Below are 54479 nucleotides of genomic sequence, written 5' to 3'. Positions count from 1 at the left end.
CGAGCGTGCGGTGGTCGGACACCGGACGTGCGGTGCACCAGAGGTCCGGCGCGCCTGCAAGACGGGTCAGGGCGACCTCGTACGAGGCGGGATCAGGGCCATGAGCTTCTCGATGAGCTCGGACGGCGTGAGCACGACCCCCGATCGGGGGTCGGCCAGTTCTTGACCGTCCCCCACCCGTTCTTGACCGAGGGTCAGCCACTTCTTGACCTCCCCCACTCGTTCTTGACCGGGGGCCAGCCACTTCTTGACCACCCCCACCCGTTCTTGACCGGAGGTCGGCCACTTCTTGACCTCCCCCACCCGTTCTCGACCGGGGGCCAGCCACTTCTCGACCCCCACCCGTTCTCGACCGGAGGGTCGGCCACTTGTCGACCACCCCCACCGACCTCGTCCCAGCAAGTCGCACGGGTTCACATCGGAACCCTGCCCACCACGAAAAACACCTCGTCAATCGAGAAGGATCCCGAACACTGACCCCGGCGAGCGTGGCCTCGCCAACGAGATCAGCACCAACGAAGGACCCCCAAGATGACCAGTGAGCTCGATACCCTGCGCCCGATCCTCGAAGCCATCGCACCGGACGACATCATCAACCCCATCACTCCGATCGCGGTCGCCCTCCAAGAAGCCAGCGACCTCCATGCTGCGATCAAGGGCGACGACACGTGGGAGCGACTGGTCGAGGTCGGCGTCGATCCAGCGGCAATCGACGCCATTCCGCTCGCGGTCGCGGCCACGCGGCAGGCCCAGTCGCAGTGGGTGGTCGCTCGCGATCGCGGCAAGGCCGAGGCGCAGCGCGAGCGCGAGCAGTCGGGGATCGAGCTGCGGGCCGACATCGTGGCGGCATGCCGCTGGAACCTGCGCAACGAGGCGGCCGCGCTCCGGGTCGTCGACGAGATCGTGCAGGGCGAGGGCATCGCCGATCTGGTGCAGGACCTGGTCAACCTCGCCGCGCTGCTCGGCAAGCACCCGTCCGCGTTCGACGGTGACGACACGTTCGATGCCCCGGAGCAGGCCGAAGCGGCCCGCAGCGTGGCCGAGGAGATCACGGCCGGGCTGGCCGAGTCGCGCACCACTGGCGATCACGAGGCCGCCAAGGTGCTGCGCGACCGGGCCTACACCCACCTGGCCAAGCGGGTCGCCGACCTGCGCGAGGCCGGGCGCTATGCGTTCCGCAAGGAGCCCCGGCGAGCGGCGGTGTTCGGCAGCGCATACATGCGCCGGGCCAAGGCGCGGTCGCGGCGGAGGGCCGCCGAGGTCGGCCACGGCAGCGAGCCCGAGGCCGCCGTGGCGTGAGCCGGGCTCACCGGTGTGAACGAGGCCGGTGCGGGAAGCAGCCGAAGGCGGGCCGAGAGGTCCGCCTTCGGCGTTGGTTGAGGACGCGAAAACGTTTTCGCATGGACCGCCAGAACAGAGTTTGGACGACCAATGGCACGTATACCGGCTCGACGCACCGAGGACCCCACCGACTGGACGCGCAACCGGGAGGTCGCGCGGCTGACCAAGGAGATCCTGGCGCTCCAGCGAGAGGCCGGCGCCAAGGTGGTCGCCACGGTGGTCGCGATGGGTGACCGCATGCGGCAGATCCGGAAGCAGCTCGAGCCGGGACAGTGGCTGTCGTGGGTCGAGACGGCCATGCCCTTCACGCCGCGTACGATCCAGAGCGCCATCCGCCTGTCGGAATGGGCCGAGACCGAGCCCCGCGAGCTCACGCGCCTCGAGCACCTCGGACCCTCCAAGCTCTACCACCTGGTACCGCTGGCGCCCGACATCCGCCGCAAGCTCACCGGTCGGGTCCCGATCGTGATTCCCGGCCACGACCGGCCCAAGACGATCGAGACGATGACGGTGATCGACCTCAAGAAGGTGATCGGCGACCTGACCGACCGCCCTGCTCCTCCCAAGCCGATCGGCAAGCTGGTTGCGGGCCTGCGCCATCGAGTGGCGGGCCTCGACGTGCTCGCCGACGAGCTGGTGCGCCGCAAGGACGAGGTGGATCCCGAGCAGGTGGAGGAGGTGCTCGAGGGCCTCGAAGAGGTGCTCGAGGCGCTGCGCGGGGCGTTCGAGGAGTAGGGCACCGCAACGACCCAGCGCCCCCGCCCCCTACCCCACCGGCACGTTGGCGCACGCCTCCGCGATCGCCCCCGCCAGCGCATCGCCGAACACGTTCGCATACCCGCCGGTCAGCTCGATGTCCCCCCAGATCGGCTCATCCTCATCGAACAGGTTCATGAACTGCCACAGCTTCTGGTTCACGTCCACGATGCACGGTGGCACGAGCCCGCTGACGAAGATGCACGCATCTCCGCCGCACTCGGCCTTGGCGTCGCGCACCATCTGGGCGTAGAGGTCCTTGCTCTCCACCGACTTGTCGGGCTCGTCGGTGAGGTAGAAGATCACGAGCAGCGCGTTGGCGTCGCGCAAGAACCCCTCGTTGGCGGTGGCGTTGGCCGGGTGGGCGAAGAACCCGGTGGCCGCCACCGGCATCTCGAACGAGCACCCGTCCTCGCCCGCGGCCACGGCGGCCTGCGAAAACCACGTGCTCAGCTGCCCCGGGTCGTCGTTGGAATTGGTCTCGAAGTACGTGCGCCCCCCGAACTCGAACAGCCGCCCCTGGGTCCCGTTGCCGCCGTCGTTGGTCTCGTCGGGTCGCAGGTAGTGCGCCTGCACCTCCGGCAGCGTGGCGGTGCTCTGGCAGTTCATCGTGGCCTCCTGCGCGTCGCAGCCGTCGTCGAAGTCGGTGGTGGTCAGCCCCACGTGCACGTCGATGTTGGGCGGCAGCGCGTCGTACATCGCGGTCACGAAGTCGGGGAACTGCTCGGTCAGCGCCATCTGGAACGTCTGCATCGACTCCGAGTTGTCGATCACGAACAGGAAGTCGATGTACTGACACCCGCCCAGCATCGGCGGCGGGGTGTCGAGCTTGCCGTCGTCGAAGGTGTCGTCCACGCCCTCGGTGGTGGTCGACGTGGCGGCCGTGCTCTCGTCGTCGTCGGTCGGGCCGTCCGAGCCGAACGACGTGGGCGGCGGCGGAACGATGGGATTGGGGTCGCTCGGCTCCACCGTGCACGCAACGCCCATCCCCATCCCCATCCCCATCACCAGCACCGAGAGCGAGAGCCCCCCCGCTGCCCACGCGCCTGCCAACGTCGCCATCCCTCGCCCCCTGTGCCGCGCTCGCATGTCGGGGCAGTGTACGCCAATCCCGGCTGCGTTACGCTAGCGGATGATGAGCACCTCGCGACCGCGGTCTCGGCTCGACTCGGTCGAGCGCTTGCCCCAGGCGGCCGCCCTGTTCTTCCGACACGGCAGCCCGCGACTCCTGGCCGCCTACCTGCTGGTGCTGCTGGCGCTGCGCTCGTGGCACGGAGACCTCGCGCTCGGCGACCTCGGGGCCGTGCTCGGAGTGGTGATCTACTGGCCGTTCCAGGAGTGGGTGCTCCACATCCACGTGCTCCACATGCGTCCGCTTCGCTGGCGCGGCCGCACGATCGACCCGCTGGCAGCCCGAACCCATCGCGCCCACCACCGCGAGCCCTGGAACCTCGACTTCGTGTTCCTCCCGCGGTCGGTGATCGTGGCGCTCATCCCGGTCAACACGCTGGTGTGGTGGGCGATCACCGAGCGCCTCGGGGTCGCACTCACCGGCATGGCGGCCATGGCCGCGGCGGCGCTGCTCTACGAGTGGATCCACTATCTCACGCACACCCCCTATCGCCCTCGCTCGCGCTACTATCGATCGATCTGGCGGGGCCATCGCCTGCACCACTTCAAGAACGAGCGCTACTGGCACGCGTTCACCGTGCCGTGGGTCGACACCCTGATGGGCACCAATCCCGATCCCGGCACGGTCGAGTCGTCGGCGACCTGTCGCAATCTCGACGGCCGCCAGTGACGACGCACCACTCGATGCCCGCTCCATGCCCGCTCCATGCCCGCTCTATGATGGGCACGCCTCGTCGACGGTGAAGCTCTGCTCCCATAGCGCCAGTGCCTCGGGGGTGCTGCCCAGCACCAGCGGCATGCCGCACGCATCGTGGAATGCCGCCGCATAGGCGTCCGCATCGGCCATCTGCGAGATCTCCTCCACCCCCGGCAGCACCACGAAGTAGGTGGTGCCCGTCTGCAGCACCGTGCCGTGGACCCCCTCGTCCACGAAGAACGCGATCCGGCCGAGGCTGTCGTCGCCGAGATCGAAGTCGAGGCAGGGGATCGCCCCGGCCGCGACCTCGGCCGGGCTGGCCTCGGGATCGCAGCCCGGGCCGCCGGCCACCACCGGCCCGTCGGGGTCTCCGGCCCGCAGCTCGAGCTTGTTCAGGTTGGCGGCGCTGGGATCGGGACGATTGCTCAGCGCGAGCTCGAATCGAGTGCAGCTGTCGATCACGAGATTGTCGGTCGGAAACAGCGAGTCGGGCACGATGCGCAGCTGCGGGGTCTCGATCACGTGCTCGGCCCGCCCGTCGAGGGTCCCCTGCCCGGCCGAGCGCACGTGGTGCTCGGCGTCGGACCCGGCGAACACCAGGCGGTAGGTCGAGCCGGAGCACAGCGCCAGATCGTGGTCGGCCAGCCGCTCGGGAATGAAGACGGCGTTGGCCATCCAGCCGTCCGCCACGCTGCGCCCACGTACGAGCCCACGCGCCTCGGCGCAGGCCTCCACGTCGGCCCGAGACACGTGCCCGAGCGTGGCCAGGCGCACGTCGAGCAGCGCGCGGTCCTCGTCCCAGCGCAGGCCCCCGCGGGCCTCCACCAGCGGCAGCGCATGGTCGCCCGCAGGCGAGGCGGGGCCGGGATCGCTGGCCGTGCCCAGCGGGGCCTCGCACCAGGCGTCGAGCGCGTCGGCGCACGAGGCCGGCTGCCCCGGATCGCACAGACACGCGGCGACCGGGTCGAGCGAGGGGTGCCGATCGTAGGCCGACACCGCGACGAGGTCCTGCTGATCGGTGGGATCGCAGCCGGGGGCTCCGCCGAACGCCGGGTCGCAGCACGCCGCCTCGTCGAGGAGGCCATCGCCGTTCGCGTCGCACTGCGACAGGCGATCGCCCGCGCTGCCGTCGGCGAAGTCGGCCTGCGCCACCATGCACGCGCCGGCCGACCGCGGATCGAAGCGCTGGTCGACGCACCACCCCTCGAACGCGGTGACGCTCGAGCAGGTGCCGAACCACTCCAGGCGACACACTCGATCCACACAGTCGTCGCCGTCGGTGCACGCCCGTCCCGCCGCATCGTTGCCCACGCACTCCTGACCGTCGTCGCACTCGGTGGAGTGCGCACACGGGGCACCGATGGGCTCGAGGCCAAGCGGGCGATCGTCGGGGTGGGTCTGCCGCAGCTCGTCGTAGAGCGGCAGGGGCCACGCCTGGGTAGGGCCGTCCCACGCATAGGTGTAGGGCATCGCGGGGCCGCGCTCGACCTCGAACACCAGCTCGCGACACTCCACCATCGGGTCGTTCTGCGGGTTGCACGGGATCGCGGTGCCGTCGTTGGCCGAGCGCTCCACGCCCCCGGGGCCCACGCCGTAGCGCGCCACGGTGGCGGGGCTGAGCAGCCGGTCGCACGCCGAGCAGCAGGTGTCGGCCCCCGCCTCGGGCGTGTCGCACGACGATCCCATCCGGGTGCTCAGCAAGCCCTCGGTGGGCGAGAACACCACGTCCGGATCCATCCGCAGCGGTCGCAGCACGCCCCCGTCGTCCCAGGTGCCCACGCACTGCGTCTCGAGCTGGTCCTCCGTCCACGGGATCCCCAGCGCGGTCAGCCGCGCGGCGCAGGACTCGTTGACGACGCGGGTCATGCGATCGCCATCCCCCGCACTGCCCTCCACGAAGTCCCCGCGCAGCGCGGTGCCGGGCCCTTGCAGCACCATCACCTCGGGGAACCAGAGGTAGGGCTCCTCGCGGGTGGGATCGGCCGGGTCGGGCCGCACGCGCTCGAACGAGCCGCGCTCGACGGGCGTGGCAAAGCCCACGTCGAAGCGCGTCCCCAGCCAGGCGGGCGAGAGGCGACAGGCTTCCTCGATGCCCAGCGGCGAGTCGGCCGCCTCCTGGGTGTCGGCGCAGGCGACGATCGCCTGCCCCTCGACCGGCGCCGGGCTCACCGACGCGGGGCACCGCGGACCTTCGCAGGTGTCGCTGCCCAGCAGGTGGATCGGGCGCAGCTCGAAGCCAACCGCGGACAGGTGCGTCACCGCGAACTCGAGATCGCAATCCTCGGTGCACTGCGGCTCGCCGCTCGAGGCCGAGTCGGCGCCGGTGTCCGAGGAGGATCCGGTGCCGGGATCGGTGTCGGTGTAATCGCCCAGCACGCCGGTGCCGATGCCACACGCGGAGACGGGGAGCAGGAGGAGGGCGGCGGCGATCCGACCACCACGACGGATGGGATTGCGAAGCTCGTGCATGACGTCTGCCCCGCTCTTCCCGGCACGCGCCCGATCCGTGCCCGCGAGGCCGCGCCTTGGGATGGCTCGGCGATCGAGCGCGCGCCCGTCACTGCCGACAGCTCTGCCGCACGCGCACGGCATGGGCCGAGCGGGGAAAGTCGCGCAGGAACGCCGCGATCTCGGCCCGCCCCTGCGGACCCTTGCCCGCGGCACACAGCGCCTCGATGCGCAGCACCAGGCGGTCCTCGAGCATCTGCCCCGCGGGAAACGCCTTGGCGTGGGCCTCGAGCAGCTCGAGCGCGCGCTCGGGGTGCTGCTCGCGAAGCGCCTCGCGAGCCCGACGGATCATGGCCAGCTCGAGCTGCAGCTCGTCGACGGCCTCGGTCGACGACGGCGCCATCGATGGACGCGCGGACGCTCGGCTCGGCTCGGGCGAGGCGACGCGACGCCGCGGCTCGACCGTGGGATCGCCCTCCTCGGCCCTCGGAGGCTCGCCCGGATGACCGGCGACCGAAGCCTCGGACACCGCCGCCGGCTCACCCGGCTGCACCGCCGCCGGCTCGACCGGCACGGCTCCGTGGGGCGCCGCCGTGGGCTCCCCCTGCACGCTGCGGCTGGCCCTCCACCCGGGGACCAGCGAGAGCGCCGCGATCACGGCCGCCGCCACCGCCATCGAGACCATCGCAGACACCACCCACATCGGGGACGAAGGCGCGGCCGCGGGCTCCACGGGCGGACCGAGGGCCCCCTGGTCGAGCGAGGACTCGATGCGGGACCACAGCGCCCGTTGGTCCTCGGGGGCCTGCGCCTTGGCGTTGCGATAAGCGCGGAGCATCGCCCGCGCGTGGGGATCAAGCCGAGACATCGTCGTCCTTCTCCCCCTCGGCATCGCGCTCGAGCTGCTCGAGGTAGTCCGCAAAGGCTCGTCGCGCCGATCGCAAGCGGGCATGGGCGGTGTTGACGTTGATCCCCAGCGAGCGCGCCACCTCGACCGCGGGCATGCCCTCGATGTCCACGAGCGCGAACACCAGGCGCTTGCCGGGGGCCAGGCGCGCGAGGAAGTGCTCGATGTGCGTGATCACCCGGCGCCGAGCCACCTCCTCGTCGGGACCGGGCTGGCGCGCGGGCGAAGGCACGACCCGCAGCCGCCGCTGGTGCCGGGCCGTGGCGCGTCGGTGATGCATCGCCACCCGCTTGGTGATCCCGAACAACCAGCTGCGCAGGCTCCCTCGCGCCTCGTCGAAGTCGGGCAGCCGCCGGTGCGCGATGATGAACACGTCATGGGCCACGTCGCCCTGGTGGGCCTCGGGAACCCCCAGGTGGGCCGCGCAGCGCAGCACGAAGTCGGCATGGGCACGGTAGACCTCGGCCAGCTCGCGGCGCCAGGGATCGGGCTCGGCGTCGGAACCGGCGTCGGGATCGGCATCGGAACCGGCCGCACCCGAGCCGCACTGGTCGATGGAGGCCACCGACCCCCCTTTCCCGGCGCGGCCGCGATCCGTGATCCGACGCCAAACACTCACGGCCATCGCAGCTCGATCCCCCCCAGGCCCTCCCCGCGCACCGGTCCCAGCCGGTGCACGACCCCCAGGCCCGTGATCGAGAAGTCCTGGCGCATCAGCGGCACCCCGACCGCCCCCCGCAGGGTGAGCGCGAGCCACGGGCGCACCGGCCACGCCAGGCCGGCGGCCGCCACCGGGGCCAGCCAGGGCTGGCGCGTCGTTCGAGGCGAGAGCAGTCCCACGCCACGCCCGATCGTCTGGCCCGCCTCGAGGCCGAGGCACAGCATCGGCTCCACCGCGATCGTGGCCGGACGCAGCACCCCGCAGCCGCGCACGCCCACCGCCCACTGCGAGAATGCACCCCCCGCCCGAGGGTCGACCTCGGACGCGCGCCGCGTCGCGAAGCGATGGGCCCCCGCGAGCTCGGCCCGGAAGTGGCGACGCTGGGCGCCGATCGTCGCCGCCAACCCGCCGCCGGGCCCGGGCAGCGCACCGCCGTCGATCGAGCCCGCCACCCCCACCAGGGCCTGCCACGACGGCAATGCCGGCTCCGTCGGGCGATCGGCCGCCACGATCGGCCCGAGCGCGACCGGCTCGAGCGAGTCCGCCTCGTGCGTCTCGGGTGGCGGCACCGACTCGGGCCCCGGTGGCGGCGGCGCTGGCTCGGCCGCCGGTTCGGCCGGCGGTTCGGCTGGCAGCTCGGCTGGCGGTTCGGATGGCAGCTCGGAAGGCGACGGCGGCAGGCCCTCGAAGCGATCGAGCGCGGTCGGGTCGACCGCGAGCACGATCGCCAGCGCGGCCGCCTGGGTGACCGTACGACAGCTCAAGGCACGGAACGTGCGCGAGCCCGACCGCCCCGGGCCCGCCTCGAAGGTGGTGACGATGCGCCAGTCCTCGCCCGCGGCGTCCGCGTGCGCCTCCACCTCTGCCTCCACGAGGATCGCGTCACCCGCAGGGGCGCCCTCCAGCAAGCGGCGCATCGCATCGCCCAGCGAGGACGCCGGGCAGTCCTCGGGTCCGGTCCACCGAAGCTCGACCCGGGGAGGCTCGCTCGCGGCTCCTGCCACCGATTCCTCCACCGCGACGGGCTCGGACGCCCTGGCGGGCTCGGCCGCCCCGGCCGCGGTGGTCAGCCATGCGCCCGCGAGGATGCCCAGGCTCCACCATGACGGTGCGCGCACGGGCCCATAACTCCAGTTCCTCACCTGGCTTACAGGGACCGCTCGTCCCTGCGCATCACCGTAAAGACTTGGTGAAGCCGGCAGCGCCCGTCTTCGACCACGGGCACCATGGTCTGCGGTGTCGGCGGCACGAACCACTCGGATCGGCGCGCTCGCGTTGCTCGCGATGGCTTGCTCGGGCACCGAGCGTCCCAGCGAGCCTCCATCACCGACCCCCACCCCGCTCGCCGTACGGGCACCCGCGGCCGACCCCTTGACCGCCGTGATCGCCGAGCACTGGCGCACCGCCGGGGTGGAGCCGGTGGGCGAGGTCGACGATCCGGGGTTCCTGCGGCGGGCGAGCCTCGACCTCGTCGGCCGGATCCCCACGCTCGAGGAGCTCGACCGCTTCGCCGCCGACCCCCGCCCCGATCGCCGCGCGGTGGTGGTCGATGCCCTGCTGGCCAGCGACGAATTCGCGGCTCACTGGAGCGAGCTGCTCACCGACACCCTGCTCGAAGGCACGAGCGATCGCCCACGCCTGCGCCAGGCGCTGCAGGACTGGCTACGCGACCAGCTACGTGCTCGAGCGGGCTGGGACGAGATCGTGACCGACCTCGTCACCGCCCAGGGGAGCGAGGACGCCGGCGCGGCGGCGTTCCTCGCCGCGCACGGGCGCGGCAACCAGGTCGAGGCGCTCACGGGACAGACCGCACGGGCGTTCCTCGGTCTGCAGCTCCAGTGCGCCCAGTGCCACGACGACCCCGACGGCCGCTTCACGCAGCCGGAGTTCTACGGGCTCGCGGCCTACTACGCGCGCACCAAGGTGCGGCTGGAGAACGTCGACGGCGCCCGTGTACCGAAGATCGTGGACCGCCGCCGCGGCGAGATGCACCTGCCCACCGAGCACGACGCCCCCGGCGATCGCAGCGGTCCCCGCGTGGCCCCCGGCTTTCCCGGGCTCCATGCCACGCCGCGCGAGGACGAGACGCGACGCGACGCGCTGGCACGAGGGCTCGTGACCTCGGCGCTGCTGCCCCGGGCCGCGGTCAACCACGCCTGGGCTCGGCTGTTCGGCCGTGGGATCGTCGAGCCCTGGGACGACCTCGGCGCGCCCGTGGGCACCGAGCACCCGCCGCTGCTCACCTGGCTCGCCGACGACTTCGTCGCCCACGATCACGACCTGCGCCACCTCGTGCGTCGCATCGTCCTCAGCCCGGCCTACCAGCGTCGCGCCGAGGGACCCGAGCCGGGGGGGCCGGACGCGAAGGCCCGCCAGCAGGCGTTCGCCCAGGCCGCCGTCCGCCCGCTGCCCGCCTCGCCGCTGCTGCGCAGCCTCCTCGTGGCCACCGGGCTCGACGACGTCCACGGCCGCGCCTTCGCCAAGGGGGTGGATCGGCGTCGCCAGCAGCTGCGCCGCGACTACGCGCAGGCGTTCGACGACGACGAGGGCGCCGCCATCGACGACTTCGGCGGCAACGTGCCGCAGGCGCTGCTGCTGCTGAACGGCGAGCTCACCAACCAGGCCGTGGGTGCCTCGGCGGGCGCGCTGCAGCTGCTGCTGCGCACCGAGCCGGATCCCTCGGTGCGGATCGATGCGCTCGCGCGGCGGATCTACGGCCGCCCCGCCTCGCCCGCGCAGCAGCGTGCGCTCCGCTCGTTCCTCGACGAGCGCGGCCACGACCGAGCCGCCTACGAGGACGCCATGCACGCCATGCTGCTCAGCAGCGAGTTCCTCACCAACCACTGACGCTCCGCCATGCCCATCACGCGACGCGACGCGATCCGACTCGGCCTGCACCTGGGGCTGCCCCTGGCGCTCGGCACCCTGGCCTCCATGCGGGTCCCCGGCAGCGCCCGCGGTGCCGCCTCATCCCGCGAGCCGCCGGCGCCTCGCTCGGGCCGAGCCACCGCATGCATCCTGCTGTTCATGCACGGCGGGGCCAGCCAGCTCGACACCTTCGACCCCAAGCCCGGTCGTCCCACCGCCGGGGGCATCACCGCGATCCCCACCGCGATCCCCGGCGTACGCGTCAGCGAGCACCTGCCCGGCATCGCCCGGCGCCTCGATCGCGTGGCCCTCGTTCGCTCGCTCACCGCCCGCGAGGGCAACCATGACCGGGCCCGCCATCTCATGCACACCGGCCAGCCCCCCCAGGGGGGTGCCCAGCACCCGGCCTTCGGCGCGTGGGTGGCCGATGCCCTGCCGTCCGCGTCGTTGCCCGGCTACGTGGTCATCGGCGCTCCGGGTCAGGGGCCGGGTCTGCTCGGCGCCTCGCGAGCGCCGTTCGTCGTGCCCGATCCCCTACGTCCGGTGCGCAACCTCGAGCCCACGCGGGCGGTGGCCCACGAGCGTCGCTCCGATCGCGCGGCGCTGTGGCGCGCGTTGCAGGCCGACTTCCAGCACGCGCACCCGTCCTCGTCCGCGGGCGACCACCGGGCCGTCGTCGAGCAGGCGCTGCACATGATGGAGTCCTCGGCCACCGAGGCGTTCGAGCTCTCGCGCGAGCCCGCCTCCATGCGCGAGCGCTACGGCGACTCGCGCTTCGGCCAGGGCTGCCTGATGGCGCGACGCCTGGTGCAGGCCGGGGTCCCGTTCGTCGAGGTGGGCCTGCGCGGCTGGGACACCCACGAGGACAACTACGATCGGGTGCGCCGCCTGTGCGGCCCCCTCGACACCGCGCTGTCGGCCCTGCTCGACGATCTCGGCGCCAGCGGGCTGCTCGACCAGACGCTCGTGGCATGGATGGGTGACTTCGGTCGAACCCCGCGGATCAACGCCCGGGGCGGTCGCGATCACTACCCGGCCGTCAGCAACGCACTGTTGGCCGGCGGCGGGATCGAGGGGGGGCAGGTGATCGGTGCCACCGACGAGGACGGCCACGCGATCGTCGAGCATCCGGTCACGGTACCCGACCTCATGTGCACCATGGCCACCGCGCTGGGGATGGATCCCACCAAGACCCGCATGAGCGGCAGCGGGCGGCCGATCTCGATGGTCGACGGCGGCTCGGTGATCGACGGGCTGCTGTGATTGCCCCCGGGGCGAGCATCCGCTCCACGAATGGCGGTAGTCTGACCGCCATGCACCAGGCCCCCTCGCGCGCATGGATGATGGTGTGGCTGCCCGCGCTGCCGCTGCTGCTCGGCTGTGCCGAGCGCAAGGCGAGCACCGCCGGCCCCGACTCGCCGACCCAGGGCGGTACCGCGTCGTCGACCTCGTCCTCGTCGTCGCCCCAGTGCCCCAGCGGCGGGCCCTCGGTCTCGGTCAACGTGCGCGGCTACTCCGGCGGCCCCGAGCTGCCGCGCGAGACGCTGGCCACCACGCTGAGCTGGATCGGAAGCTTCGCCCAGCCGTGCCTCGAGGCCTCGCCCGAGGCGCCCCAGTTCAAGCTGGCGATCACGATCCCCGAGGCCGGCCAGGCGCCCACCTTCGAGCTGGTGGATCGCGACTCGCTGCCCGGCCTCGCGGCTTGCCTCGACGAGCACTTCGCCAGCGCCGCCGCCCCGCCCCCCGAGCCGATGCTGGTGGAGATCACCATCCCCTGGGGCTGCCCCACGCTCGGCCCGGCCTAGTCTTGGCGGCAGGCTCGCCCTTCCTCAGGGGATCGCGTACCCGCCCCCCACCGGAGGCAATCCCGGGATCTCCGTCAGCTCGGGCAGCGCCCGCAGCAGCGTGACGATCACGAACACCAGCGTGGGCTGCAACGCCACCAGCCACCCGCGCAGCATGCCCATCTGGTGGGTCTTGGCCAGCGCCATCCCGAGCAGCACCCAGTGCACCAGCGCCAGCGCGCCCAGCACCCCGAAGTACACGATCCCCGGCATGTAGCCGAGGTAGAGCGGGATGTCGACCAGCCCCACCACGGCCAGCACGGGCGCCAGCACGTAGCCGCACGCGCGCATGCTCGCGCCGATCGATCGCGAGGCGCCCCCGGTCAACGCCACCCATACGTGCGCCACCAGGCCCTCGTTGAAGTAGAGCAACGGCAGCCCCACCGGGACCATCAAGAGGATCCACAGCGAGAGCACCCGGGCGAGCGACGGATCGACCATCACGTGGATCGCCCGCACCGGCACCCCGGTGCCCTCCATCGCCGTCACGTGCCGCACGGCCAGCAGCACCACCAGCAGCAGCCAGGCCGGCAGCCGCACCGTGGCCAACAGGCGCATCACCCGGCCGTGGGCGATCGGCTCGGGGCACACCCGAAAGCTGCGCACGGGATGGCGCACGACCGACAGCAGCGTGCGAGCGCAGCGGCTCCACCAGCGGCCCGCCTGCGGGTCCTCCAGCGGGATCGGACGCGGTCGCTTCGACGTCCGTTGCGGAGTCCGTTGCGGATGGGGGGCAGCGCGGGTCACGGAGGGCCGAAGCATAGCCTCGTACGGCGTCAACGTCCCCCGCCCGACCTCCACCGCGGGCCCAAGTCCCCGAAAACCGCCCCATCGCGAGCAACGGGGCCGTGGTGCGCCACCACGCCCCTGTGATCCGCTCCGCAGTGCGGATCCTCGTTCCCCGTCCTGCCCTTCACACCCGGCCCCCACCCGTGACACCCTGGCCGCATGTCGTCGTCGCCCCGCCCGCCCCCCGGACGACGCGCACGCGCGTGGGCCCTGCCCTGGCACGTCCGGGATCTCGTGTCCCGCCTGGCCTCCGCGGGCCGCATCGCGCCCGTCGCTCCCGTCGCCCTGGCCCTGGCCCTCCCGCTCCTGTCCGGGTGCCCCCCCCGTGGCAGCTCCGGACCGCCGCAGCACTACGACGACCCCAAGGCGATGATCGCCGTGTTCGAAAGCTCGGACCGCGACGTCTGGCAGCTGCCCGATCGAGTCGTGCGTGCCCTGCCGCTCTCCAGCAAGCACTCCACCGTGGCCGACATCGGCGCGGGCTCGGGGTACTTCACCCGCCGCCTCGCCGCCGCGGTCCCCGAGGGTCGCGTGTTCGCGGTCGACGTGGACGGCGAGTTCGAGGACTACCTGCTCGAGCATCGCGAGGCCTGGGGCACCCCCAACATCCAGCCCCACCTCGCGATCTACGACGATCCCATGCTCCCCGCCGGCGAGATCGATCTGGTCTTCGCCGCCAACACCTATGCGTTCATCCGTGATCGCGTGGGCTACTTCGCCAAGGTCCGTACCGCCCTCACGGCCAACGGACGCCTCGCGGTCCTCGACTTCCGCCCCGACGCCACGCCGCCCGGCAACATCGCGCCCGCACCCGAGCATCGGGTGTCCCGCGACGCGGCCCTGGCCGAGCTGCAGCAGGCGGGCTTCTCGCTCGAGCGCGAGGAAACCTTCCTTCCGCACCAATGGTTCCTCATCCTCGCGCCCAAGCCCTAGCGACCGACCTCGCCGCGCCCTCCCTCGCTCGACTCGACGATCCGGCTCCGTCGGCCGGGGCGACGCTCCGCGCGAGGGCCCTTCGCGGCTACGCGCGCGCGGTGGACTACCTCGGCACCCGCCAGCACGCCGATGGCCGCGTGGCCGGCGAGGTGGTGTGGAACTCCATGCTGGCGAGCCAGTACGTGATGCTGTGCCACATGCTCGGGCGCCCCATCGAGCCCGGGCGCGCCCGCCGGATCCGCCGCGCGCTCGAGGTCCAGCGCCGCGACGACGGCGGCTTTGGCATGCACCCCCAAAGCCCGTCCTACCTGTTCCACACCGTGCTCGCCTACGTGGCGCTGCGCCTGCTCGGTCACCCGCCCGGCGATCCCATGGTCGCGGGCGCGATGGCCTTCATCCGCGAGCGCGGGGGCGCATACGAGGTGCCCACCTGGGGGCGGGCGTGGCTGGCCATGCTGGGCCTCTACCCCTGGGAGAGCATGCAGCCGATCCTCCCCGAGCTGTGGCTCTTGCCCGACCGCACCCCGCTGCACCCGTGGCGCCTCTACTGCCACATGCGGCTCATCTACCTCGGGATGTCGTTCCTCTACGGCAAGCGCTTCGTGTGTCGCAGCGACGCGAAGCTCGACGCGATTCGCCACGAGCTCTACCCCGAGGGCTACGATCCCGCTCGCTTCGCCCGCTGCCGCGACACGATCAGCGAGGGCGACCTCTACGAGCCCCTCAGCCGCGGATTGCAGGCGGTGTTCTCCCTCATGCGCGCGGCCGAGCGCCTGGTGCCCTCGCGCCTGCGCCAGCGGGCCCTCGACGTCGCGCTCGATCACATCCTCTACGAGTTTCGCAGCACCGACCACGTGTGCCTGTCGCCCGTCAACGGCATGCTGTTCTGCCTGAGCCTGCACGCCACCGATCCCGATCACCCCGAGCTGTCGGCGGCCCTGCGCGGACTCGAGTACTGGGTGTGGGAAGACGAGGAGGAGGGCCTGCGGATCGCGGGCGCCCGCAGCGACATCTGGGACACCTCGTTCATGGTGCAGGCGCTGTGCGAGGGGCCGGCCCTGCCGCGCGCGGTCGAGCTCGTGCGCCGTGCCTGCCGCTGGCTGCCCACCGCCCAGATCCAGCAGGAGCTGCTCGGGGGCGCCCGGCACTACCGCGAGCCGGCCCATGGCGGCTGGGGCTTTGCCAACGAGCGGCACCCCTGGCCGGTCAGCGACTGCACGGCCGAGGCCCTCGAGGCGCTGATGCGAGCCGAGCACCGCGGCTTTGGTGACGAGGCCGGACGGCTGCAGCTCGGGCGCAAGCTCGCCGCCATCGAGTTCGTGCTGCGGCGCCAGAACGAAGACGGCGGCTTTGGCAGCTACGAGCCCCGGCGGGGGCCCATGGTCCTGCGGAACTACAACCCCGCCGAGATCTACGGCAACTGCATGCTCGAGTACTCCTACACCGAGTGCACGGGCAGCTGCGTGCGGGGGCTGGCCGTGGCCGAGCGCGCGCTGGGCGAGTCGTTGCCCGAGGGTCTGCCCGAGGAGCTGCGCGGTCGGGTGCGCCAGGCGATCGAGCGAGGCACCGCGGCGCTGCTGCGCGCCGAGCAGCCCCAGGGGGGCTGGCCGGGCTTTTGGGGCATCGACGTCACCTACGGCACCTTCTTCGCCGCCGCGGGCCTGCGCGCGGCGGGGCTGTCGGCCATGCATCCCGCGCTCGTTCGCGCTGGGCGATGGCTGGTGGCCGCGCAGCGCGACGACGGCGGCTGGGGCGAGGACTACACCGGGCTCATGACCGGCACCCCCACCCCGCTGCCCGAGGACGAGCCCAGCACCGTCACGCAGACCGCCTGGGCGCTGCTCACCCTGCTCGAGGTCGCGCCCCACGAGCGCGAGGCGATCGATCGCGGGGTGGCGTTCTTGCTCGAGCGGCAGGAACAGCACGGCGGCTGGCCGCAGGAGCGAGCGACCGGCGTGTTCTTCAACACCGCCGTGCTCGACTATCGGCTCTATCGCCAGGTGTTTCCCGCGTGGGCGCTGGCGCGGTACCTCGGGCCGACCGAGGCGTGAGCGAGGACCGACCGAGAGCGAGTCCCGTGGCCGCCCAGTGGCCGCCCAGTGGCCGCCCAGTGGCCGCCCAGTGGCCGCCTGCGGCCCAATCGATCCATTCCGATGCTCCATTCTGATGATTCATCCTGACTCGCTCCCTCGGATGACCTCATCGTTCCCGTAATTCCACCGGGAACCCGGTTCGAGGACGAACGTACGTTTTTCATTGAACTCACCGGCCGAGTCATCTACCAATGATGATTCGCATGATGGACACGAGGATCGTATCCCTCACCCTTCTCGCCACTGCCTCGCTGGGAGCCATCGTCGGGTCCACATCGGCCGTAGCGGGTGGGAACAGTGTTGCATGCGAGAACTCGCCGGACGAGGTGGACCTCCTCGTGTGTGGCCAGGGTCCGAGCGGTCCGAACGGTCCGAATGGTGGGAACTCGTCGTCCCCGCATGCCGTCTCGAGCATCCAGGACCTCGCATGCGACGCGGCGGCGGATCTGATGGACTTCATCGCCTGCGTGAAGTCTGCGGCTCCCGCCGCCACCACCGAGCTCTACACGTTCCCCGGCGTGACGGAGTCGCTGGAGTTCGGCTTCGTCGTCGAGCAGATGATGAGCGACATGGACGATGGATCGTTCGATTGCGACGCCACCATCCCGGCCGGCCTCGACGAGCACTATCGCGTGTCGACGCTCGCGTCGAACGGGCGCGTCTTCTGCGTCTTGCACGAATTCCTCGATGCCGACGTCGACGGCTACGCCGACCTCGGCTGGGGTACGTTCCTGTACGCGCCCGACGCGGTCAACGAGATCGATCTCCAAGCGCCGCACGTTCGCGTCGATCTCTACACGGAGACCGAGGTCGTCGATCTATTCGAACGAACGCGCTCGCGCTCGGCCTTGATCGCGGGCTCGCATCGCTACGCCAACTCGGCGCCGAGCATCTGCCAGGGCCACATCACCGGCTCCGACGGCGATCCGTACTACGAGGCCGACGCGGCCCACAACATCGACACCTTCTACGCCGCAGGCAAGGCGATCGCCGCCCACTACGGGGTCGAGGAGGTCGACGGAGTCTCCGACTTCTCCAGCGTCCATCCGGGCTTCTACGCGCTGCAGTTCCATGCCATGGGGGTCTCGACCTGCGGCAGCGACCACGTGTTCATGAGCAACGGCGACGGAAGCCCGGTGCTCACCAACGACGGCGCCGCGCAGCTCGCCATCGCCTTGCAGCAAGCCCACTCCAACTGGTCCGTGACCTACCGCGGCGACGGGGTCACCACCTGCAACCGCTACGGCAGCCACAATACGCTCTCGCGGTACTACAACGGGGTCACCGACAATGGCGACAACGACATCGCCAACCCGATCTGCAGCCACGATGGCAACCACCCGGCCGTGTCCGCACGGTTCATCCACATCGAACAAAAGCGCTGCATCTCGGGCACGGGCTGCCACTACGGCGACCCCGACAGCATCCGCACCGCGGCCTACTGGGTCTCGGCCGTCTCCGAGACGTTCGACGCACCGACCTGCACCAACGGGATCCACGACGGGGACGAAGGAGACGTGGACTGCGGAGGCTCCTGCCCTCTGCCGTGCGGCCCCTCCTGCTTCGACGGCATCGCCAACGGCGACGAGGAGGGCATCGACTGCGGCGGCTCCTGCCCCGACGCCTGCCCCACCTGCTTCGACGGCATCGCCAACGGCGACGAGGAGGGCATCGACTGCGGCGGCTCCTGCTCCACCGCCTGCCCCACCTGCGTCGACGGCATCGCCAACGGCGACGAGGAGGGCATCCACTGCGGCGGCTCCTGCCCCGACGCCTGCCCCACCTGCGTCGATGGCATCGCCAACGGCGACGAGGAGGGCATCGACTGCGGCGGCTCCTGCCCCGATGCCTGCCCCACCTGCTTCGACGGCATCGCCAACGGCGACGAGGAGGGCATCGACTGCGGCGGCTCCTGCCCCGATGCCTGCGGCGGCGGTGCCTGCCTGCTGCCCGACGAAGGCCTGGGCTGCACTGCCTCCACGCCGTGCTGCAGCGGCACCGGGAACTGCTCGCGTGGCAAGCCGTCCAACCGCGTGTGCCTGTGAGTTCCGGGCCGAGCCGTCGCCTCGCGGGAGTGCGCGCTCGGGCCGAGCCCGGCGGCTCGATCCGCTCAGTCGATCGCGAAGCAGTACAGCCGCCCCGCGCCCCCCGTCGATTGCAGGTCGCCGGCGCGGCAGCCCCCCACCGTGTGGGCCGAGTTCCACGACGGACTGAACATCGGGTTGCCGGGGATGTCGGAGTGCCCCACCCGGGCCTGGTCGCCGCCGCCGCTGGAGGTCCAGTCGTCGCAGGTGGCATCGGGGAAGTAGGTCCCGTCCTCCTCGGATCCCGTCAGGATGTCGTGCTCGTTGCCCGGCACCTCGTCGCCGTTCTCGTCGAGGACGTGCTGGGGATCGCCGTTGGACAGCCCGTTGGTGTGCAGCGCCTCGACGTCGGTCGCGACCATGTCGCCGGCGGCGTTGTACCAGGGGCCGTCGCCGATCCGGTCGCGGGCGTCCACCGTGCTGGTGCTCAGGTAGGCGTGCCAGGTCCGCGCCCCCTCGCCGACTGCATCGGCCAAGGCCTGGCAGGTGGCGTCGGCCCCCTCGAGCCCGCCCAGGTCTCCGCCAGCGTCACCGCTGCCCACGCTGGTCGCGAAGAACGAGAGGCCGTCGGGATCGATGCCGACGGTCGTGGACCCGTCGCCGGTGGTGGGCTCGGCCGTGGTGGAGCCGGAGTCGGCCGAGTCGTTGGTCGTGCTCGAGCCCGCGGTGCTCGAGCCCGCGCTGGTCTCGTCGGACGTGGTGGTCCCCGGCGCCGTGGTGCTGCCGGTGGACGTGGCGCTCGAGCCCGTACTCGACCCCTCCGCGCCGGTCGTACCGCCGTCGTCGCCGCAGGCGAGCGTCAGGGTCAGGGTGAGGTTCAGGGTGAGCAGGCGCGGAGCAATCCAAGGTCGTTCGATCATCGTGCTGCCTCGTTGGGCGAGCACGCTATCAGATCGGCCGGCCGAGCGCGTCGTCGGCTCCGTCCATCGCGCCCCAGGCTCCGTCGAATCTCGCGATCGTAGCGACCCCTCGTGCGTCCGCGGGGATCCCCGCCCCGGGGTCCCCCGCTTGGGGCGTGGTCGGACCTCCGCTACCGTGCAACTCGATGAAACGCTCGGTGGTCGTGTCGCTGTGCCTGGTCGCGTGCCGCGACGACGTGGTGGATCCCGCCGATGTGTACTTCGAGCCGCAGTGCGATGGACAGGGACCCGTGGAGTTGCTGCGGCTCGAGGACGACGAGCAGGTCGTCTTCACCAGGCCCGTGATCGACGGTGGGGATCTCCACGTGATCGTCAGCAGCATCGATGACGTGCAGGGCCCTACGACGACCGGACGACACGGCTTGGTGATCGATCGCTGTGGTGACCGAAGCACCGTGCTGCCCACCGAGCCCAGCTACGTGGGGCGCTGGGGCGATGCCCTCGTCGCGTGCGTGGACTGGGACCTCGTCCGACTCGCGGGTTACGACGACCCCTCGCCCACCGTTTTGGCCCGACGAGGCTGCGGCGCGCGGAGGATGGGCGATCAGTGGGTCACCTTCCACGTCGAGACCGAGGCCACCGTGGGCCGGCTCATGGCGCTCGACGTCGTGGGCTCCGATGTCGAGGTGCGCACGCTCGTCGACGACGTCCTCATCGATCACCTCGCGAACGGGGTCTTTCCCAGGGCACTCGAGGATCGGGTGTTCGTGCAGACCGCCGACCTCGCGGTCCGCAGCGTGGAGCCCACCACGGGCACCGTCACGCTGGAGCTCGAGGAGGCCGGATCGTGGAGCGCCTCGAGCGACGCCATGGTGTACCGGGGCCCCGTGCTCGATCCCGATGCGCTCGCACCACTGGTGCTCCACGACCGACGAACGGGGGCCGAGCAGACGCTGGATCTCGGGCTGCCTGCCTCGTGGTGGTTCGGGTTGTGGGGCGGTGATCTGCTCGCCACTTCGTCGTTGGGCCCTTCGGCCGTGCAACGGTGGTTTCGGCTGGACCCCGTACGGGAGCTCGTCGCCCCCGAGGGCATGCGCATCGAGGTGGTGCGCAACGACGGGCTCGTGTGGCTTGGCCAGCTCGATGAGAGCAACGGCTCGTACACGTGGTCGCGTTGGTACGAAGGCGAGACGCCGCAGCCGGTGTGGAGCTGCTGGAATTGCTTCCTCTATCCACATCCAGACGACGACTCCGTGCACGTGCTCGTGCAGACGCCATATGATGGTGGATTCGAGCTATGGCGGCTCGACGACGCCGGAGGTCCGGCACGGCAGCTCGCCGACCGCGTGAACCACGACTACTTCGTGCTCGACGACGGCCGCGTGCTCACGACCCAGGTCGGCACGAGCATCGAGTACGGACCGCTGTTGCTGTTCGACGGCACGGGAGGCCCCGCGGTGACGCTCGCCCCCCGCGTGCACCGAAGCGCCAGCCTCTTGACCCAGCTACACGACGCTCCCGACGAGATCATCTACGAGGCCATGCCCGAGAACGGTGTGCATGCGCTGTACCGCGCTCGGCTCGCGCCGTAGGCCAGGGGGAGCCGGTGATCGTGGCAGGCCACGTGGGGATGCACCGTGTCCAGCGCGCTACCGCGGCGTACGCCCGAGCTGCTCGCGGGCGCGTTGGACGAGCGCCACCATTTGGGCTCGCACGGCACCGGCGTCGGCGACGGGCTCGGTGAACGCGATGCGGACCGGGCGAGGGCCCTGCGGCGTGACCACCGACATCTCGAAGCCATAGCGGTCCACGCCGGTCATCGTCACCTCGTCCACCGCGCCGGCACGGCTGAACGCCTCGCAGTAGAGCCGCATGGCATCGCGGTGATCCTCGTTCATGTGCGAGAGGATCCGCGCCGCGGACCCGATGAGCGGGTCGGGCTCGGCCGCGTACCAGCCCTCGGCGTCCACCCACGACATGCGGCCGAAGCCACCGATGTAGCGGACGCCCGTGACCTGCACGCGCCAGAAGTGGAAGTCCTCGAAGTCGGCGTAGTACCCGGCCTCGGGGTGACGCTGCAGGAACGCCTCGCGGGTGGCGGCCTCGCGCTCGCCCGCGGCCCTCGCCACGGTGCCCACGAGCGTCACGCGACCGAGCGCGAGCGGGTTGTCGGGCCCGGCCTCCACCGCCAGCAGCGAGCAGCGCGGCGAGGCATGCAGGTTGCGGGTGTGCTCGGCCATCTCGCTGATGAGGAGCACCGGCGAGCCATCGTGCAGGGCGAACAGCACCAGCGACCCGTAGGGATGACCGTCGAGTTCGGCCGCCGCGGTCGACAGCGCTCCGCTGCCCACGCCCGCCACCAGCGTGCGCGCCCGCTCGGGGTGCGAGGGGGTTGGAATCTCGAGATCGTAGAGCGGCTCTTGTCGCGACCGGGCCGACCCGCCGCGCTCGCCGTGCCTTCGGGGTGCGCTCATGGGAGGCCGAGGGTACCTCGGTTCGCCCTGCCTCGACCCGAGCACCGGCCGCGGCTGCCGCTCGATGGCACGGAAGGCCCCGCGGGGATCGATCCATGGGCTCGCGCCCAGCGGCCGGGACATCGACACCGCGGCCGACGCCGACCACACGAAAACGGAGCACGCCGAGATGCCACGTGCCAACCATGGTGCAGGCTCGTGTGGCGAGAAATGAGCAGTGGCAGCTCGACGGATGAGGATGTCGCGGTGGGCCGGGGTCGCCGTGTGCTGCGGCATGGCCTGTGCCCCCCCGCAGGACGAGGCCCCACCCATCGTCTGGAGCGGCGAGCATCTCGACATTGCGCCGCAGGACGACGCCGCCGAGGTGTGCGCCGGTACGCTGCCCTACATGGATCGATACATGGGTCTTGCTGGTGCAGCGCTCGACGTCGAGGTTCCACGTACGCTCTACGTGCTCGGCTCGGAGGAAGAACCGAACCCGTGCAACGCCATTGCTTGCCAGCTCGGTGACACGATCTACACGAGTCAAGCCCCGCACGAGCACGAGCTGATCCACGCGGCACGGCAATCCGAGCCATCCGCCCATCGATTCTTCGAGGAGGGCGAGGCCGTGGCATTCGGGGGCGATGCGAAGCGGGCCTTCAACGACCCGACCACATGGGGGTCCATCCGCGACGGGCTCGAGTCATGTGCCGGCGGCGTGCCGCTCGCGGACCGCTGGTACCCGCGAGCGGGGCACCTCCATGCCCATCTGCGCCGCCGCCACGGAGCACACGCCACCGACGAGTTGATGCGAACGGTGCCACGCAACGCAACCCAGGACGAGGTCTTCGGCTACGTCGCAATCGACATCCCCACGGATGGCGACTACCTCATTCAAGCGGCCCCCACGGGGGACGCCCACGGCATGATCGAGATCAAGGAGTGCGCGCTCGGATGTTCGTCGCGCTTCGTCGCCTTGCCCTACCGTGAGCTCGACTTCGAGGTCTGGCTGCCCGCCGGCCGCTACTCCCTCCGATTCTCGCGCGATGCCGATGGGGACGATCCTTCTCCCATGGCCGTCACGATCGCAGGCGATTGCCCATGACTGGGCGCGAAAGCCAACCTCCGCCCCGGAGCTGATATCATGCCCACGATGTCAGGGTCGGACGCGAACCACGGGCAGGCTCCGCCGCCCCGGATGCAGAAAGCGGCAAGCGCCGGCTCGATGGCGGTCGAGGATGTCATCAAGCTCGCAGCCGAAGGTCGCTTGCGCATGCCGGCCTTTCAGCGCGCATTCAGGTGGGAGCCAAAGGACCGGCGAGACCTGCTCGACAGCATCTACCGCGGCTACCCGGTCGGCACCTTGCTCCTGTGGAAGAACCCACCACCCTCCACGGAGACGGGGCGACCGCTCGGCGTGATGGACGTCGCCAATCCGCAGGGAGACCGATACCTCGTCATCGACGGGCAGCAGCGGCTGACGACCCTCTGGGAGGGGCTCGGGCGCGCACCTGTGCCAGGTGAGACGGCGCTCGTGTTCGACATCGAGCACGAGGAAGTCGTCAGCCGCCCGCTCACGCCCGACGAAATCGAGGGTCGGCCGCCGCCGCGTGGGGAGCGGGACGACGGAGGCCTTCCGCAGGTGCCGCTGCATCTGGTGCTCGATGCAGCGGTGCTGTCCGCGTGGGTCCCGTCGTGGATGTCGCTCGCGGACAAGCGCCGCTACTTCGAGCTCGGCAAGCGCATTCGAGAGCACGAGCTGGGCCTCTATGTCGTCGAGCACGCCGACATCGACGCGCTCCGGCACGTATTCGACCGCATCAACTCGACGGGCAAGCCCATGCGCCGCGACGAGGTGTTCGATGCGCTGATCGGGTCGCAGATCGCCCAGGATGGCAACACTGCCCTCGCGCTCGTCAACGCGAAGCTCGCCGATCTCGGGTTTGGGCCGATCGAGCCGACCACGATCCTCGAGGCCTTCGAAGCGATCCGGGGCGACGAGGTCGGCAAGCTCGACCCGCGGACGCTCGATGTCGCCGACGCCGAGGCCGACCTCATCCGCACCGCCAGCGCCCTACGTGCCACCGTGATCTTCCTACGCACCACCGCCCACGTTCCCCACGTGGCGGTTCGCCCCTACGAGCTGCCCATCGTCATATTGGCACGCTTCTTCGCGCTCCACGACCACCCCAGCAACCGGAGCCTGATCCTGCTGCGCCGCTGGCTGTGGCGCGGCTCATTCGGCGAGCGCCTCGGTGGCGCGTCGGGCTCGATGCAGCAGCATGTGGACGATGTGACAGAGGACGAGGCCGAGTCCGTGCAGGCGCTGCTTCGACGTACGGGCTCACCCGAGGGCCTCTCACTCGACGACGCTCAGTGGGGCGGGACCATCGCGGCCAGCATGGCGAGCGCCCGCGGGAAGGCCATGATCTGTGCGCTCCTCGCTCAGCGTCCGCGGAGCCTCGTGACCGGGGAGCTCCTGGACGCGAGCGTCCTGTTCCGTGACCGAGTGACCGAAGCCCTGCGACCGATCGTGCGCGGCTCCACCAGCGGAGTCCATTCCAAGCCCGGAGCCATCAACAAGCTGCTGCACCCGTCGGGGTCCGCCGCGAAGTCCCTCATCCTCGAGTGCACCGACGATGCCGCGCTGTTCTCTCACGGGATCGATGACGATGCACGCAAGGCGCTTCGCCGGGGCGATGTCGAGACATTCTTCGAGCGCCGCGGTGAGTCGCTCCGGCGCTCGACCGAGGCCTTCTTCGCCCGTCACATGGAGCTCGAGCGAGACGACGCTCCTTCGCTCGCTGCGCTCACGAGGCGTACCGCATGAGCGCTCGCGTGCTGTTGGGAGACGTCGTCGTCGGAGACCTTCGCCCGGACACCGCCGCTGGCCAGACGACTCTCGAGTTCGACGCATCGTACGCCACGTCCGCCTCGCGCCCCGTGCTCGGCCGATGGTTCGAAGACCAACTGATCGAGCCACCACGCAGGTTTCGTGGCACGCCGCTGCCCAACTACTTCCGAAACCTGCTCCCAGAGGGAGCGTTGCGCAAGATCGTCGAGCGGCGCCTCGGGACGTCGGAGATCCCCGAGTATACGATGCTCCTTCGGCTCGGGGAGAACCTCCCCGGCGCGGTGCGGGTCATCAGTGATGAGCTCGACCTTCACCCGCTCGAGGCCGGTGAGCGCCAGCGACGGGATGCGAAGGACCCGTTTCGCTTCGCACTCACGGGCGTGCAGCCCAAGCTGGCGCTGTCCGAGGTCGACGATCGACTGACGATGCCGGTCGAGGGCGCCAACGGACACTGGATCGCGAAGCTTGGCAGCCCTGCGTACCAATGCCTGGTGGACAACGAATTTGCGATGCTGGAATGGGCACAGCGGTGCGGACTCGACGTGCCCGAGCATCGCATCGTTCGTGCGTCCGAAATCGAGGACATCCCGGCGGACTTCGACGAGGACCAGGATGTCCTCCTCGTTCGTCGTTTCGACCGGGACGGTGACCGGCGGATCCACCAAGAGGACTTCGCTCAGGTCTTCGACATCCCGCCGGAGGAGCGGTACGCGTGGGAGGTCATCGAGCTCGAGTGGGTCCACTATGGGAGCATCGGGGCCGTCATCCATGCACTGTGTGGCGAGCACGATTTTCAACGATACATGCGGCGCCTCGCGTTCATGGTGCTCTCGGGCAACGCTGACGCGCACCTCAAGAACTGGTCGCTTCTCTATCCCGATGGCGTGAACCCACGGCTCGCGCCGGTCTATGACGTGGTCTCGACGGTCGTGTACCCGTCGATTTACACGTACTCTTCGCTGCGGTGGTTGGAGCCACTGCAACCCACGTTGGAGCCACCCATGCAGCTCGCCGACGTGACATTGGACAATCTGCTGGAGGTTGCATCCCTTGCGCCAGCCGACACCTCGCGGGTGATGGATGACCTCGAGGCATTCGTCCGCGACGCCCGGGATGCGTGGCCCGACATCGCAGCTGCTGCACCGCCGGTGGTGAGCAACCGCGTCACGAAGCACCTCGCCATGTCCTCACTCCGATAGGTCATGACTGGCGAAAGGCACCCCTCGCGCTCCACCCGGACGCTGGAGTGGCCCCACCCCGCGACCGCCCCCGATCCCGCGCGCGACCGTGCGCATGCACATGGTCGCTTGACACTCCCCGACCTTGCCCGTAGCTTGAGCGCCAAGGATCTCGAAGAGGAAGGTGCTGGGCCTCAGGTCGACGAACGACTCCGGACACTAGACGAACCCTCCCGCTGTCACGGCCGCCCTGGTCGTGCCAGGCCCGAGGCTCGTCTCGCCGCTTCGTCGAACGCCCAGCCCCCCACCGAGACCCTCGTCCATCCCACTGCGGGGTAGTAGGAGTAGCTCCCTACGCCGGGACGGCCTCCCGGAGACGTGAGTGCGATTCTCACCCCCGCTACCGTCCAGCCGAGCGTTCACGCGAGCGTTCGGACGAAGGGAGGTGCCCATGAGCTGGGCCACTTCACACATCGAGCGCCTGCGTGCCGGGTGCTCGGTCCAGTTCCGGCCCCACGGCAATTCCATGCGGGGTCGGATCGAGAGCGGGCAGCGGGTGACCGTGGTGCCCGAGCCCGATCGTGAGCCACAGGTGGGCGACGTCGTGCTGTGCCGCGTGCACGGCCGCGACTTCCTCCACCTCGTCAAGGCGATACGGAGCCACGGCCCGCACCGCCGCTGGCTCATCGGCAACAACCGCGGCGGCATCAACGGATGGATCCCCCGCCACGCCATCTACGGCCGCTGCGTGGCCGTGGAGGACTGAGCTCAGTCGTCCTCGTCCTCGAACTCGATCTGCTCCGCGCTCACGCGGATCACCCGTCGGTCGTTGGCCGCGAGCACCTTGTAGCGGATGCCCTCGTACACGAACACGGAGCCCGGCGTGGGCATCTGCCCCGCGAGCTGGGTGAGCAGGTCACCGATGCTGTCCACCCCTTCGAGCTCGTCGAACTCGACCTCGAACTTCTCTTCGATCCGCGTCAGGCTGGCCTGACCATCGAGGTGCAGCACCCCCGCGTGCTCCACCGCGGCCCCGGCCGGCGCATGGTCGCTCTCGTCGAAGATCTGACCCACGATCTGCTCGAGCACGTCCTCGAGGGTCACCACCCCCACCGTGCGCCCGCCGTCGTCGACCACGATCGCCATGTGCACCCGCTGCTCCCGAAATCGCTGGAGCAGATCCTGGATGAGCAGGCTCTCGCTCACGAACATCGGCGCCCGCATCAACCGCTTGATGTCGGCGCGCCCCGGGTGCCGAAGACCCACGAGCTGCTTGATGTGCAGCACGCCCTTGATGTGGTCGAGGTCGCCCTCGTAGACCGGCATGCGGCTGTGTCCCGATCCGTGGGCGCGCTCGATCACCCGCTGGATGTCCCAGTCCAGATCGATCGCGGTGACCCGATCGCGCGCCACCATGATGTCGCGAACGATCTTGTCCTCGAAGCGAAAGATCCCCCGCAGCAGCGCGGCCTGATCGGCCGGGATCGACCCCTCGCGCTGCCCCACCTTGACCAGGTAGTCGAGCTCGTCGGCCGTGACCTTGGGCGCGGACTCCTCGGGATCCACCCGCCGCAGCATCAGGTCGGTGAGCTTGGCCAGGGCCCAGGTGATGGGCGCAAGGATCCGATCGAGCACGTTCAGCGCCGCGAGCACCGGCAGGGCCATGCGCTGCGAGTAGAGCCGCCCCGCCGCCTTGGGCAGGATCTCGCCGAACACCAGCAGCAGCGCGGTGGTGAAGAACACCGCCACCGGCACCGCGTACTCGCCCCAGTTGCCGCCGCCGAGGTGCCGAATGGCCAGCGCCGTGGCCACCGAGCCCATCAGCGTGTTGGCCACGTTGTTGCCCACGAGGATCGTCGACAACACCCGCACCGGTCGCTCCACCCACGTGGCCACCGTCTTGGCGTGCCGCCCGCCCTCCTCGAGGATCTTGCGCGCCTGGTGGGGCCCGAGGCTGGTCAGCGCGGTCTCGCTGCTCGAGAAGAACATGCTGCCGCCCAGGCACAGCAGGATCGTCAAGATCCCCAGGGTGTCCGCGTCGCTCACGACGCACCTCCCTCACCACGCCCGAGCCCGCCCGCGCCCGCCGAGGGCTCGCGCGGCCCCGCGCTCCGGTCGGCCTCCTCGGCCAGCATGCACGCCAGCGCCTGCGTGCGTCGGCGCAGGCTCGACAGGCTGCTCCACTCCTGCGGGTTGTGGAAGAACGCCCCCGCGGGCCCGAGCCCGTCGATGCACGGCACCCCGTGGGCGGCCAGCAGGTTGGCATCGCTGCCCCCACCCTGCCGGGGCGCCTCGCCCACCCGCAGCCCCGCCGCGGCCGCGTGCGCCTCGTAGCGCAGCCGCAGCGCCTGCGTGCCCGGCCGCACCTCCATGGGCGGGCGGCTCACCCCTCCCCGCAGCTCCACCCGCGCCTGCCGCAGCCGCGCCGGGACCTCGACCCCCCGGGCCGTCTCCTCCGCGAACGGATCCGCCGCCAGCGCCTGCATCCGCGCCACCACCTCCTCGGCGTCGGCCACCGTCACGAAGCGCGAGTCGATCACGCAGCGCGCGAAGTCGGGCACCGTGTTCTTGGCGGTGCCGCCCGCGATGATGCCCACGTTGACCGTGATCCCGCGATCATGGTCGGTGATCGCCTCGGCCCCGATCACCAGCCGCGCCAGCACGGCGATCGCGTTGATCCCCTCCGCATGCTGGTTGCCCGCGTGCGCCGCCTTGCCGTGCACCACGAACTCGAACCGCGCGCTGCCGGCCCGAGAGGTCACGATGCGATCCTCGGCCCGCCCCGCCTCGGCGACCAGGGCCCCCGTGAGCCGGGGCGCCAGCGCGGCGAACAGGGGCGCGCTGCTCGGCGAGCCCACCTCCTCGTCGCTGACGCACACGAGCCGCAGCCGCAAGCGCGCGTAGAGCCCCGGGTCCACCGACCGCAGGGCCCGCAGCGCGAACAGCATCGACGTCAGCCCCGACTTCATGTCGAGCACGCCCGGCCCACGCACGACGTCACCCGTCTCCGGACCCTCGGGCCCGTCGTCGCGGGTCATCGTCAGGAACCCCATGCTCCGCGGGAACACGGTGTCCGCGTGCCCGACCAGCGCCAGGCTCGAGTCCTCGGGCCCGGTCGCCGGCGTGCGGTACACCCGATGATCGGCATGGACCCCCTCGGGATCGGCGAACCGCTCGATCTGCAGACCCAGCCCCTCCGCCTGCTCGTCGAGGATGCGAGCCACCGCCTCGACGTCCTCTCGCGCCTCGGTGTGGCTGGGCTGATCGACCAGGCGCCGCAGCAGCGGGACTTGAAGCGGCTCGAACGCCTCGCTCACCGCACGGTGGAGCGCCTCGTCCCGCGAGCGTGCGTGCGAAGCAGAAGGACTCGATGGAGGTTCGGCGTCTTCGTTCGAGGGCATGGCGACTGGGATCGGGTCGGGTCGGGTCGGGTCGGGTCGGTCGGGGGTCGGCTCGGGCTCGACGATCACGCGTCGTCGGGAAGCAAGGCCGTGCCCTGCGTCCCGGGTCGGCGCGCCGCCTGTTCCAGGCAGCCGGCGCGGGGTCCGATGATGTGCACGGCCCCGATGCCGTGCCGGAGGTTGTCGAGCGCTTCTTCGATCTTGGGAATCATACCGCCGACGACGGTCCCATCGGCGATCGCCTGACGAGCCTCGCTGGCGTGGAGCACGGGAATCCGGGTCGTGGGGTCGTCCTTGTCCCGCATCACCCCCCCGATTCCCGTCACCAGGAACAGGTGATCCACGCGCAGCGCCGCCGCCACGGCCGAAGCGACCGTATCGGCGTTGATGTTGTAGACCTGCCGGGTGGCTCGCTGGGGATCCGTCGAGCCGTCCAGGCCCAGACTGTTGAGGACCGGAACGTAGCCCCCCGCCCACAGGTGCAGCAGCACCGCCGGCCGGATCTCGTCGATGTCCCCCACGAACCCGAAATCGACCGGCGCGTCCCCTCCCCCGCTCACCCTGGCGGGAGGACGGCGATGGGCGGTGACCAGGCCGCAGCTGACCCCCGACAGGCCCACGGCCGGGAGCCCCGCGGCCACCGCAGCGGCCACGAGATCCACGCTCACCTCGCCCGCGAGCACCTGCTTCATGATCTGCAAGGTCGGCGGATCCGTGACCCGGCGACCGCCCACCTTGACGGTGGGCACGCCGAGCCGCTCCTGGAGCGCCCCCGCCTGGGGGCCGCCCCCGTGGCACAGCACGAAGCGCCAGCCGGCCTCGCACAGCGCCCGCACGTCGGCCAGCACGGCCCGCAGGGCCGACTCCTCGGCGACGACCTCGCCACCGAGCTTGAGCAGGGCCGTGGTGGTGGCCGTGGTGTTCATGGCCAAAGCGCCGGGGCGTCGATGCCCAGGGTCTCGGGCAGACCGAGCATGAGGTTCATGGACTGGACCGCCTGCCCCGCGCCGCCCTTGACCAGGTTGTCGAGCGCGCTGGTCACCACGAGCTGCCGCTGCCCCGCGACCACCTCGCCCACGGTCCACGACACATCGGCCCACATGCTGCCCTTGATCGCCACCACCTCGGCCTGGCGCTCGGTGCCCAGCAGGCGCACGAACGCGGCGCCCTCGTAGAACTCGCGGTAGAGCGAGTCCACCCGCGCCGCGTCGACCTCGGGCGGCAGCTGCACGAAGCTGTTGGCCAGGATCCCGCGCGGCAGCGGAGCCGACACCGGCACGAACTGCAGCGACACGCTCGCCTCGTGCCCCCCCCGCGCACACGCATCGCCAAGGGTCTGCTCGATCTCCGGCGTGTGCTGATGCTGCAGCGCCTTGTAGATCTTGAGGTTGTTGGCCCGCAGCGGGTGATGGGTCCCCGGCTGCGCATAGGCACCGCTGCCCGACGAGCCCGTGGCCGCCACCGTGTGGATCGGTCCCCGCAAGAGCCCCGCCGCCGCCAGCGGCAGCAGGCCCAGCGCGATCGTGGTGGCGAAGCAGCCCGGCGAGGCCACCCGGCGGGCCTTGGCGATCGCCTCGCGGTGCAGCTCGGGCAAGCCGTAGACGAACCCCCCGAGGTGCTCGGGGTGCGGGTGCGCGCCGCCGTAGAAGCGCGCGTAGGCGTCGCGATCGCGGAGGCGGAAGTCGCCCGAGAGATCGATGACCCGCGCCGAGACCTCGGCCAGCTCCGGCGCCAGCGTGGCGCTCACCTTGTGGGGCAGCGCCAGGAACACCACGTCGACCCCCTGCGCCGCCTCCCGTGGGGGGATGTTGCGGAAGCAAAGGCCCGTGCGATGCAGGTTCAGGTGCACCGCCTCGAGCGGCTCGTCCACGTGATCGATGCTGGTGACCCGCGACAGCTCGACCCCGGGATGGGCGAGCAGCAAGCGGCAGAGCTCCGCGCCGCCGTAGCCCGTGCCTCCTATGATCGCGATCCTTGGTTTGCTGCCCGGCTGTGGCACCTCGTCCCTCCTCCTTGGCCGGGCGTGTAGCACGACCCGGCACGCCCTTCACGGGGCCGCCCCGGCCCAGGCGCGGACCGCATCCGGTGCGTCGGTTCGAGCCCACGCACGACATTGGTGTCGTAGCGGCCCCGCGCGGGCCAGCGCCGACTCGGACATCCGCGTCATACCTGGGGCCAACGCCGCGCCCTCGGCCCGGTGGATGACATTTAGGCGCCAATGATTCCAACCGTTTGGCGATTCGATTGCCAAGTTGGCCCAGCACCTGCTTGGACGGGGGCATCCGCCGGGCCGAGCGACCCCGGATCAGCAAACGTCCATATCCTTACGTCGCTCACCCCTCCTTGGATTACCCCTTCGCTTGCTCTGACCTTGGCTTTGCCTGATCTCGCTTGGTCTACGAGCCCGCTGGCTCGACCCAGATCCTGGCTTCGCTTCTCCTACCTTAGTCCTTGAATTACGGTAGCTTGGCCTGTCAATGAACGTGCGCGCTCCATGGCGCGACTCGGTCGGTGCTGTAACAGAGAGATTTGACTGGGGGGGACCCGGAGGCGCTTGGTCAGCGACTCCGGGTCTTCGTTTTTGCGCCCGTGCAACCGGCGACACGCCCCGTGCCCAACGAGGGTCCGCGCAACGGCATGCGCACCGCGACGTGGCTGTCATGGCGTGGGCTCGTGCAGGTGATCGTCCGGCTCGATGACGCGCTCGCTGAGCCGCCAGACCGCATCCGGAGCGATCCGCCGCTCCAGCGCATCGAGCATGTCCTCGGCCGGCAGCTCGGGGGGCAGCAGCAATCGATGCCCATCGACCACGAAGTGCCCGCGTGGCGCGCAAGCGGGTCCAAGGGGCATGCCATGGTGGGCGGGCGCCCAGCCATCGGCCACCACCGCCTCGGGATCGAAGCGCAGGGGGCCTCCGCACCGGCCGCACCGCTGCTGACCGTGGGGTGACACGGCCACCGACGGCAGCGGATCCCGGCCGTGCTCGGCTCGGGACTGGCCCCACCATCGGGCATCGAACGAGAAGATCCCCGGCCCCGGGGCGGGCAGCAGCCCCTCGGACCCGAGCCAGCGCGCGCTCAGATAATAGGAAGGCGCCGCGCTCCCGTCGGCCCGCTCGCGCGCCTCCACGAACAAATCCGGCTGGTCGAAGTGGGGATCGAGCGACCACGAGCGAGCCAGCCGCGCTCGCACTCCGCCTCGCAGCCCCCACGCCCGGGTCCCCACCACCACCCGCGTGAGCCGGTCGGCGAACACCCACAGCACGTTGGAGAGCTTGTGCCAGGGATCGACCGCGATGTCGCTCACCTTGAGCTTGTCGCAGACCACCGCGCCGGCCCGCAGCCACACCGAGACCAGCTTGATCTCGATCCGGTCCTCCCAGTCGAGCTTGGCCTCGGCATCGTGGGACGCAAGGCCCAGGTGCCACTGCAGCGCGTTGCCGTGGCGCCCACGCGAGCGCCCCGGAGCCACCAGATCGGCCGCGGGCCCGAGCGGCAGGCCCACGGCCGCGGCCGCCAGCGCATCGAGGTGAGCGCAGCGCCGCGGCGGCGGATCGCGATCGGGCGGAGGATGACGGAGCGGCAGGCGCATCGAGAACGGCGCTCAGCTCTTCTTGTCGGTCTTCTTGTCGTCCTTGCCGCTGCCGTCCTTCTTGTCGGCCTTCTTGTCGTCATCCTTCTTCTGTCCGGGACGCTCGGCACAGCCGCTGGCGCACAGCGTTGCGATCCCGAGACCCAACAGGGCGAGGCGAAGCGTCTTCATGGTGCCCAGGGTACCAACCCTCGCCGGGCGGGCGAGCCGAAGACCTTGCACCGCGTCGCGAGCCCACCGAGGGGCCACCCGGGGCGAGCCGGGCGAACCGGGCGAGCCGGCCGAGCCGAGCGGGCGGGCGGGCGGGCGAGCCGGCCGGGCTACTCGTCCCTGGGCTCCACGAGATCGAGCGGCAGCGGCCGCCCGTGCTCGTCGACCTGCACGTAGACCGCCTCGGCCTCGGTGACCTCGCGCGGGGACACGCCCCGCGCCCGCGCCGTGGGGCTCTCGGCCACCACGCGCACGCACGTGGTGATGGAGGTGCGCCCGCGCCGGATCACCCGCGCATAGCACGAGACCGCATCGCCCACGTGCACCGGGGCCTTGAACTCCACCTCGCGCATCGCCACCGTGACGACCTGGCTGGCCCCGGCGCGATGGGCCGCCACCGCGCCCGCCTGATCGATGAGACCGAGCACGTAGCCGCCGAAGATGGTGCCGTGCGCGTTGGTGTCGGCCGGCATCGCCATCACGCGAATGGCCAGGATCTCTCCCTCACGGGTGGTGCCGTTGCTCATGATCGTCCCTGTACTGCCGCGATGATCGCCGCGCGGATCGTCGCCGCGTCGGCGTAGTCCGGGCAGTAGCGCAGCGCGGGGTCCTTGGCCGACAGCGCCCGGAAGCGGCGCTCCTCGGGGCCGAAGTCGTAGCTGAGGATCACGGGCCCCACGTAGCCCGTCTCGCGAAGCGCCCGCAGCACGAACAGCCCCTGGTTGTCCTGCTGGAACCGCCGGGCTCGAGCCACGTCGCCGTTGAAGCGCGCCGACAGCTCCACCAGGTTGCCGAGCAACGCCTCCTCCGGCGTCCGGTCGAAGCGCATGTCGAGGTAGACCAGATCGGGGCGACGCTGCGCGATCATCTGGCAGGCCGCCTCGCCGCTCTGCGCCTGCCGATAGGTGAAGCCGTCGGCCACGAACGTGGTGAGGTTGGTGAGGTACTCGTTGCCGTCCTCGACGACCAGTACGTCGATGGGCACGTCGTTGGGTCGTCCGTTCACGCTGCGACTCCAGTGATGGCTTCGTCCTCGACGGTGAAGAATCGCAGCACCACCGCCTTGCTCCACCCCGGTGCGCTCTCGACCGAGATCGCGCCATCATAGCGCGACAGCAGGTCGACGGTGATGCCCATGCCGCGCTCGACGTAGCGACCGCGGAGCATCTCGGTCGACAGCGGCTCGGGCGAGCGATCCATCACCCGGATCACGACCGAGGACAGCCCCGTGATCTCGTCGACCTCGGCCCCGAGATCGATCCCCAGGCCCACGGGCGGGCGGGCATAGAGCACGCTGGAGCGCAGCGAGTTGCGCAAGACGTTGGCCAGGATGTCCTCGAAATCGGTCCGGAAGATCCGCACCGTCCCCCCCTCGCCCATCACCGTGAGCGGAGCGAGCTGGTGGCCCACGAACTGCTCCTCGCCCGCGACCTGGTCGTAGACCTCCTGGACCAGCACGCCGTCCACGTCGACCACGCACAGCTCGCGGATCACCCCCGAGAGCCGCTCGAACGCCTGCCGGCCCAGCACGTTGCCGGTGCGGCCCAGCACCTTGGCCAGCTCGAGCTTGTCCCCGCTGCGCAGCCGCTCGGGGCGACGGAGCTGAGCGCTGCGCGACGCGAGCTCCTCGAAGGCCTTGATCATGGGGCGGAAGATCGGATCCTTGCGATAGAGGTTGAGCGTGACCCGGTGGGCCCGGGCGACCTGCTCGAGCTCGCTCACGTAGCCCAGGAAGCGCCCGTAGATCCCCCCGGCCACCCGCCCCCGCCGGTCGCGGGTGTCTCGGCGCCGACGATCGTCGATGCCGCTGCCGTCGCCGAACATGCGCTGGGCCAGCACCGCCGCGCGCTGATCGGCGTCGGGCGCATCGAGCTCGAGGGCGCGGCCCACGTCGGCGAGGAACGCGGTGTTGTGCTTGAGGATCTCGTGGCGGATGAGGCTGAGGATCCGCGCGACCTCGGGGAAGCTCTTGGGCTCGCGCTCGAGCAGCTGGGCGAGCGACGCTCCGCGGTAGTGCCGGTGGATCCGCCACGCGGGCACCACGATGATGAGCGTGAGCACCACCCCCGCCGCCAGGTAGAACTGGAAGAAGCGCGCGTCGATCTCCTGGCGCAGGGCCTGCGCCCGATCCCAGTGCAGATCGTAGTCGCCGGCCTCGGCCAGGTAGAGGTCGAGCTGGCGTGAGGCCTCGAGCGGCTGGTTTTGCTCCCACAGCAGCTCCGCCAGCGCGAAGCGAGCGGTCAGCGAGCGCAGCTCGGCCGCGCGCTCGAGGTGCGGGATGGCCTCGTCGGGCAGCGCGCTGCGGAGCAGCAGCCCCAGCCGCTCGTGCACCTCGGCCTGATCCTCGCGCTTTTGCAGGCTCTGCTCCCAGTAGCGCCGCGCGTCGCCCTCGCGCTGCTGCGCGTAGACCACCCGCGCGAGCTGGTTCAGCACCTCGGGCTCGTCGGGGAACTCGTCGCGCGCCCGCAACAGCACCTTCTCGGCCCCCTTCCAGTCCTGGTGCTCGGTCCCCTGCAGGTACGCGGTGTTGATGAGGTGCTGGAGCTTGGGGTCGAGCAACAGCAGCGACTTCTCGGGCGGCGGCGGAATCGCCAGCGGCTCGTCGCGTCGGATCTCGCGCTCGAGCTCCGCCAGCGCGCGCGCGGCCTGCTGCGCCTCGGGGTCGTCGGCATCGGAGAGCTCGAGGAAGTCGCTGTAGTGCTCTCGGGCCAGCTCGCGGTCGGTGCGGGCGTAGAGCTCGCCGAGCAGCAGGTGCAGCCGGTGCAGATCGGGGCGCAGGCGCAGCGCCGCCTCGAGGTGCTCGATGGCCTGCTCGTCCTCGGCCCCGGCGAACTCCTTCTTGTAGATGAGCCCCAGCGTCATCTGGGCCTGGTAGTCGGAGCGATCCATCTGGATCGCCCGCTTGAGATCCTCGACCGCCTCGAGGAAGCGACCGGTGCGGGCCAGCACCACGCCGCGCAGGTGATACGCCCGCGGAAACCACGGTGACTGCTCGATCGCGACGTGCAGCTCGCGCTCGGCCGTGGCGAGGTCGCCGGCCCGCAGCGCCGCCTCTCCGCGATCGTAGGCGGCCTCGGCCACGGCGTCGGGCCGAAAGCCCTGCGTCTTCTCGAGGTCGCGCAGGCTCGACTCGAACTCGAGCTTGTCGATGATCTCGCTGGCGCCCTTGGTCTCGGGCGCCCCCGCATGGGCGGCCAGCAGCGCCTGATAGGCCTCGATGGCCCCCGCGATGTCGTCGTTGGCGTGCAGGATGTCGGCCCGCAGGCGCAGGGCCCTCGCCACCGGCGCACGCTCGTGGGCCTCGCACTCCTTGCGATAGCGCTCGAGCTCGGCCAGCGCCTCGGCGCGCAGCAGCTCGCGCTCGCCGTCGTCCTTGCTGCGCTCGGCCGCGGCGACCTGCAGCTCCGCCACCACCGCCCGCACGTCGTCGGGGCGTCCGGGTGCTCCGGGATCCTCGACCGCCAGCACGGTCGCCAGGGCCAGGCGCTCCTTGGCGTGGCTGCTGCCGCACAGCCCCATCCACTGCAGCGCGACCCCGCGCTGCTCGATCCACGTGCCCTTCGGATCGTAGGTCTCGAGCGCCATCAGGTCGCCGAGCGCCTGCCGGGGGCAGCGACCCGGAGGGGTCTTGGCCTTGCGCGACTCGGCGCGCCCGAGCAGCGCCGCCGGATCACCGGGCTGCAGCTCGAGCGCCGCCGAGAACTCGCGCAGCGCCTCGTGGTGACGATCCTTGCGCTGCGCCGCCTGGGCCTTGCGCAGGTGCTCGTCGAAGATCCGCTGGCGCATCTCGAACTTCTGCTGCTCGGTGAGCTGCGGCTCGCCGCCGTCGGTCTCCGCGCCCCCGTCGTCGTCCGCCGCGTCCGGCGGTCGCGGCAGCGTTCCCGACGGCTCGTCGTCGACCCCGGGCAGCCCCTTGCCGTCGTCGGGAGGCGGCGCCGCCACGGCCGCCGCGCCGCCGCCGGCCCACAGCCACCCGAGCAGCAACCACCCGCACAGCGGGCTCACCCACGTGATCACCCACGAGCCCCTCATCGCTGCGTCCGTCGCTTGAGCTTGCGCAGCTTGATGCCGAGCTGGTTCATGCGGAGCTGCACCTTGCGGCCCCCCGAGGGATCATCGAGCAAGATCTTCGCGATACGCGCGAGGTCTCCCTGGTATTTCTCGTAGAGCGCCTCGAGGTACTGGCGCTCGACCGCGCAGCTGACCGCGTTGAGCGAGTCTCCCGGCTCGAGCTTGACCCCCAGGTGGTGGCTGCCGTCCTCGGCCTCCACCACCCCTTCGTGCGACGTCGCGCTCGCCACCTCGCGGACCTCCATGGGGCGCAGCAGCTCGCGAACCGTGCGCGGCTGGATCGGCACCACGTCGGGTCGGCTGGCCTGGCTGGGATCGTCGGGCTCGACCAGCTCGGCCCGATCGACCAGGTCCACCAGCGTCAGCGCCACGAGGTTGCTGAGCATCATCTCGAGCTGACGGAAGTTGCCGGGCCACGGGAACTCGCGCAGCAGCTTGAAGCTCGACGGCTGCAGCAGCAGGTGGATCCGTCGCGGATCCACCTTGGTGGGCACGTTGCGCCCCACCGCGATCGGCATGGTCTGCCCCGCATCCGGGACCCACAGCCCGCGCTGCTCGGCATACTGCGCCAGCAGGTCGCGAATGTAGGGATCGGACGCCACGCGGTTGAAGAACGAGCGCATGAGCTCCTGGAAGTCGTCCTTGCGCGCGCGGAGGCTGGGCAAGGTGACCGCCGTGGCCGGGTTGAGCCGCATGTGCAGGTCCTCGCGAAAGCGACCGTCGCGGACCATCGCGCCCAGATCCTCGTTGGTCGCCACCACGATCTTCACGTCGACCTGCCGCTCCTCCACCGAGCCCACCGGGTGGTAGCGGCTGTCCTGCAGCACGGTCAGCAGCGACTTTTGCACGTCGAGGTTGAGGTTGCCGATCTCGTCGAGGAACAGCGTGCCCTCGTGGGCCCGCGCCAGCACGCCGTCGCGGGTGGCGGTGGCTCCCGTGTAGGCGCCCTTGACCACCCCGAACAGGTGCGCGGCCATCAGGTCGCGAGGGATGGTCGACAGGTCGACGGCCACGAACGGGCCCTTGCGGCGCGAGCGGTGGTGGATGAACTCGCGGGCGAGCAGCGTCTTGCCGGTGCCGGTCTCGCCCAGCAAGATGATCGGCAGCCGTCCGCGGGCCAGGATCGACAGCCGCCGTCGCATGGCCAGCATCGACGAGGTCTCGCCCCAGTAGAACGGCTCGTTGGCGGCCGCGGCCGCGCGGCGACGTCGCGCCAGGATCCCCTCGATCTGCAGCTTGAGCGAGCGAGCATCGAGGTAGTCGTCGTCGAGCAGGTAGGTGTAGTCCTCCGCGTTGAGGCGCTCGGCATCGGCCTCGAGCGGCAGATCGTCGCGAGAGGTCATCACGATGACCGGCAGGTCGGGGTAGTCCCGCCGCAGGTGATCGAGGATGTGCAGCCCCTGCCCTCGCCGCAGCCGCTCGAGCACGCGCGCCGGATCGCCCTTGGCCATCAGCGAGGACTTGTCGGCCGGCAGCAGATCGGCCTCGGGGATGTCGAAGTGCACGTCGAGCAGCACGAGGTCCACGCCGTCGCCGTGACGCCCCAAGAGCCGCGCCGCCTCGCGATAGTTGCGAGCGGGCGGCAGGAACACGTGCTCGGGCATGAAGCGCTTGCACAGCTCGAGGTACTTGTCCTCGTCGTCGACGATCAGGATCGAGGACATCGCGGGTCCTTCAGCCCTCCCTCATCAGGCGACGGTGGAGGTCGCGTAGGGCACTGCGGATCTCGTGCTGGGCCTGGCGCAAGGCGGGTCGCGCGGCCGCGAGCCGCCCCCGATCGCCCGCTCGCAGGGCGGGCTCCTGCTCCCGCAGCACCTGCACCGCCGCCGCCACCGTGCGCAGCTCGGGCTCGGGCAGCGGGGCGGGCAGATCTGCCGTATGCGCCTCGAAGACCTCCCACGCCGTCAGGTCTCCCTGGGGAGTCTCGCGCGTGCGCAACAGATCGGCCTGCAGCGCCTCCACCAATGCATCCGTCATCGGCCCGGTCCACGCGTCGTCGTCGAAGTTGGCGCAGCGCCAGGCGACGTACTTGCCCAGGTCGTGCTTGAGGGCGGCCGCCCGCTCCAGCAGGGATGGATCTCGATCGGGGCTCACGGCGTGCGCAGGGGGAGCACGCGAGCATACCCGACGCCCAGTCTCGAGCGAAAGGACGACGAGGCCAGGCTTCATGGTACGGGCTCCTGCGGCGAGACCTCCAACTCGTCATAGGGGCAACCGCCGAACGATCTCGGTTTCTGCATCCGGCCAGCGCGAGCAGGAGCAAGGCGCTGGCGGCGTGCTCACTCCGCCGGGGTGAACTCGGCGACCGCCCTGAAGGACCCGTGCCCGGTCGTCGGCGAGTCGTTGGTCTGACCGCGGTATTCGAAATCCGCGTGGAGGTTGCCGGTGTCGTAGGCCCACCGCATCCAGGCGAAGATGGCCTCGACGTCGTGCTCCTCCATGGGAACCAGGCCCGGTGCGAAGTCCTCGATGGGGGTGATCTCGGCCTCGCCGTAGTACTGCCCGAATGTATCGTCACGGAACACGGTGACGGGCACGACGAGCTCGACCCCGCCATCGTCGAGCCTGACGAACGAGACCACGGCGTCGACGTGCAGGCGGTCCGGCTCGCACGGTCCCGGTCGCTCGGGATCCTTGATGTACTCGTGCATCCTCGCGGACGCCAACTCGATTTCGACGTTTGCCTCGACCTCGACCGTTTGACTGGCCTTGGGGACAGTGATGACGTCGTCGCCGTCGAGCCAGGAGAGCGTTCCTGGAAAAGGTCCCGTGAGCGCTTCCATGTCCTCTTCGAGGATGGTGTCCCATGGGGTGACGAACTGCGGCGAGACCTCTACTTCCTCGTAGGGGCAACCGCCGACGGGATTTCGAATCTTGCAGCCGACGAGCGCGAGGAGCAACACGGCGCTAGCGGCGCACGGGACGGGCAGGGGCTTCATGTCGTAGGTCTCCGAGATCGTCGGTTGCACCGTCTGGATCGGCTCGCAGCATGGGAGCGGACGGAGCGATGAGAGAGAGCGACACGGGTTGTCGCCTCGACACGGCGGGCGTGGTCCCGTTTCCGGGATACGCCACGACGTAGTCTGCGAAGAGCTCGGGGGAGGCGAGAGCCGACGACGATGATCCCGAGGGAAATGCGAGCCCGACGCGAGCGGCCGTGATCTCGTATTGGATCATCTTCGGATTGCTGGCCTCGATGTCGCGCTCGAGCGTGCGCAATGCCTCCTCGGGGGAGCGCGTGATCGAAGCCGAGGAGATCTTGCTGACCGCGAGCGCCGAGACGGCGATGCGGCTGAGCGTTCCGTGGCGAGTGATTCCGAGCTCGAGCCGCGCGTCGAAGACCGGATGGCTGGCGAACACCCCGAACGTCGAGAAGATGTACTCGAAGGGAATCGAGCCCGTGGTGGAGGTGCCCCCGCGCTCGATGAGGCCCGCCTCCCGGGTCGTCAGCGAGAACGTGGGTTCGGTCGGAAGGCCGACTAGCGCGCTGCCCATAGTCGCGCTCAGCTTGCTGAGCGCTTGGTCGCGGGCCTTGCCGGCTTTCTCGAGCTCGGTGCCCTTCTTGCCGTCATCGACTGACTCCGACGCACTAGGCCGCGCTGCGGCTCGGGCGTCGAGGTCATCCACTACCAGCCGATCGATCGATGGCTCGTAGGCGACCTGAATCGCAGGCTTGCCCGGGAGCGTGGTGACGGTGACGTCCTGGCTGGCAAGGATGGCCTGCGCCCACTCCTCGAGCCTTGCTCGCTGCACCGATCTCACCGGCTCGCCCTGCAGCACCGCGACCAAGGTGGACGCGCGGTCCACCAGAGCCTCGGCCGACCGACGTGGCCGCTCCATCCCAACGATGGGAATCTTGGCGCCGACGAGCATGCTCGGCACCTCGGCCGGGGCGACACGCGAGCATCCGCCACACAGCGCCGTGCACCCGTTGTTGAGCCACTCGAAGAAGAACGCATCCGCGGGCTCACCTACGTTGTCGATGAAGCCCGCCCCGCTCGCCAGGTTCGTGGCGCCATGGGCTTGCATCGCCTCCATGCCGGACACGCCCGCCGTCAAGACGACTGGGGAGTTCTTGCCCAGGTCGGCGTTCTGCTCCATCTCGTCGAGCCACGCGTCCTTGGTCGACTGGCCGTCCTCCGTGCGCTTGAAGACGCGGCGAGGCTCACCGCCGCCGATCCAGGGTGAGTTGTGGTAGCCGAAGAACTGGCGCGCCGCGTTGAGCTCGAAGTTGTCCCACAGCACGTCGGTGCGGAGGGTGCACGAGGTCATGAGCATGACGGCTGCCGCCGTATCGCCCGCGAGTTGGCCGAGGCGTGAATGAACCGGGATGGTGGCGAAGCACTCTCCGTGATCCGAAGGCCGCCCCCACTGGAGAAAACCGGGGCCGCCATGGCCCGCATAGATGGCGAGGCGGTGGGCATCACCGAAGGTTCCGTCGGCTCCATTGGGATGCATCGACGCCTCCCAGAAATCCTCCGGCCAAGCGTTGTCGTCGACGAACCGCAGCCCAGTCCACCCGGCGCCATCGAGCCGGGTGCGGAGGCTCCTCGTGATCGTGTTGAGGTTGTCGTTGTCGCAGTCCCCGCCGCCGTCGAACTTCACGCTCTCCCCGATGAAGTACGTGCGGTGATCGAATGGCTCGCCCCCGCCGGTCCCGGTCTCGTCGACGCCCGCTTGGCCGCCCGAAATCTCTGCACCCTGCGCACCGTCGGTTGCCGAGACGTCGGTCGTCCCACCCGTCGTGGGCGGCACCCCCGGGCACCCGAAGACTCCGAGCGATGACAAGGCGGCGCTCACCCACCACCACCCGTTACGCCTTCCGCCGCTCATCGAGCCACGGTGCACCGCCCCTGCACAGTCGTCAACCGACCAAGCGGCTCGTGAGCCAATCCCGGCCGAGCAGAACACCATTTCCGTCTCGCCGCCGTTCTCGCCATCCCTCGATTCATGCTCGCATCCCGTAACTCCCGAATGACACGGTGAACGTTCGATGGTGATGCAGCGAGTGGGTGGCGAGGCCCGGTGCCGGAGGCGGGCCTGCGGGCTGGCTCGTCGGGCGCTCGCATGCGGGCTGGTCGTCGCCGCGATCGGCTGCAGCCGTCGCATCGAGGAGGACCCTCCGATCCCCGAGCACCGCTACGACGCGTGCGAGAGCTGGTGCGCGCTGATGTTCGACCCCGTGTGCCCGGCGCAGGAGATCGAGGCGCCAGAGGAGGAATGCGTCGACGTCCCCTCGCGGAGGACATCCTGTGGGCGCCGGTCAGCGACGGCGTGGACGCCTGTGCCGAGACCCACGTCGCCTACGTGGACTGCCTCGAGACGCTGTCGTGCAGCGAGATCCAGCAGCACTTCGCGCTGATCAACATGGCGCCGACCGACGACGGCTCTGCTCACTTGAGCAGCGATGATGGCCCGTCCGCCCGCTACGAGCCGTCGCCGATCGCCCAATAGAGCGACATCAACTCGTCGACCCATGCCGGCTGCGTCGGCCCCTCGGCGCCAGCAGCCAGCGTCGCCAAACCGCGCAGCATCCCAGGGTCGGAATCGACGGACGACCAGCCCCAGAGCCGGTTCGAACCACCAGTCGGGCCCCAGTGCCGTGCCTGCGGCGTGGGCCAATGCCCGGCAGCCGCCTAGGCCACCCGATACCGCGTCGCCCGAGCGCGGCCGCTGCTGACGACCTTGCCCATCTTCTTCATCCAGTTGAGGTAGCCCCGCAGCTCGGTCACGTCGATCTCCAGGCGCTTGGCGAGCTGACCGATCGTCAGCGGCTCCGTCGCCATCGCCTCGAGGATCCGCCGATAGATCCGCTCTTCCCGGCTCTCGGGCCAGACTTCATTCGAAGCCGCGTTCGAGGCCGACCCCGCCGCGGCCTCGGTGCCTGCGACCACGCGCTTGCGGGTCGTGGCCCGCGTGCCTCGCGAGGTGGGGGTCGCCCGCATCGAACCCTGGGAGCGGAAACCCGCCTCGCGCAGCGCCTGGGCCAGGTCGCGCAGGCTGAGCGCGCGCACGGCCGCGCCGGCATCGCTCTCGAGCAGCTCACGCAACGTGGTCTGCGGCGGCATGCGAGCCACCGTGCTCATGGCGGCCTTGGCTTGGTTCTGTCGGAGCGCCGACTCGAACAGCTGAGCAATCTCGGTCATGGCCTACTGTCTGCAACTTGGTCCGCGAGGGGCCAAGGGCCCGTCCCGCGTTCTTTGGCGCGGGGGACTATGCCACCGGAGCCCGGACGCGTAAAGGCGGCATCGTTGGCTCCGAACGGGCCCTCACGCTCGTTCCTCCGGCCCGTTCGGGAATTCCCGCACGCAGGAGAGCCACCGCACGGGCCCGTGGCCGCCGCCCCATCGAGGGTTCTCACTCACACCCGAACGCACCGAGATCGACGGGCTCCTCGGTGCAATCGAAACAGCACGCCTCGCACTGCCCGCGACCGTCCAGCCCCACCCCCCAGGAGAGACCCCCGGCGGCCGCCCCCACGCAGACCAGCTCGCCCTGCAGACACTCGATCTCCTCGTGGCTGGGCAGGCCCACGCCGTCCGACACGAACGTCTCTTCGGGTCCGGGCCACGCCCAGTCGCGATCGCGAGACCACAGGCGCCAGCGGACATCCAGGTCATCGTCGCAGTCGTCGACCAGCGTCCACTGCTGGACCTTCTGCTGCGCGCACGTCTGCGCCGCCTCGTCGTTGCCGTTGGCGCAGTCGGGGATCCCGTCGCACAGCTGCCGCAGCGCGAGGCAGTCCCCGGTGCCGCACACCGCCAAGAACCCCTGCTCGCACACGCAGGCCCCGGCATCGCAGTAGGCATTGAGGCCGCAGGTCGTCGTGCAGCCGCTGCCCGGGTTCATCGACTGGCAGCCGTGCTGCGCATAGGCGTTGCCGAGGAAGCCCGCGCTGCAGTAGCACGCACCATCGCGACAGTAGCCGTTGTCCGAGCACCGCACGTCGTCGCAGGCGCTCGGCGGCGGACCGTCGTCGGGAAGGTCGACCACGCAGGCCCCCAGACCCAGACCCAGTCCCAGTCCGAGCCCTCGCACCGCTCCCGAGAACCACCGCCACCCGCTCGCTCGCATCGCCGCTCCGCCGTGCGCTCGCCTGCCCCGACCGCTCATGTCCCGACGCACCATGCCCCATGGTAGCGCGCTCGTCGTGGCTGTCAGGACGGGGGTCCCCTCGGCGGGTGGCCCCGATCACCCGGGGAATCCCGCGGTCGACGGCGGGAGACCTCGGTTCGGCGACCGCCGTGCACGACCGAGCCCACGGCCGCCAACGGCGGGGTTACAACCTAGGCCCATGAGCCCGGCCCTCGTCGCGCTGTGCGCCTTCGTCGCCTACTTCCTGGGCTATCGCCTCTACGCGCGCTACCTCGCGCTCGACGTCTTCCGGCTCGACGACGGGCGCCCCACCCCCGCGCACACGATGCGCGACGACGTCGACTACGTCCCCACCCGCCCCTCGATCCTCTTTGGCCACCACTTCGCCTCGATCACCGGGCTCGCCCCCATGCTCGGCCCCGCGGTCGCCGTGATCTGGGGCTGGCTGCCCGCCGTGCTGTGGGTGGTGCTCGGGGCGATCTTCGTGGGCTGCATGCACGACTTCTCCGCCATGGTGCTGTCGGTGCGGCACCGCGGCGCCTCGGTCGGCGAGGTCGCCCACGACGTCATCAGCCCCCGCGCCCGCACCCTGTTCCACCTCGTCATCTTCTTCGGGGTGGCGCTGGCCATGGGCGTGTTCGTCTACGTGATCGCCCGGCTGTTCTCGCTCGAGCTCGCGCCCGGCCACCCCGGCTATCCGCAGGCCGTGCTGCCCTCGGGGCTCTTGATGGTCGTCGCCATGGTCGCCGGCTGGCTGCTGTACCGACGCGGGGTCTCGCTCTTGTGGGTCACGGTCGTGGGCTTCGCCATCGAGCTCTCGAGCATCCGCCTGGGCATGGCGCTGCCCACCCTGGGGCTGCCCGAGTCGGCGTGGCCGAGCCCCACCACCTGGACGTGGATCCTCCTGGGCTACGCGTTCGTGGCCTCCGTGCTGCCGGTGTGGGCGCTCTTGCAGTCGCGTGACTTCCTCAATGCGCTCCTCCTCTATCTGGGCCTGGGCCTGGCCTACCTCGGCCTGCTGCTGGGAGGCCACGAGTTCGTGGCCCCGGCCACCCGCTTGGATCCCGAGGGCGCGCCCTCGATCCTCCCGTTCGTGTTCATCGTGATCGCCTGCGGGGCCGCCAGCGGCTTCCATGGGCTGGTCAGCTCGGGCACCACCGCCAAGCAGCTCGACAAGGAGAGCCACGCGCGCCCCGTGGGCTATGGCGCCATGATCGGAGAGAGCCTGCTGGGCCTGCTGGCCACGCTCGCCTGCACCGCCGGCCTCGCCTCCCCGGCCCTGTGGGACCACACCTATCACGACTGGGCCGGGATCCAGGCCCTCCCCAAGACCCTCGACGTGTTCATCCAGGGCACCACCGCGTTCCTCACCAGCCTCGGCCTGCCCGCCGATGCCTCCGCCGCGCTCATCGCCATGGTGGTGGTCTCCTTCGCGCTCACCACCCTCGACTCCGCCCACGCGCCTGCTGCGATTCAACATCGAGGAGATCGGCGCATCCCTTCGCATCCCCCTGGTGAGCAGGTGGTCGGGCAACCGCTACGTGGCCTCCGCCGCCGCCTGCGGCGTGATCGCCCTGTTCGCCTTCTACGAGGTCGACGTGATCGGCCCGGACGGCGCGGTGGTCTCGCGCCCCGCCGGCCTCGCCCTGTGGCAGCTGTTCGGCACCACCAACCAGCTGCTGGCCGCGCTCACCCTCGTGATGGTGACCCTCTATCTGCGCAGCCGCGGATGGCCCAGCTGGCCCGCCGCCATTCCCGCCGTCGGCATGATCGGCTCCACCCTCGCCGCGATGATCATCAACCTCACCGAGCTGCGCGACCCCCTGCTCCTCGGGGTCGGCTCGGTGCTCCTCCTGCTCGGGACCGGCGTGCTGCTCGAATCGGCGCTCTCATGGGTACGAGCCCCCAAACCCAAGGCCCAATCCCAAGCCCAACCCCAATCCCAAGCCCAAGCCAGTCCCGAACCGGGCGCGGGCTCGAGCCCCGAACCTCCGTCCCAAGAGTGACAATAGTCACATTTGCCCGTATACGAGGACTCTCGCCATCGCGACCGTCCGTTTGCGCTCGCCCCGAACACCCTGGTCGATCTAAAACGCGTGGCGTGATCTGGGCGCGAAGCGCCGCGGAGGATTGATGAGCAAGGCCACCCTCAAGCTGGACGACAAGGACATCGAGCTTCCCCTCATCACGGGGAGCGAAGGCGAGCAAGCGATCGACATCGCCCAGCTCCGCGGGCAGACGGGGCTCATCACCCTCGATCAGGGCTTCGTCAACACGGGCTCGTGCCAGAGCGCCATCACCTTCATCGACGGTGAGAACGGCATCCTGCGCTATCGCGGCTATCCCATCGAGGCATTGGCCGAGCGCTCGTCGTTCCTCGAGGTCGCCTACCTGCTGATCCACGGCGAGCTGCCCACGCAATCGCAGCTCGACGAGTTCAAGCACTCGATCACCCGCCACACCATGCTGCACGAGGACTTCCGCAAGTTCTACGGCGGCTTCCCCAAGTCGGCGCACCCCATGGCGGTCGTCGCGGCCACCACCGCCGCGCTGTCGACGTTCTATCCCGACTCGCTCGACACCGACGATCCCCTGGAGGTGGAGATCTGCACCAAGCGCCTGCTGGCCAAGCTGCCCACCATCGCGGCCTATGCCCACAAGCACTCGATCGGGCAGCCGTTCATGTACCCCGACAATCGCCTGGGGTACGCGGCCAACTTCCTGCGCATGATGTTCGCGACCCCGTGCGAGGACTACGTGGTCGACGAGGTCATCGCCAAGGCCCTCGACGTGCTGCTCATCCTCCACGCCGATCACGAGCAGAACTGCTCCACCTCCACCGTGCGCGTGGTGGGCTCGTCGCAGGCCAACCTGTTCGCCTCGATCTCGGCCGGCGTGTCGGCCCTGTGGGGCCCGCTCCACGGCGGCGCCAACCAGGCCGTGATCGAGATGCTCCAGCACATCGAGAAGGAGGGCATCAGCGGCCGGGAGTACCTCGACAAGGTCAAGGACAAGAAGTCCGGCATCCGCCTGATGGGCTTTGGCCACCGCGTCTACAAGAACTTCGACCCGCGGGCCAAGCTGATCAAGAAGACCTGCTCCGACGTGCTGGCGCGGCTGCACGAGCAGACCCGCCTGCTCGATCTGGCCATGGAGATCGAGGACATCGCCCTGCGCGACGAGTACTTCGTGGAGCGCAAGCTCTACCCCAACGTCGACTTCTACTCGGGCATCATCTATCGCGCGATCGGCATCCCCACCGAGATGTTCACGGTGCTGTTCGCCATCGGCCGCCTCCCCGGCTGGATCGCCCACTGGATGGAGATGCACCAGCAGGGCTTCCGCATCAGCCGGCCGCGCCAGATCTACACGGGCGCGACCGAGCGGGACATCACGCCCATCGGTCAGCGCGGCTGATGGAGCACGCCTCCCCGAGCCCCTCTCGATGGATCTGGGTCGATGGTCGACCCGGGTCCATCGACCCGGGTCCATGGGCGTAGGCCGCTGACGGGTGTGGATGGGATGGACGACTGGCTCGCCCGCGACGCCCGCGTCCTGTGGCATCCGGCCACTCACCTCGACGATCTCGACCGCCTCCCAATCTGCCCCATCGAGGCCGCGCAGGGCGTGTGGCTCGTCGAGGCGGGTGGACGTCGGATCCTCGACGCGATCGGCTCGTGGTGGACCTCGATCCACGGCCACGGGCACCCCCGGATCGTGGCCGCCATCCGCGAGCAGGTCGGACGCCTCGACCACGTGATGTTCGCGGGCTTCACCCACGCGCCCGCGATCGAGCTGGCCGAGGCGCTGGTCCGAGCCGCCCCTGCCGGCTACGGCAAGGTCTTCTTCGCCGACTGTGGCTCGGCCGCGGTCGAGGTGGCCCTCAAGCTCAGCTTCCAGGCGCACCAGCAGCGCGGGGAGCCGGGGCGCACGCGCTTCGCGGCGCTGACCCACGGCTACCACGGCGAGACCCTCGGCGCGCTCTCGGTCTCGGGGACCGATGCCTACCGGCGGACGTTCGCGCCGCTGCTGGTCGAGCCGATCTATATGAGCGCCCCCGAGCTACCCGATCACCGCGTGTCCGATCTGCCCGAGGACGGCGGGGGCGAGGCGGGCGCCGACACTCCCGAAGCCGAGGCCGCGGTGGCGCTGCTGCACGCCCACGCCTCCGAGCTCGCGGCGCTGGTGGTGGAGCCGCTGGTGCAGTGCGCCAGTCGCATGCGCATGACCGGCGTGGGCTTCTACCGCCGCATCACCCGGGAGGCGCAGCGCCTGGGGATCCACGTGATCGCCGACGAGATCGCGGTGGCCTTTGGCCGAACCGGACGGCTGTTCGCAAGCGAGCACGCCGGGGTTCGTCCCGACCTGATGTGCCTGAGCAAGGGCCTGTCCGGGGGCGTGCTGCCGCTTGCCGCCGTGCTGGTCCGTGCCGGGTTCGAGGACGACTTTCGCGGCTCGCCCGCGCGGAGCTTCTTGCACAGCCACACCTTCACGGCCAACCCCATCGCGTGTGCGGCGGGTCGGGCCAGCCTGGCGGTGCTGCGAAGCGAGGGGACGCTGGCGCGCCTGCCCGAGCGGATCGCCGCGATGGCGCGCCGTCGCGAGGCGGTGGCCGAGCGCTGCCCGGCCGTCGTCCACCACCGTCAAGCCGGCATGATCGCGGCCCTCGAGGTCGGCCCCCGGCCGGGCCGCGCGGGCGTGGCCGATGGACGGCTGGGCCTGGCCTTGCGCGAGGCCGCGATGCGCCGCGGCGTGCTGCTGCGCCCGCTTCATGACACGATCTACTGGATGCCCGCCCTCGACATCGACGACGAGGCGCTCGACGTCCTCGCCGAGGTCACCGCCGAGGTGATCGAGGAGGTCCTCGGATGAGGGCGCGGGCTCGCCTAACGGTGGGGCCATGCGCGCTGCTGGGGCTGCTCGGCTGCGGCGAAGGCCTGCCGCCCATCGAGCTCGAGCTGTCCAAGAACTGCAACCGGGTCGAGGTCCACTCGCTGGCCTCGACCGTGGGAGATGGGGCCGAGGTCGTGGACGTCGCGGCCGACGGGGTGCTCGGCGACACCGCGTGGATCCTGCTGCGCCGTGAAGGCCCCACGGGAGCGACCGAGACCGTGGTCCAGCGCATCAGCGCCACGGAGGTCCTCTACGAGCAGGTCATGCCGATCTCCTCGCCGTCGATGACACTGCAGCCCGCGGCCGAGGTCGGGCAGGTCTGGGTGGTACGAGACGAGCAGGGCGTGTCCTTCGCCGTGTGGAGAATCGCGCCCGACGATCCCGTGCGGCCGCTGCTCGACTCGGAGGAGCTGTCCTCGTTTCCCACCGACTCGCTGTGCGAGGAGTGTGAAGGGTTTCGGTGGCCGCGTCGGCTGATCATCTTGCCGAGCGGCCCGGCGTTGGTGTCGATGCCTCCAGCGACCGACGACGCCACGCTCGAGGTGTGGGTGGGCACCCTCGACGATCGTGGTGCGCAGATCCGCCTGTCCCGTGAGCACGAGCTCAAGTTCGAGCCGCCCTGCGATGGTGACACGCCCGAGGCCCAGGCCCTGTGCGAGATGGATCGCATGAACCTGCGGTACCCCGAGGTCTCGCTGCTGGGCGTTCAGCAGGATCCCCGCCAGCCTCGGACGGTGCTGTTCGGACACCGTACGCGGCTGCGAACCTACGACGGCGAGGACGATCCGCTCGAGTCCGCCGACGTGTTCATGGTGTTGGTGTTCCTCGACGACGACAACGATCCCGCGGGCGAGCTTCGCTCCTACTCCGGGTTCTACGACGGCAACGCGCCTCCGGGTGGTGTGCCACCGCTGCCCACGGCCGATCCTCCGTACGGGGTGGCGATCGATCGCCATGCGGCCTACGGCTTGTTCAGCAACGGCGGCCAGATCGCTCGCCTCATCCAGCTGCCCAATGCCGACCCCGAGTTCGAGGAGCTCAGCGCCCGGGTGTCGCTGGAGGTCGAAGCCTCGCTGCTCCAGCTCGATCGCGATCTCGCCGCGGGCCGCTTGGTCGATGGCGCATGGGAGCTCACCAAGCTGTTCCCGGATGACCCCTCGCAGTCGGAGGTGCAGCGCTACGAAGCCGATGAGCCGATCACCGAGGTGGTGTCGGGAGGGATCGGCACGTTCCTGCTGCACAAGGCGGCAGCCGAGCCCAGCGTGGTCCGCGTGCGCTGCCCCAATCTCGAGCCCGATGCACCACCATGAAGGAACGCCGCGTCGTGGAACGACGCGGCGTTCCCGAGGGCACCGGGCCCGATTCAGCCGGCCTGATCCACGGCCACCGCGAGGTCGTACAGGCCCTCGGGCGGGAAGAAGGCCGTGGCCGGGATGGGCTCCTTGGCCCCGCCGTCCTTGGCCCACGTGAGGCTCAGACCGGCCTCGGTATCGGCACCCTGGTAGTAGAGGAGATCCAGGCCGTACTCCCCGGGCTCGATGAAGAGCGTCTCGCAGACCTCGCGGGCCGCTCCCGCGCCGTCGTTGTCGATCACCGGGGTCTGATCGAGGAACAGCAGGGCGCCGTCTCCCGCGGTCAGGCACAGCTCGTACTCACCGGCCTCGACGATGTTGAGCGAGCCCTGGAAGTGGATGCCGAAGCTCTGGCTGCGACCAGCAACGCCCGCCGGAGCCGCCCCCGCCGGGATGTCGAGGTCGTCGACCGCCACCAAGGCGACGGGGTTGCCGAGGTCGTTGAAGTTGGGGACCTCGGCCGCGTCGGCGGGCGCCTCGTAGACCTTGCCGAGCAGGCCATGACCGACGACGGTGCGGGGTTGGTTGAAGGCGCCATCGGCCGCGGTGGCGGTGAAGGTTCCCTGGGTCTTGATCCGCGTCCCTCGACCGATGCGGCCGGTTCCCTTCCCGACCTCGACGACTCCACTGCTGACGGCGCCGACCTTGGCGACCACGCGATCGGGCGTGACCTCGACGATCTCGAGTGCCTTGCCGCCGACGAAGACCTTCACGGCCTTGGCATCCTCGGGGAAGCCCGAGCCATAGACCTCGATGAGACTGCCCACGGCGGCGCTGGTGGGGAACACACCGTCGACCGCGAACTCGGGCCTCGTGGGGCGGGTGACCTGGGGCTTGTCCCCGGAGACGGGCGGCTTGGTGGGAACGAGGGCGATCGACTTGCCCTTGGCCTTGGCTCCGCCTCGAGTGCCAGTGGAGGCGCGAGCCTTGGGTCGGGGTCCGGTGGGAGACGTGGTGTTGCCCTGATCGGTCCCTCCCGCGGTGTCACCGTTCTCGGAGTAGTAGCCGTCGTACTGACCGGCGTCGGGATTGTCCGACCCCTTCGACGACGATGCGCAGCCAAGGCCAAGCGAGAGACAGGCGAGCAGGAGGGAATGCGAGCGAATCATGGCGTTCTGTCCTTGCCCCTTGCGGGCGGCGCTGAGACGGAGGTCGCTCCGGGGGCATTCAGGCGACCAAGCGCGGCGCCGACGCTGGAGCGCAGCCCTGCGGGGCTGACGCAGCGAATCATCCGGCAACGCCCGGGCGCACGCAACCGGCCAAGCGCGATCTGGCCGTGATCTGGGCGCGATCTGGCCATGAATCTGGCCATATCAGGGGCTATTTGGCCCCAGCAACCGGGCGGGCGCGCAGCAGCACCTTGCCCTTGACGGTGGAGACCTCGAAGGCCACGGGGCCGCCGTGCTGCTCGCGGAGCTTGGGCAGCTCGCGCGAGAGCTTGCGCGCGAGCGCTCGCTCGGTGAGGCCGGACGTGTCCTCGCCGATCGCCTTCTTGGCCGAAACGAGGTCCTGGAACAAACGGCGCACCTCGGTGCCCTTCATGCCCGGCACCGGGACCGGCGGCGGAGGCGGGGGGCGAGGCGATCCGGGCGGAGGCGGAGGCGTGGGTCGAGGCGCGCTGATCTCGGTGACCCGAGGGCGAGGCGCGTCGGAGGCCGGCTCGACCCTCGGGGGGGACGGCATCGGGGCGGCATCGTTGGCCTCCGCCTCGGATTGCTTGGCGTCCTGCTTGGCCGGTGGGGCCGGGGCGGGGACTCGCCGCTGGGCTCGCATCTGGAGATCGCGGCGAAAGGTGCCGCGCTCGATCTGATTGAGCACGCGGGTCCAGTAGTACTCGTAGGTCACCAGGCGGGCCTTGAGCCCCGACATGCGGAAGCGCAGGGCCGTCTTGCGCATGTGGAGCCTCTCGAGGCGCCGCAGCTCGGCCTTGACGTCGCGGTGCCGCGAGGCCGGAGCCTGGCGCTCGATGCCCACGAAGTACTTCTCATAGAGAAGCCGCAGCTCCTCGATGGCCTCCTCGAAGGCATCGAGCACACGCGACACGTCTGCCGCGGTCACCGCGTTGTCGCCCTCGGCCGCCAAGGCTCGACCGCGATGCTAGCACGCACCCGGGGGCCTGCGGTCTCGCCGTCGAGCGCTCACGGCCACAGCGGCCGAGCCCGCGCCGCAGCGCCCGGGGCGTCGATCCCGCGGCTGCCGCGCACGGCCGCATGGGTCCGACTGGTCTATGCTGGGGGCTCGTGGGCAACTTCTGGGCCTTCATCCTGCTCATCGGACCGCTCATCTTCATCCACGAGCTCGGGCATCTGCTGGCCGCAAAGCTCGTGGACGTGAAGGCGCCACGGTTCTCGATCGGGTTTGGACCGCCGCTCTTGCGCTTTCGGATGGGCGAGACCGAGTACTGCCTGGCTCCGATCCCCCTGGGCGGCTACGTGACGTTGCTGGGCCAGGCTCCAGGAGAGCGGATCGCCCCGGGCGATGCCGACCGGGCGTTGTCGGCCAAGCCGCTGTGGGCCCGGATCTTCGTGCTGGCGGCGGGTCCTGCGGCCAACCTGGTGCTGCCGCTGCTGATCTACTTCATCTACTTCCTCACGCTCGCTCCGACCTCGCTGCCGCCCGCGGTGATCGGCACGGTGGTGGATGGCTCGGCGGCCGAGCAGGCCGAGCTGCGGCAAGGCGACCGCATCGTGGCGATCGACGGCGAGGACGTGCGCTCGTGGAACGACATGGGCAAGCGCATCGAATTGGCGCCCGGTCAGGAGCTCCGCGTACAGATCGAGCGCGACGGCGAGCGCATCGACCGGGTGGTCACGCCGAGCGTGGAGCTCGAGCGCGGCCCGCTGGGCGTGACCCAGGTGGGTCGCCTGGGGGTGGTTCGGCGGTTCTATGCACCGCAGGTCGGGGTCATCGACGAGGCCTCGGCGGCCTACGTGGAGGGGCTTCGGACGGGCGACGTGATCACGTCGATCAACGGAGAGCCGGTCCGCACCATCGAGGAGCTGCAGCGCATGCTCGAGAGCACGGGGGACGGGCTCGTGCGCCTGACCTACCTGCGGGCCGAGCCGGTGGCGGGTCCCCTGGGCACGTACCTCTTCTACGAGTCGGCCCATGCACAGCTGCTGCCACGCAAGGGACCCGATGGGAGGCCTTCGACGGGGCTGCGCCCGGGCAACACGTTCGTGCGCGCGGTCGATCCGGGATCCCCCGCGGAGCGAGCCGGGATCCGGCCGGGAGATCAGGTGCTGGAGGTCGACGGCACTCCGTTCTCCACGTGGCACTATCTCATCAACGTGCTGGGGGCCCGGCAGCAAAAGCCCCTCGTGCTCACGGTGCAGTCGCTGGGCGAGCGACGCCCCAAGACGGTGGAGGTCACCCAGGAGATCCGCACCTGGGAGGACAACACCGCCAGCAAGAACGAGCACAAGGAGCTGTGGTTCGGCGCACACTCCTACGAGAAGTGGACGCTGGCTCCGCCCGAGCCGATCCGCGGGCGCTTCACCTACGCGGTCTCCTCCGCGGTGGAGGAGACCGGCTCGAACATCTCGATGATATGGACCGCGCTGCGTCAGATGCTGACGTTCCAGCGTGGCCTCGAGGATCTCTCGAGCGTGGTCGGCCTCTACCACGCGGCGGGGGATGCCGCGGATCAGGGGCCGTCGAGATTCATCACGCTGATGGCGCTGCTGACCATCAACCTGGGGTTCGTGAACCTGCTGCCGATCCCGATCCTCGACGGGGGACACCTGCTGTTCTTCACCATCGAGGCGATCCGTCGGCGGCCCATGGGGCAGCGCGCCCGGGAGATCTCCAGCGCGGTGGGCTTGGTGGTGATCTTGCTGCTGCTGCTCATCGCGACCCGCAACGACATCATGCGGATCTGGTTCTAGTCGCCCACTCGCTGACGCGTACCCCCAAGGATGAAACCTGGGGGTACGCTTGGGGCAGCCAGCGCAGAGGTCGGCC

At 70.4% G+C, this 54479-nt stretch carries 46 protein-coding genes and 1 pseudogene; 21 read left to right on the top strand and 26 right to left on the bottom strand.

All coding sequences use genetic code 11. From position 1 onward, the window contains the following. Positions 1–66: 66 nt before the first annotated feature. Entirely contained in the window at positions 67–342 is a 276-nt protein-coding gene (locus OEB96_RS02085; RefSeq protein ID WP_266213712.1) for a hypothetical protein, read from the bottom strand. A 189-nt stretch (positions 343–531) separates the two neighbouring features. Here OEB96_RS02085 and OEB96_RS02080 point away from each other — a divergent pair, with 189 nt between their 5' ends. Together OEB96_RS02080 and OEB96_RS02075 are read left to right on the top strand one after the other, a co-directional pair. Then, the gene (locus OEB96_RS02080; protein WP_266213711.1) at positions 532–1299 is read left to right on the top strand and encodes a hypothetical protein; all 768 of its coding nucleotides are present in this window, start codon (positions 532–534) and stop codon (positions 1297–1299) included. 132 nt (positions 1300–1431) lie between these two features. Further along, positions 1432–2076: a DUF3102 domain-containing protein gene (locus OEB96_RS02075; RefSeq protein ID WP_266213710.1), complete on the top strand. Its 645-nt coding sequence runs from the start codon at positions 1432–1434 to the stop codon at positions 2074–2076. A gap of 30 nt (positions 2077–2106) precedes the next feature. Here the strand turns inward: OEB96_RS02075 and OEB96_RS02070 are convergent, their stop codons facing one another. Next, the gene (locus OEB96_RS02070) at positions 2107–3150 is read right to left on the bottom strand and encodes a hypothetical protein (RefSeq protein ID WP_266213709.1); all 1044 of its coding nucleotides are present in this window, start codon (positions 3148–3150) and stop codon (positions 2107–2109) included. A gap of 79 nt (positions 3151–3229) precedes the next feature. On the opposite strand from OEB96_RS02070, the gene OEB96_RS02065 reads away from it, so the two are divergent. Next, a complete protein-coding gene (locus OEB96_RS02065; protein ID WP_266213708.1) occupies positions 3230–3898 on the top strand; it encodes a sterol desaturase family protein in 669 nt (222 codons plus the stop codon). A gap of 45 nt (positions 3899–3943) precedes the next feature. Here OEB96_RS02065 and OEB96_RS02060 read toward each other — a convergent pair whose 3' ends face one another. The 4 genes from OEB96_RS02060 to OEB96_RS02045 all read right to left on the bottom strand — a co-directional run bounded on the left by OEB96_RS02060 (position 3944) and on the right by OEB96_RS02045 (position 9059). Further along, entirely contained in the window at positions 3944–6394 is a 2451-nt protein-coding gene (locus OEB96_RS02060) for a hypothetical protein (RefSeq protein WP_266213707.1), read from the bottom strand. A gap of 88 nt (positions 6395–6482) precedes the next feature. After that, positions 6483–7211: a hypothetical protein gene (locus OEB96_RS02055; protein WP_266213706.1), complete on the bottom strand. Its 729-nt coding sequence runs from the start codon at positions 7209–7211 to the stop codon at positions 6483–6485. A 16-nt stretch (positions 7212–7227) separates the two neighbouring features. After that, on the bottom strand, positions 7228–7845 hold the full coding sequence (locus OEB96_RS02050; RefSeq protein WP_266213705.1) for an RNA polymerase sigma factor: 618 nt from the start codon (positions 7843–7845) through the stop codon (positions 7228–7230). A gap of 50 nt (positions 7846–7895) precedes the next feature. Continuing rightward, positions 7896–9059, bottom strand: a complete 1164-nt coding sequence (locus tag OEB96_RS02045; protein WP_266213704.1) for a hypothetical protein — start codon at positions 9057–9059, stop codon at positions 7896–7898. 118 nt (positions 9060–9177) lie between these two features. Here OEB96_RS02045 and OEB96_RS02040 point away from each other — a divergent pair, with 118 nt between their 5' ends. From OEB96_RS02040 to OEB96_RS02030, 3 genes are read left to right on the top strand one after another with little or no spacing between them, the layout of a single operon-like run. Beyond that, positions 9178–10788 carry a DUF1549 domain-containing protein gene (locus OEB96_RS02040; protein ID WP_266213703.1) on the top strand — a complete coding sequence of 537 codons (1611 nt, stop codon included), beginning with the start codon at positions 9178–9180 and terminating at the stop codon, positions 10786–10788. 9 nt (positions 10789–10797) lie between these two features. Beyond that, positions 10798–12072: a DUF1501 domain-containing protein gene (locus OEB96_RS02035; protein WP_266213702.1), complete on the top strand. Its 1275-nt coding sequence runs from the start codon at positions 10798–10800 to the stop codon at positions 12070–12072. Positions 12073–12122: 50 nt separating this feature from the next. Continuing rightward, positions 12123–12614 carry a hypothetical protein gene (locus tag OEB96_RS02030; protein WP_266213701.1) on the top strand — a complete coding sequence of 164 codons (492 nt, stop codon included), beginning with the start codon at positions 12123–12125 and terminating at the stop codon, positions 12612–12614. Positions 12615–12638: 24 nt separating this feature from the next. On the opposite strand, the gene OEB96_RS02025 is transcribed toward OEB96_RS02030, so the two are convergent. Further along, entirely contained in the window at positions 12639–13400 is a 762-nt protein-coding gene (locus tag OEB96_RS02025) for a hypothetical protein (protein WP_266213700.1), read from the bottom strand. A 201-nt stretch (positions 13401–13601) separates the two neighbouring features. On the opposite strand from OEB96_RS02025, the gene OEB96_RS02020 reads away from it, so the two are divergent. From OEB96_RS02020 to OEB96_RS02010, 3 genes are all read left to right on the top strand, one after another. After that, positions 13602–14375, top strand: coding sequence for a class I SAM-dependent methyltransferase (locus tag OEB96_RS02020; RefSeq protein ID WP_266213699.1), 774 nt, complete (start codon positions 13602–13604; stop codon positions 14373–14375). A 101-nt stretch (positions 14376–14476) separates the two neighbouring features. After that, positions 14477–16429, top strand: coding sequence for a prenyltransferase/squalene oxidase repeat-containing protein (locus OEB96_RS02015; RefSeq protein WP_266213698.1), 1953 nt, complete (start codon positions 14477–14479; stop codon positions 16427–16429). 509 nt (positions 16430–16938) lie between these two features. Then, on the top strand, positions 16939–18516 hold the full coding sequence (locus OEB96_RS02010; protein WP_266213697.1) for a hypothetical protein: 1578 nt from the start codon (positions 16939–16941) through the stop codon (positions 18514–18516). A 65-nt stretch (positions 18517–18581) separates the two neighbouring features. Here the strand turns inward: OEB96_RS02010 and OEB96_RS02005 are convergent, their stop codons facing one another. Further along, entirely contained in the window at positions 18582–19415 is an 834-nt protein-coding gene (locus OEB96_RS02005) for a hypothetical protein (protein ID WP_266213696.1), read from the bottom strand. 185 nt (positions 19416–19600) lie between these two features. On the opposite strand from OEB96_RS02005, the gene OEB96_RS02000 reads away from it, so the two are divergent. After that, positions 19601–21007, top strand: a complete 1407-nt coding sequence (locus OEB96_RS02000) for a hypothetical protein (protein ID WP_266213695.1) — start codon at positions 19601–19603, stop codon at positions 21005–21007. A gap of 57 nt (positions 21008–21064) precedes the next feature. Here OEB96_RS02000 and OEB96_RS01995 read toward each other — a convergent pair whose 3' ends face one another. Then, a complete protein-coding gene (locus OEB96_RS01995) occupies positions 21065–21889 on the bottom strand; it encodes a HugZ family pyridoxamine 5'-phosphate oxidase (RefSeq protein WP_266213694.1) in 825 nt (274 codons plus the stop codon). Between the two features lie 238 nt (positions 21890–22127). Between OEB96_RS01995 and OEB96_RS01990 the strand changes: the two genes are divergently transcribed. From OEB96_RS01990 to OEB96_RS01975, 4 genes are all read left to right on the top strand, one after another. After that, entirely contained in the window at positions 22128–22976 is an 849-nt protein-coding gene (locus OEB96_RS01990) for a hypothetical protein (protein ID WP_266213693.1), read from the top strand. A gap of 48 nt (positions 22977–23024) precedes the next feature. Then, positions 23025–24701, top strand: coding sequence for a DUF262 domain-containing protein (locus tag OEB96_RS01985; RefSeq protein ID WP_266213692.1), 1677 nt, complete (start codon positions 23025–23027; stop codon positions 24699–24701). Continuing rightward, on the top strand, positions 24698–25924 hold the full coding sequence (locus tag OEB96_RS01980; protein ID WP_266213691.1) for a type II toxin-antitoxin system HipA family toxin: 1227 nt from the start codon (positions 24698–24700) through the stop codon (positions 25922–25924). The genes OEB96_RS01985 and OEB96_RS01980 overlap by 4 nt, the downstream gene beginning before the upstream one ends. Positions 25925–26354: 430 nt before the next feature. Next, positions 26355–26669: a hypothetical protein gene (locus tag OEB96_RS01975; protein WP_266213690.1), complete on the top strand. Its 315-nt coding sequence runs from the start codon at positions 26355–26357 to the stop codon at positions 26667–26669. Between the two features lie 2 nt (positions 26670–26671). Here the strand turns inward: OEB96_RS01975 and OEB96_RS01970 are convergent, their stop codons facing one another. From OEB96_RS01970 to OEB96_RS01910, 13 genes are all read right to left on the bottom strand, one after another. Next, the gene (locus OEB96_RS01970; RefSeq protein ID WP_266213689.1) at positions 26672–27949 is read right to left on the bottom strand and encodes a hemolysin family protein; all 1278 of its coding nucleotides are present in this window, start codon (positions 27947–27949) and stop codon (positions 26672–26674) included. Next, on the bottom strand, positions 27946–29220 hold the full coding sequence (locus OEB96_RS01965) for a M20/M25/M40 family metallo-hydrolase (protein WP_266213688.1): 1275 nt from the start codon (positions 29218–29220) through the stop codon (positions 27946–27948). The genes OEB96_RS01970 and OEB96_RS01965 overlap by 4 nt, the downstream gene beginning before the upstream one ends. A 149-nt stretch (positions 29221–29369) precedes the next feature. After that, entirely contained in the window at positions 29370–30230 is an 861-nt protein-coding gene (gene argB / locus OEB96_RS01960) for an acetylglutamate kinase (protein ID WP_266213687.1), read from the bottom strand. After that, positions 30227–31303: an N-acetyl-gamma-glutamyl-phosphate reductase gene (argC, locus tag OEB96_RS01955; RefSeq protein WP_266213686.1), complete on the bottom strand. Its 1077-nt coding sequence runs from the start codon at positions 31301–31303 to the stop codon at positions 30227–30229. Before argC ends, argB begins: the two co-directional genes overlap by 4 nt. A 659-nt stretch (positions 31304–31962) precedes the next feature. Further along, entirely contained in the window at positions 31963–32895 is a 933-nt protein-coding gene (locus OEB96_RS01950) for a hypothetical protein (RefSeq protein ID WP_266213685.1), read from the bottom strand. Positions 32896–32907: 12 nt separating this feature from the next. Further along, positions 32908–33066, bottom strand: coding sequence for a hypothetical protein (locus OEB96_RS01945; RefSeq protein WP_266213684.1), 159 nt, complete (start codon positions 33064–33066; stop codon positions 32908–32910). Positions 33067–33215: 149 nt separating this feature from the next. Beyond that, complete coding sequence (locus OEB96_RS01940) at positions 33216–33632, bottom strand: acyl-CoA thioesterase (protein WP_266213683.1); 417 nt, start codon at positions 33630–33632, stop codon at positions 33216–33218. After that, the gene (locus OEB96_RS01935; RefSeq protein WP_266213682.1) at positions 33629–34111 is read right to left on the bottom strand and encodes a PleD family two-component system response regulator; all 483 of its coding nucleotides are present in this window, start codon (positions 34109–34111) and stop codon (positions 33629–33631) included. Before OEB96_RS01935 ends, OEB96_RS01940 begins: the two co-directional genes overlap by 4 nt. Continuing rightward, on the bottom strand, positions 34108–37137 hold the full coding sequence (locus tag OEB96_RS01930) for a tetratricopeptide repeat protein (protein WP_266213681.1): 3030 nt from the start codon (positions 37135–37137) through the stop codon (positions 34108–34110). The genes OEB96_RS01935 and OEB96_RS01930 overlap by 4 nt, the downstream gene beginning before the upstream one ends. Beyond that, positions 37134–38840 carry a sigma-54-dependent transcriptional regulator gene (locus OEB96_RS01925; RefSeq protein WP_266213680.1) on the bottom strand — a complete coding sequence of 569 codons (1707 nt, stop codon included), beginning with the start codon at positions 38838–38840 and terminating at the stop codon, positions 37134–37136. The genes OEB96_RS01930 and OEB96_RS01925 overlap by 4 nt, the downstream gene beginning before the upstream one ends. Positions 38841–38850: 10 nt before the next feature. Continuing rightward, positions 38851–39270 (bottom strand): hypothetical protein, encoded by a 420-nt coding sequence (locus tag OEB96_RS01920; RefSeq protein WP_266213679.1) that lies wholly within the window; start codon positions 39268–39270, stop codon positions 38851–38853. 185 nt (positions 39271–39455) lie between these two features. Then, positions 39456–40079, bottom strand: a complete 624-nt coding sequence (locus OEB96_RS01915; protein WP_266213678.1) for a hypothetical protein — start codon at positions 40077–40079, stop codon at positions 39456–39458. Between the two features lie 4 nt (positions 40080–40083). Next, entirely contained in the window at positions 40084–41964 is a 1881-nt protein-coding gene (locus tag OEB96_RS01910; protein WP_266213677.1) for a DUF6345 domain-containing protein, read from the bottom strand. Between the two features lie 432 nt (positions 41965–42396). Here OEB96_RS01910 and OEB96_RS01905 point away from each other — a divergent pair, with 432 nt between their 5' ends. Further along, positions 42397–42630 carry a hypothetical protein gene (locus OEB96_RS01905; RefSeq protein ID WP_266213676.1) on the top strand — a complete coding sequence of 78 codons (234 nt, stop codon included), beginning with the start codon at positions 42397–42399 and terminating at the stop codon, positions 42628–42630. Between the two features lie 182 nt (positions 42631–42812). Here OEB96_RS01905 and OEB96_RS01900 read toward each other — a convergent pair whose 3' ends face one another. Together OEB96_RS01900 and OEB96_RS01895 are read right to left on the bottom strand one after the other, a co-directional pair. Beyond that, positions 42813–43322 carry an ArsR family transcriptional regulator gene (locus tag OEB96_RS01900; RefSeq protein ID WP_266213675.1) on the bottom strand — a complete coding sequence of 170 codons (510 nt, stop codon included), beginning with the start codon at positions 43320–43322 and terminating at the stop codon, positions 42813–42815. Between the two features lie 211 nt (positions 43323–43533). Continuing rightward, positions 43534–44250, bottom strand: coding sequence for a low-density lipoprotein receptor class A repeat-containing protein (locus OEB96_RS01895; RefSeq protein WP_266213674.1), 717 nt, complete (start codon positions 44248–44250; stop codon positions 43534–43536). A 37-nt stretch (positions 44251–44287) separates the two neighbouring features. On the opposite strand from OEB96_RS01895, the pseudogene OEB96_RS46585 reads away from it, so the two are divergent. The 5 genes and pseudogenes from OEB96_RS46585 to OEB96_RS01875 form a co-directional block, all read left to right on the top strand. Beyond that, positions 44288–45517: pseudogene (locus tag OEB96_RS46585) on the top strand (carbon starvation CstA family protein); the annotation flags it as partial. A 145-nt stretch (positions 45518–45662) separates the two neighbouring features. Beyond that, positions 45663–46277: a carbon starvation CstA family protein gene (locus tag OEB96_RS46580; RefSeq protein WP_407674605.1), complete on the top strand. Its 615-nt coding sequence runs from the start codon at positions 45663–45665 to the stop codon at positions 46275–46277. Between the two features lie 127 nt (positions 46278–46404). Then, positions 46405–47688 carry a citrate synthase gene (locus OEB96_RS01885; protein WP_266213672.1) on the top strand — a complete coding sequence of 428 codons (1284 nt, stop codon included), beginning with the start codon at positions 46405–46407 and terminating at the stop codon, positions 47686–47688. Positions 47689–47793: 105 nt separating this feature from the next. Then, positions 47794–49143 carry an adenosylmethionine--8-amino-7-oxononanoate transaminase gene (bioA, locus tag OEB96_RS01880; protein WP_266213671.1) on the top strand — a complete coding sequence of 450 codons (1350 nt, stop codon included), beginning with the start codon at positions 47794–47796 and terminating at the stop codon, positions 49141–49143. Next, the gene (locus OEB96_RS01875; protein ID WP_266213670.1) at positions 49140–50474 is read left to right on the top strand and encodes a hypothetical protein; all 1335 of its coding nucleotides are present in this window, start codon (positions 49140–49142) and stop codon (positions 50472–50474) included. The genes bioA and OEB96_RS01875 overlap by 4 nt, the downstream gene beginning before the upstream one ends. A gap of 53 nt (positions 50475–50527) precedes the next feature. Here OEB96_RS01875 and OEB96_RS01870 read toward each other — a convergent pair whose 3' ends face one another. Both OEB96_RS01870 and OEB96_RS01865 read right to left on the bottom strand, forming a co-directional pair. Then, positions 50528–51625: a PA14 domain-containing protein gene (locus OEB96_RS01870; RefSeq protein ID WP_266213669.1), complete on the bottom strand. Its 1098-nt coding sequence runs from the start codon at positions 51623–51625 to the stop codon at positions 50528–50530. 211 nt (positions 51626–51836) lie between these two features. After that, the gene (locus tag OEB96_RS01865; protein WP_266213668.1) at positions 51837–52598 is read right to left on the bottom strand and encodes an MXAN_5187 C-terminal domain-containing protein; all 762 of its coding nucleotides are present in this window, start codon (positions 52596–52598) and stop codon (positions 51837–51839) included. Positions 52599–52756: 158 nt separating this feature from the next. Here OEB96_RS01865 and OEB96_RS01860 point away from each other — a divergent pair, with 158 nt between their 5' ends. Further along, positions 52757–54403: a site-2 protease family protein gene (locus OEB96_RS01860; RefSeq protein WP_266213667.1), complete on the top strand. Its 1647-nt coding sequence runs from the start codon at positions 52757–52759 to the stop codon at positions 54401–54403. Positions 54404–54479 lie beyond the last annotated feature (76 nt).

Source organism: Paraliomyxa miuraensis, from assembly GCF_026337845.1.
GTDB classification, from domain to species: Bacteria; Myxococcota_A; Polyangia; order Nannocystales; family Nannocystaceae; genus Paraliomyxa; species Paraliomyxa miuraensis.
This window is presented reverse-complemented; position numbering and strand designations above follow the sequence as displayed.

Coding starts and splice junctions, on each gene's coding strand:
- OEB96_RS02080 (WP_266213711.1), top strand. CDS start 532: ATGACCAGTGAGCTCGATACCCTGCGCCCGATCCTCGAAGCCATCGCA.
- OEB96_RS02075 (WP_266213710.1), top strand. CDS start 1,432: ATGGCACGTATACCGGCTCGACGCACCGAGGACCCCACCGACTGGACG.
- OEB96_RS02065 (WP_266213708.1), top strand. CDS start 3,230: ATGATGAGCACCTCGCGACCGCGGTCTCGGCTCGACTCGGTCGAGCGC.
- OEB96_RS02060 (WP_266213707.1), bottom strand. CDS start 6,394: ATGCACGAGCTTCGCAATCCCATCCGTCGTGGTGGTCGGATCGCCGCC.
- OEB96_RS02055 (WP_266213706.1), bottom strand. CDS start 7,211: ATGCTCCGCGCTTATCGCAACGCCAAGGCGCAGGCCCCCGAGGACCAA.
- OEB96_RS02035 (WP_266213702.1), top strand. CDS start 10,798: ATGCCCATCACGCGACGCGACGCGATCCGACTCGGCCTGCACCTGGGG.
- OEB96_RS02030 (WP_266213701.1), top strand. CDS start 12,123: ATGCACCAGGCCCCCTCGCGCGCATGGATGATGGTGTGGCTGCCCGCG.
- OEB96_RS02020 (WP_266213699.1), top strand. CDS start 13,602: ATGTCGTCGTCGCCCCGCCCGCCCCCCGGACGACGCGCACGCGCGTGG.
- OEB96_RS02005 (WP_266213696.1), bottom strand. CDS start 19,415: ATGATCGAACGACCTTGGATTGCTCCGCGCCTGCTCACCCTGAACCTC.
- OEB96_RS02000 (WP_266213695.1), top strand. CDS start 19,601: ATGAAACGCTCGGTGGTCGTGTCGCTGTGCCTGGTCGCGTGCCGCGAC.
- OEB96_RS01995 (WP_266213694.1), bottom strand. CDS start 21,889: ATGAGCGCACCCCGAAGGCACGGCGAGCGCGGCGGGTCGGCCCGGTCG.
- OEB96_RS01990 (WP_266213693.1), top strand. CDS start 22,128: ATGTCGCGGTGGGCCGGGGTCGCCGTGTGCTGCGGCATGGCCTGTGCC.
- OEB96_RS01985 (WP_266213692.1), top strand. CDS start 23,025: ATGTCAGGGTCGGACGCGAACCACGGGCAGGCTCCGCCGCCCCGGATG.
- OEB96_RS01980 (WP_266213691.1), top strand. CDS start 24,698: ATGAGCGCTCGCGTGCTGTTGGGAGACGTCGTCGTCGGAGACCTTCGC.
- OEB96_RS01975 (WP_266213690.1), top strand. CDS start 26,355: ATGAGCTGGGCCACTTCACACATCGAGCGCCTGCGTGCCGGGTGCTCG.
- argB (WP_266213687.1), bottom strand. CDS start 30,230: ATGAACACCACGGCCACCACCACGGCCCTGCTCAAGCTCGGTGGCGAG.
- OEB96_RS01950 (WP_266213685.1), bottom strand. CDS start 32,895: ATGCGCCTGCCGCTCCGTCATCCTCCGCCCGATCGCGATCCGCCGCCG.
- OEB96_RS01945 (WP_266213684.1), bottom strand. CDS start 33,066: ATGAAGACGCTTCGCCTCGCCCTGTTGGGTCTCGGGATCGCAACGCTG.
- OEB96_RS01940 (WP_266213683.1), bottom strand. CDS start 33,632: ATGAGCAACGGCACCACCCGTGAGGGAGAGATCCTGGCCATTCGCGTG.
- OEB96_RS01930 (WP_266213681.1), bottom strand. CDS start 37,137: ATGAGGGGCTCGTGGGTGATCACGTGGGTGAGCCCGCTGTGCGGGTGG.
- OEB96_RS01925 (WP_266213680.1), bottom strand. CDS start 38,840: ATGTCCTCGATCCTGATCGTCGACGACGAGGACAAGTACCTCGAGCTG.
- OEB96_RS01905 (WP_266213676.1), top strand. CDS start 42,397: ATGCGTCGACGTCCCCTCGCGGAGGACATCCTGTGGGCGCCGGTCAGC.
- OEB96_RS01900 (WP_266213675.1), bottom strand. CDS start 43,322: ATGACCGAGATTGCTCAGCTGTTCGAGTCGGCGCTCCGACAGAACCAA.
- OEB96_RS01895 (WP_266213674.1), bottom strand. CDS start 44,250: ATGCGAGCGAGCGGGTGGCGGTGGTTCTCGGGAGCGGTGCGAGGGCTC.
- OEB96_RS46580 (WP_407674605.1), top strand. CDS start 45,663: ATGCCTCCGCCGCGCTCATCGCCATGGTGGTGGTCTCCTTCGCGCTCA.
- OEB96_RS01885 (WP_266213672.1), top strand. CDS start 46,405: ATGAGCAAGGCCACCCTCAAGCTGGACGACAAGGACATCGAGCTTCCC.
- bioA (WP_266213671.1), top strand. CDS start 47,794: ATGGACGACTGGCTCGCCCGCGACGCCCGCGTCCTGTGGCATCCGGCC.
- OEB96_RS01875 (WP_266213670.1), top strand. CDS start 49,140: ATGAGGGCGCGGGCTCGCCTAACGGTGGGGCCATGCGCGCTGCTGGGG.
- OEB96_RS01870 (WP_266213669.1), bottom strand. CDS start 51,625: ATGATTCGCTCGCATTCCCTCCTGCTCGCCTGTCTCTCGCTTGGCCTT.